Annotated in this window: 59 protein-coding genes (2 of these 59 cut by a window edge); 22 read left to right on the forward strand and 37 right to left on the reverse strand. The window is 74.8% G+C overall.

Going from position 1 to position 55,232, the window contains the following annotated elements; genetic code table 11:
* From KDL28_RS03395 to KDL28_RS03415, 5 genes are all read right to left on the reverse strand, one after another.
* Positions 1-747, reverse strand: the start of a protein-coding gene (locus tag KDL28_RS03395; RefSeq protein ID WP_252435690.1) for a cation:proton antiporter. 1,137 nt of this gene lie to the left of the window's left edge; only the first 747 of its 1,884 coding nucleotides appear in the window; its start codon is at positions 745-747; the stop codon falls past the left edge of the window.
* A gap of 9 nt (positions 748-756) precedes the next feature.
* Entirely contained in the window at positions 757-1,809 is a 1,053-nt protein-coding gene (locus KDL28_RS03400; RefSeq protein WP_252435691.1) for an ABC transporter substrate-binding protein, read from the reverse strand.
* 343 nt (positions 1,810-2,152) lie between these two features.
* Entirely contained in the window at positions 2,153-2,635 is a 483-nt protein-coding gene (locus tag KDL28_RS03405) for a DUF6463 family protein (RefSeq protein ID WP_252435692.1), read from the reverse strand.
* Positions 2,636-2,715: 80 nt separating this feature from the next.
* Positions 2,716-3,369 (reverse strand): response regulator, encoded by a 654-nt coding sequence (locus KDL28_RS03410; RefSeq protein ID WP_252435693.1) that lies wholly within the window; start codon positions 3,367-3,369, stop codon positions 2,716-2,718.
* Positions 3,366-4,604 (reverse strand): sensor histidine kinase, encoded by a 1,239-nt coding sequence (locus KDL28_RS03415; RefSeq protein ID WP_252435694.1) that lies wholly within the window; start codon positions 4,602-4,604, stop codon positions 3,366-3,368. Before KDL28_RS03415 ends, KDL28_RS03410 begins: the two co-directional genes overlap by 4 nt.
* Before the next feature lie 166 nt (positions 4,605-4,770).
* Between KDL28_RS03415 and KDL28_RS03420 the strand changes: the two genes are divergently transcribed.
* Entirely contained in the window at positions 4,771-5,037 is a 267-nt protein-coding gene (locus KDL28_RS03420; RefSeq protein ID WP_252435695.1) for a hypothetical protein, read from the forward strand.
* A gap of 282 nt (positions 5,038-5,319) precedes the next feature.
* A complete protein-coding gene (locus KDL28_RS03425; RefSeq protein WP_252435696.1) occupies positions 5,320-5,589 on the forward strand; it encodes a DUF4242 domain-containing protein in 270 nt (89 codons plus the stop codon).
* 7 nt (positions 5,590-5,596) lie between these two features.
* Here KDL28_RS03425 and KDL28_RS03430 read toward each other — a convergent pair whose 3' ends face one another.
* Positions 5,597-7,840, reverse strand: coding sequence for a helix-turn-helix transcriptional regulator (locus KDL28_RS03430; RefSeq protein WP_252435697.1), 2,244 nt, complete (start codon positions 7,838-7,840; stop codon positions 5,597-5,599).
* A gap of 35 nt (positions 7,841-7,875) precedes the next feature.
* A complete protein-coding gene (locus KDL28_RS03435; RefSeq protein ID WP_252435698.1) occupies positions 7,876-8,502 on the reverse strand; it encodes an AAA family ATPase in 627 nt (208 codons plus the stop codon).
* A 154-nt stretch (positions 8,503-8,656) separates the two neighbouring features.
* Between KDL28_RS03435 and KDL28_RS03440 the strand changes: the two genes are divergently transcribed.
* On the forward strand, positions 8,657-10,033 hold the full coding sequence (locus KDL28_RS03440) for an FAD-binding oxidoreductase (RefSeq protein ID WP_252435699.1): 1,377 nt from the start codon (positions 8,657-8,659) through the stop codon (positions 10,031-10,033).
* Positions 10,034-10,158: 125 nt separating this feature from the next.
* Here the strand turns inward: KDL28_RS03440 and KDL28_RS03445 are convergent, their stop codons facing one another.
* Positions 10,159-11,055 (reverse strand): LLM class flavin-dependent oxidoreductase, encoded by an 897-nt coding sequence (locus KDL28_RS03445; protein ID WP_252435700.1) that lies wholly within the window; start codon positions 11,053-11,055, stop codon positions 10,159-10,161.
* A 16-nt stretch (positions 11,056-11,071) separates the two neighbouring features.
* Entirely contained in the window at positions 11,072-12,124 is a 1,053-nt protein-coding gene (locus KDL28_RS03450) for a class I SAM-dependent methyltransferase (protein ID WP_252435701.1), read from the reverse strand.
* Positions 12,125-12,194: 70 nt separating this feature from the next.
* On the opposite strand from KDL28_RS03450, the gene KDL28_RS03455 reads away from it, so the two are divergent.
* Positions 12,195-13,154 (forward strand): LysR family transcriptional regulator, encoded by a 960-nt coding sequence (locus KDL28_RS03455; protein ID WP_252435702.1) that lies wholly within the window; start codon positions 12,195-12,197, stop codon positions 13,152-13,154.
* A 12-nt stretch (positions 13,155-13,166) separates the two neighbouring features.
* Here KDL28_RS03455 and KDL28_RS03460 read toward each other — a convergent pair whose 3' ends face one another.
* The 4 genes from KDL28_RS03460 to KDL28_RS03475 form a co-directional block, all read right to left on the reverse strand.
* Positions 13,167-13,829 carry a response regulator gene (locus KDL28_RS03460; protein WP_252435703.1) on the reverse strand — a complete coding sequence of 221 codons (663 nt, stop codon included), beginning with the start codon at positions 13,827-13,829 and terminating at the stop codon, positions 13,167-13,169.
* Positions 13,826-14,983, reverse strand: a complete 1,158-nt coding sequence (locus KDL28_RS03465; RefSeq protein WP_252435704.1) for a sensor histidine kinase — start codon at positions 14,981-14,983, stop codon at positions 13,826-13,828. Before KDL28_RS03465 ends, KDL28_RS03460 begins: the two co-directional genes overlap by 4 nt.
* Entirely contained in the window at positions 14,980-15,813 is an 834-nt protein-coding gene (locus KDL28_RS03470; protein WP_252435705.1) for a CPBP family intramembrane glutamic endopeptidase, read from the reverse strand. The genes KDL28_RS03465 and KDL28_RS03470 overlap by 4 nt, the downstream gene beginning before the upstream one ends.
* A gap of 149 nt (positions 15,814-15,962) precedes the next feature.
* Entirely contained in the window at positions 15,963-16,706 is a 744-nt protein-coding gene (locus KDL28_RS03475) for a hypothetical protein (RefSeq protein WP_252435706.1), read from the reverse strand.
* A gap of 58 nt (positions 16,707-16,764) precedes the next feature.
* On the opposite strand from KDL28_RS03475, the gene KDL28_RS03480 reads away from it, so the two are divergent.
* Entirely contained in the window at positions 16,765-17,454 is a 690-nt protein-coding gene (locus KDL28_RS03480; RefSeq protein WP_252435707.1) for a nucleoside/nucleotide kinase family protein, read from the forward strand.
* 25 nt (positions 17,455-17,479) lie between these two features.
* Here the strand turns inward: KDL28_RS03480 and KDL28_RS03485 are convergent, their stop codons facing one another.
* The gene (locus KDL28_RS03485) at positions 17,480-18,301 is read right to left on the reverse strand and encodes a PaaX family transcriptional regulator C-terminal domain-containing protein (RefSeq protein WP_252435708.1); all 822 of its coding nucleotides are present in this window, start codon (positions 18,299-18,301) and stop codon (positions 17,480-17,482) included.
* Positions 18,302-18,399: 98 nt separating this feature from the next.
* Here KDL28_RS03485 and KDL28_RS03490 point away from each other — a divergent pair, with 98 nt between their 5' ends.
* Complete coding sequence (locus KDL28_RS03490; RefSeq protein ID WP_252435709.1) at positions 18,400-19,542, forward strand: aromatic ring-hydroxylating oxygenase subunit alpha; 1,143 nt, start codon at positions 18,400-18,402, stop codon at positions 19,540-19,542.
* A gap of 12 nt (positions 19,543-19,554) precedes the next feature.
* Here KDL28_RS03490 and KDL28_RS03495 read toward each other — a convergent pair whose 3' ends face one another.
* On the reverse strand, positions 19,555-20,907 hold the full coding sequence (locus KDL28_RS03495; protein ID WP_252435710.1) for an MFS transporter: 1,353 nt from the start codon (positions 20,905-20,907) through the stop codon (positions 19,555-19,557).
* A 731-nt stretch (positions 20,908-21,638) separates the two neighbouring features.
* Between KDL28_RS03495 and KDL28_RS03500 the strand changes: the two genes are divergently transcribed.
* Both KDL28_RS03500 and KDL28_RS03505 read left to right on the forward strand, forming a co-directional pair.
* Positions 21,639-22,169 carry a DUF1707 domain-containing protein gene (locus KDL28_RS03500; RefSeq protein WP_252435711.1) on the forward strand — a complete coding sequence of 177 codons (531 nt, stop codon included), beginning with the start codon at positions 21,639-21,641 and terminating at the stop codon, positions 22,167-22,169.
* Positions 22,170-22,271: 102 nt separating this feature from the next.
* Complete coding sequence (locus tag KDL28_RS03505; protein WP_252435712.1) at positions 22,272-23,282, forward strand: LLM class flavin-dependent oxidoreductase; 1,011 nt, start codon at positions 22,272-22,274, stop codon at positions 23,280-23,282.
* Between the two features lie 27 nt (positions 23,283-23,309).
* Here the strand turns inward: KDL28_RS03505 and KDL28_RS03510 are convergent, their stop codons facing one another.
* Both KDL28_RS03510 and KDL28_RS03515 read right to left on the reverse strand, forming a co-directional pair.
* Complete coding sequence (locus tag KDL28_RS03510) at positions 23,310-24,008, reverse strand: DUF899 domain-containing protein (protein WP_252435713.1); 699 nt, start codon at positions 24,006-24,008, stop codon at positions 23,310-23,312.
* A gap of 93 nt (positions 24,009-24,101) precedes the next feature.
* A complete protein-coding gene (locus tag KDL28_RS03515) occupies positions 24,102-24,314 on the reverse strand; it encodes a KTSC domain-containing protein (RefSeq protein ID WP_252435714.1) in 213 nt (70 codons plus the stop codon).
* Between the two features lie 328 nt (positions 24,315-24,642).
* On the opposite strand from KDL28_RS03515, the gene KDL28_RS03520 reads away from it, so the two are divergent.
* Both KDL28_RS03520 and KDL28_RS03525 read left to right on the forward strand, forming a co-directional pair.
* On the forward strand, positions 24,643-24,966 hold the full coding sequence (locus KDL28_RS03520) for a hypothetical protein (protein WP_252435715.1): 324 nt from the start codon (positions 24,643-24,645) through the stop codon (positions 24,964-24,966).
* Positions 24,967-25,137: 171 nt separating this feature from the next.
* Positions 25,138-26,379 (forward strand): MFS transporter, encoded by a 1,242-nt coding sequence (locus KDL28_RS03525; RefSeq protein WP_252435716.1) that lies wholly within the window; start codon positions 25,138-25,140, stop codon positions 26,377-26,379.
* Between the two features lies 1 nt (position 26,380).
* Here KDL28_RS03525 and KDL28_RS03530 read toward each other — a convergent pair whose 3' ends face one another.
* On the reverse strand, positions 26,381-26,884 hold the full coding sequence (locus KDL28_RS03530; protein ID WP_252435717.1) for a winged helix-turn-helix transcriptional regulator: 504 nt from the start codon (positions 26,882-26,884) through the stop codon (positions 26,381-26,383).
* Between the two features lie 66 nt (positions 26,885-26,950).
* Between KDL28_RS03530 and KDL28_RS03535 the strand changes: the two genes are divergently transcribed.
* The gene (locus tag KDL28_RS03535; protein ID WP_252435718.1) at positions 26,951-28,372 is read left to right on the forward strand and encodes an MFS transporter; all 1,422 of its coding nucleotides are present in this window, start codon (positions 26,951-26,953) and stop codon (positions 28,370-28,372) included.
* Here KDL28_RS03535 and KDL28_RS03540 read toward each other — a convergent pair.
* The 5 genes from KDL28_RS03540 to KDL28_RS03560 form a co-directional block, all read right to left on the reverse strand.
* Positions 28,350-29,480, reverse strand: a complete 1,131-nt coding sequence (locus KDL28_RS03540) for a PP2C family protein-serine/threonine phosphatase (RefSeq protein ID WP_252435719.1) — start codon at positions 29,478-29,480, stop codon at positions 28,350-28,352. The genes KDL28_RS03535 and KDL28_RS03540 overlap by 23 nt on opposite strands.
* A 51-nt stretch (positions 29,481-29,531) precedes the next feature.
* A complete protein-coding gene (locus KDL28_RS03545) occupies positions 29,532-30,017 on the reverse strand; it encodes an ATP-binding protein (RefSeq protein WP_252435720.1) in 486 nt (161 codons plus the stop codon).
* A gap of 79 nt (positions 30,018-30,096) precedes the next feature.
* Positions 30,097-30,279: a hypothetical protein gene (locus KDL28_RS03550; RefSeq protein ID WP_252435721.1), complete on the reverse strand. Its 183-nt coding sequence runs from the start codon at positions 30,277-30,279 to the stop codon at positions 30,097-30,099.
* Positions 30,280-30,395: 116 nt separating this feature from the next.
* Complete coding sequence (locus KDL28_RS03555) at positions 30,396-30,848, reverse strand: hypothetical protein (protein ID WP_252435722.1); 453 nt, start codon at positions 30,846-30,848, stop codon at positions 30,396-30,398.
* Between the two features lie 298 nt (positions 30,849-31,146).
* Entirely contained in the window at positions 31,147-31,407 is a 261-nt protein-coding gene (locus KDL28_RS03560; RefSeq protein WP_252435723.1) for a hypothetical protein, read from the reverse strand.
* A gap of 210 nt (positions 31,408-31,617) precedes the next feature.
* Here KDL28_RS03560 and KDL28_RS03565 point away from each other — a divergent pair, with 210 nt between their 5' ends.
* Both KDL28_RS03565 and KDL28_RS03570 read left to right on the forward strand, forming a co-directional pair.
* Positions 31,618-32,451 (forward strand): helix-turn-helix domain-containing protein, encoded by an 834-nt coding sequence (locus tag KDL28_RS03565; protein WP_252435724.1) that lies wholly within the window; start codon positions 31,618-31,620, stop codon positions 32,449-32,451.
* 74 nt (positions 32,452-32,525) lie between these two features.
* Positions 32,526-32,951, forward strand: coding sequence for an SRPBCC family protein (locus tag KDL28_RS03570; RefSeq protein ID WP_252435725.1), 426 nt, complete (start codon positions 32,526-32,528; stop codon positions 32,949-32,951).
* A gap of 12 nt (positions 32,952-32,963) precedes the next feature.
* Here the strand turns inward: KDL28_RS03570 and KDL28_RS03575 are convergent, their stop codons facing one another.
* Entirely contained in the window at positions 32,964-34,172 is a 1,209-nt protein-coding gene (locus tag KDL28_RS03575) for an ABC transporter substrate-binding protein (protein ID WP_252435726.1), read from the reverse strand.
* A 486-nt stretch (positions 34,173-34,658) separates the two neighbouring features.
* On the opposite strand from KDL28_RS03575, the gene KDL28_RS03580 reads away from it, so the two are divergent.
* Positions 34,659-35,312: a DUF222 domain-containing protein gene (locus KDL28_RS03580; RefSeq protein ID WP_252435727.1), complete on the forward strand. Its 654-nt coding sequence runs from the start codon at positions 34,659-34,661 to the stop codon at positions 35,310-35,312.
* Positions 35,313-36,109: 797 nt separating this feature from the next.
* Here KDL28_RS03580 and KDL28_RS03585 read toward each other — a convergent pair.
* The 3 genes from KDL28_RS03585 to KDL28_RS03595 form a co-directional block, all read right to left on the reverse strand.
* Complete coding sequence (locus KDL28_RS03585) at positions 36,110-37,204, reverse strand: Gfo/Idh/MocA family protein (RefSeq protein WP_252435728.1); 1,095 nt, start codon at positions 37,202-37,204, stop codon at positions 36,110-36,112.
* 218 nt (positions 37,205-37,422) lie between these two features.
* Entirely contained in the window at positions 37,423-38,115 is a 693-nt protein-coding gene (locus tag KDL28_RS03590) for a ThuA domain-containing protein (RefSeq protein ID WP_308215916.1), read from the reverse strand.
* Between the two features lie 13 nt (positions 38,116-38,128).
* Complete coding sequence (locus tag KDL28_RS03595) at positions 38,129-38,731, reverse strand: TetR/AcrR family transcriptional regulator (protein WP_252435730.1); 603 nt, start codon at positions 38,729-38,731, stop codon at positions 38,129-38,131.
* A gap of 130 nt (positions 38,732-38,861) precedes the next feature.
* On the opposite strand from KDL28_RS03595, the gene KDL28_RS03600 reads away from it, so the two are divergent.
* The 4 genes from KDL28_RS03600 (at position 38,862) to KDL28_RS03615 (ending at position 42,912) form a co-directional block, all read left to right on the forward strand.
* Entirely contained in the window at positions 38,862-39,653 is a 792-nt protein-coding gene (locus KDL28_RS03600) for an SDR family NAD(P)-dependent oxidoreductase (protein ID WP_252435731.1), read from the forward strand.
* A gap of 2 nt (positions 39,654-39,655) precedes the next feature.
* Complete coding sequence (locus KDL28_RS41300) at positions 39,656-40,816, forward strand: DUF5938 domain-containing protein (RefSeq protein ID WP_252435732.1); 1,161 nt, start codon at positions 39,656-39,658, stop codon at positions 40,814-40,816.
* A 46-nt stretch (positions 40,817-40,862) separates the two neighbouring features.
* Positions 40,863-42,371 carry an AMP-binding protein gene (locus KDL28_RS03610; RefSeq protein WP_252435733.1) on the forward strand — a complete coding sequence of 503 codons (1,509 nt, stop codon included), beginning with the start codon at positions 40,863-40,865 and terminating at the stop codon, positions 42,369-42,371.
* Positions 42,372-42,438: 67 nt separating this feature from the next.
* A complete protein-coding gene (locus KDL28_RS03615) occupies positions 42,439-42,912 on the forward strand; it encodes a pyridoxamine 5'-phosphate oxidase family protein (RefSeq protein ID WP_252435734.1) in 474 nt (157 codons plus the stop codon).
* A gap of 4 nt (positions 42,913-42,916) precedes the next feature.
* Here the strand turns inward: KDL28_RS03615 and KDL28_RS03620 are convergent, their stop codons facing one another.
* The 3 genes from KDL28_RS03620 to KDL28_RS03630 form a co-directional block, all read right to left on the reverse strand.
* Positions 42,917-43,819, reverse strand: coding sequence for an alpha/beta fold hydrolase (locus tag KDL28_RS03620; protein ID WP_252435735.1), 903 nt, complete (start codon positions 43,817-43,819; stop codon positions 42,917-42,919).
* A 103-nt stretch (positions 43,820-43,922) separates the two neighbouring features.
* On the reverse strand, positions 43,923-45,668 hold the full coding sequence (locus tag KDL28_RS03625) for an acyclic terpene utilization AtuA family protein (RefSeq protein ID WP_252435736.1): 1,746 nt from the start codon (positions 45,666-45,668) through the stop codon (positions 43,923-43,925).
* Positions 45,669-45,830: 162 nt separating this feature from the next.
* Complete coding sequence (locus KDL28_RS03630) at positions 45,831-46,595, reverse strand: SDR family oxidoreductase (RefSeq protein ID WP_252435737.1); 765 nt, start codon at positions 46,593-46,595, stop codon at positions 45,831-45,833.
* Positions 46,596-46,663: 68 nt separating this feature from the next.
* Here KDL28_RS03630 and KDL28_RS03635 point away from each other — a divergent pair, with 68 nt between their 5' ends.
* Positions 46,664-47,281: a TetR/AcrR family transcriptional regulator gene (locus KDL28_RS03635; protein ID WP_252435738.1), complete on the forward strand. Its 618-nt coding sequence runs from the start codon at positions 46,664-46,666 to the stop codon at positions 47,279-47,281.
* An 8-nt stretch (positions 47,282-47,289) separates the two neighbouring features.
* Here the strand turns inward: KDL28_RS03635 and KDL28_RS41305 are convergent, their stop codons facing one another.
* The 6 genes from KDL28_RS41305 to KDL28_RS03665 all read right to left on the reverse strand — a co-directional run bounded on the left by KDL28_RS41305 (position 47,290) and on the right by KDL28_RS03665 (position 51,784).
* Positions 47,290-47,565: a hypothetical protein gene (locus KDL28_RS41305; RefSeq protein WP_308215920.1), complete on the reverse strand. Its 276-nt coding sequence runs from the start codon at positions 47,563-47,565 to the stop codon at positions 47,290-47,292.
* Positions 47,544-47,957 (reverse strand): ATP-binding cassette domain-containing protein, encoded by a 414-nt coding sequence (locus KDL28_RS41310; RefSeq protein ID WP_252435739.1) that lies wholly within the window; start codon positions 47,955-47,957, stop codon positions 47,544-47,546. The genes KDL28_RS41305 and KDL28_RS41310 overlap by 22 nt, the downstream gene beginning before the upstream one ends.
* A gap of 20 nt (positions 47,958-47,977) precedes the next feature.
* Complete coding sequence (locus KDL28_RS03650) at positions 47,978-48,148, reverse strand: hypothetical protein (RefSeq protein ID WP_252435740.1); 171 nt, start codon at positions 48,146-48,148, stop codon at positions 47,978-47,980.
* Between the two features lie 41 nt (positions 48,149-48,189).
* Positions 48,190-49,599, reverse strand: a complete 1,410-nt coding sequence (locus tag KDL28_RS03655; RefSeq protein WP_252435741.1) for a bifunctional folylpolyglutamate synthase/dihydrofolate synthase — start codon at positions 49,597-49,599, stop codon at positions 48,190-48,192.
* Positions 49,596-50,480, reverse strand: coding sequence for a dihydropteroate synthase (folP, locus tag KDL28_RS03660; RefSeq protein ID WP_252435742.1), 885 nt, complete (start codon positions 50,478-50,480; stop codon positions 49,596-49,598). Before folP ends, KDL28_RS03655 begins: the two co-directional genes overlap by 4 nt.
* A 134-nt stretch (positions 50,481-50,614) precedes the next feature.
* Positions 50,615-51,784 carry a benzoate/H(+) symporter BenE family transporter gene (locus KDL28_RS03665; RefSeq protein WP_252435743.1) on the reverse strand — a complete coding sequence of 390 codons (1,170 nt, stop codon included), beginning with the start codon at positions 51,782-51,784 and terminating at the stop codon, positions 50,615-50,617.
* A 59-nt stretch (positions 51,785-51,843) separates the two neighbouring features.
* On the opposite strand from KDL28_RS03665, the gene KDL28_RS03670 reads away from it, so the two are divergent.
* Entirely contained in the window at positions 51,844-52,431 is a 588-nt protein-coding gene (locus KDL28_RS03670) for a helix-turn-helix domain-containing protein (RefSeq protein ID WP_252435744.1), read from the forward strand.
* Positions 52,432-52,488: 57 nt separating this feature from the next.
* On the opposite strand, the gene KDL28_RS03675 is transcribed toward KDL28_RS03670, so the two are convergent.
* A complete protein-coding gene (locus KDL28_RS03675; RefSeq protein ID WP_252435745.1) occupies positions 52,489-53,085 on the reverse strand; it encodes an HtaA domain-containing protein in 597 nt (198 codons plus the stop codon).
* A 230-nt stretch (positions 53,086-53,315) separates the two neighbouring features.
* Between KDL28_RS03675 and KDL28_RS03680 the strand changes: the two genes are divergently transcribed.
* Positions 53,316-54,239, forward strand: a complete 924-nt coding sequence (locus KDL28_RS03680) for a MerR family transcriptional regulator (protein WP_252435746.1) — start codon at positions 53,316-53,318, stop codon at positions 54,237-54,239.
* Positions 54,240-54,358: 119 nt separating this feature from the next.
* Positions 54,359-55,232 carry the 5' end (the start) of a glycogen debranching protein GlgX gene (gene glgX / locus KDL28_RS03685; RefSeq protein WP_252435747.1) on the forward strand. The gene runs 1,229 nt beyond the window's last position, so only the first 874 of its 2,103 coding nucleotides appear in the window; its start codon is at positions 54,359-54,361; the stop codon falls past the right edge of the window.

Here is a 55,232-nt window from a genome sequence, read left to right on the forward strand (position 1 = left end):
GGCGAAGAACGCGCCGACGATGCCCTCGATGCCGAAGGTCTCGGCGAGCACCGCTGCGGCGAGGAAGGCGGCGATGAGCAGCACGTAGCGGGTCGGCTGGTTCGAGCCGAGCCGGCGGAACACGCCGCGGACGGCCCACGGCAGCGCGAGCAGCGTGGCGCCGACGACCACGGCCATGCCGACGACGAGCTGCAGCGCGATGGTGAACCCGGACCCGCTGCCCTGCTGGGCGCCCGACACCGCCGCCAGCACGACGAGGGCGAGCGTGTCGGTCAGCACGGTCGCCCCGACCGCGGTGGCGACCGCCGGGTCCGCGCCCAGCCCCCGGTCCCTGACCAGCTCATAGGTGACCAGGGTGTGCGAGGCGAGCAGCGAACCGAGCAGCAACGTCGCCGGGAGCGGCCAGCCCAGCAACAGCCCAGCCGAGACGCCGAGGGACATCGGTGCGCCGAAGGTCAGCACGCCGAAGGCGAGTGCGGAGCGCCGGTAGGCGCGCAGTTGGGCCAGGTCGAGCTCCAACCCGGCGAGGAACATCAGGTAGAGCAGTCCCAGCTGACCCAGCTCGGGCACGGTCGCCTGGGTCGCGGCTATCAGGTCGAGCCCGTGCGGGCCGATGAGGAACCCACCGAGCAGCAGGCCGACGATCCCGGGCACGCCGAATCGCTCGACCAGCCGGGGCGCGGCGACCACGACGACGAACAGCAGCAGGAACTCCCACGCGGGTCCGGTCGGGAGCTGCAGGTCCATGCGGCCTCCTCAGGCTCCCGTGCGCAGCAGCGGGACGTCCGCCACCGCTTCCGGGTAGTCGTCGCCGAGCCAACGGTCGGCGAGCTCGGCGAGCGTGCCGTCGGTGGTGAACCGTCGGATGGCGGTGTCGAGCGCGGCGGCGTTGGGCGACGAGCGCGGCACGGCGGCGGCGATGCTGTCGTCGCCGGGCAGTTGCGCGGCACTGGCGAGGGTGCCGCCCGAACGTGCGGCGAGCACCATCGCCACGGGCAGGTCCAGCAGGACGGCGTCGACGGCGCCGGCGCGCAGCATGTCCACCGACGCGTCCTGTCCGCTGGTCGCGATGGCCGGCGCGGCGGGCCGGATCTGCTCCTGCAGCGCAGCGAGCAGCGTGGAGCCGGCCGTCACGGCCCAGCGCAACCCACGGGCGGTGTGCACGTCGGGGATCCCGGTGCCCGAGCGGACCAGCGCCGTCGGCCTCGCGGACAGGTAGGGAACCGAGAAGTCGAGCACCTCGGCACGCCGTGCGGTCGGCGTGAGCTGTGCCAGGGCGATGTCGGCACCGCCGAGGTCGCCAGCGGCGAGGCGTTCAAGGGGCACTTCGACGACTCGGACGGTGTCCAGGCCGAACCGGGCGGCGAGCCGCTGCGCCAACTCCTCCTCGAAGCCACCGCCGGGGGTCGCGGCCGGGTCCTCCCAGAACCCGGGCGTCGGTACCGCGATGGTCGCGACCGTCAGGGTGCCGGGGGCCACGGGCGTGAACTCCCCGGCCGGCACGGGCACCAGCCCGCCCGGCCGGCCGCAACCTGCGATCAGCAGCAGCACGGCCAGCGGCACGAGAGCGGTCGCGCTCAGCGTCCTGAATCGTCTGCTCACCGTCACCCCGCCAGCCGCCCGCCGCGCGGCGTCGACGAAGCCAGTATGTGGACCGGACGGCCGATCAGAGGGGGACACGCCTGACCCGAACGGCGGAACCGCTCCGGCACGGCAGCCAGCCCTGACAGGTGCTGGCCATGACGACATCGAGATGTGCTCCAGCGGGGCGCCGGAGTCCGACAGCAGGGACACGAAGCCGTGCCGCATCTCGCGCGGCGTCCACTCGGCTCGTCGGCCATGCCACGGCACCGCCGGGAGCGCCCTCGACCTCTTCCACACCCGCGATGTTCGGGGGATGACCACCGATGTCGCCCGGTCGTCCGGTGGCGCTGGACCGCACCCGGCCGGGCCTGCGACGGTGCCGGATCGCGGCGACCTGGCCACCCGGGCCGGCACGCCGCCGCGAGCCGGTCTCGGATCTGCTCGTTGGCCCGGGTCCGCGCGGAGGACTCGACGGCGGCCTTGGACGCCGCGTACGCGCCGAAGGCCGGGGGGACCGCCGGGTCGCCGCGCTCGCGGGCGACCCGGGTCCGCGGGATGGCGCGTCGCGCTACCGGGCGGAGCGGATCCGGCGGCCCGGGGCGCGGCGCACCTTGCGGGCGCCGGCCACGAGCAGCCCGCCGATGAGCAGCAGTATGGACGTCCCGAGGTCGAAGCCGCCGAGCATGCCGAGCAGCACGGCCCACGCGGCGACGCCCCATCCCAGCCATCCGGGCACCCGTTCACCGCGCCGGGCCAGCCGGGTCACGAGCGAGCCGAGCAGCAGCAGGGGCACGCCGAAGCTCCCCGGGGTGAGCCAGAACGCCTCCGCGACGGCGAGCCGCTCGGGCGAGGGGTCCAGCGTGACCGTGTTGAAGAACCCCTCGTCGAAGACCTGCGCCCAGACGTCCCGGCGCATCAGGGCGGAGGCCACGGTGTGCAGGACGCCGCCGCACACCGCGCAGAGCCCTCCCCACGCGGAGGGGTTGCGCCACCAGGCGCGCGACGTCGTCGTGTCGGGAAGCGTGTCGGGAAGCGTGTCGATGTCCGGCATGCGTCCCAGCCTGCGCGCCGGGCCCGCGGAGGTCGTCGCCCTCGGGTCGTGGACCGCTCCACCGAAGTGATGAGATCGGTCTAGGTCCGGGGGACGAGCCCGTTCTCGTACGCGAAGATCACCGCTTGCACGCGGTCGCGGACCTCGAGCTTGGCCAGGAGGTGGCCGACGTGCGTCTTCACCGTGGCCTCCGAGAGGAAGAGCCGCTGGGCGGTCTCGGCGTTGGAGTGGCCCCGAGCGATCTCCAGCAGCACGTCGCGCTCGCGCGCGGTGAGCCGCTGCAGCAGCGGAGAAGCGGTGCGCGCGACCCCTGCGGTCGCGAGATGGCCGAGCATGCGGCGGGTCGTGGAGGGCGCGAGCACGGCATCGCCGGCGTGCACGGCGCGGATCGCGTGCAGCACCTCGGCGGCCGAGGCGTCCTTGAGCAGGAACCCGCTCGCGCCGGCGCGCAGCCCGGCGAAGGCGTACTCGTCGAGGTCGAACGTCGTCAGCACGATCACCTTGGGCGCGTCCTCGCGCGCGGTGACCAGCCCGGTCGCCTCGACGCCGTCCATGCGCGGCATCTGCACGTCCATCAGCACGACGTCGACCTGCGTCCCGGCCAACCCCGCCACCGCCTCCGCGCCGTCGGCGGCCTGCAGGACGATCCGCATGTCGTCGGTGGCGTCGATCAGCATGGCCAGGCCGACGCGGACCAGCTCCTGGTCGTCGACCAGGGCGACCCTGATCGTCATCCCGGCTCCCTGTCGCCGACGCGGAACTCCGCACGCACCCTGAAGCCGCCGTCGGCGGGACCGGCCTCGAACGTACCGCCCGCCGCCCACACCCGCTCCTGGACACCGCGCAGGCCGACGCCGGCTCCCGGGACCGCAGACCTGCCCCCGCCGTCCCCGCCGTCGTCGTCGACGACGACGACCGACGCCTCCGGTTCGTGCGCGATCGTGACGGTGACCGTGGCGTGCGGGCCGGCGTGCTTGACGCTGTTGGTCAGGGCCTCCTGGATCAGCCGGTACGCCGCCGCGGCCGCGGCCGCCGTCACGGCGGCCGAACCCCGCTCGACAAGGCGAACGTCGACGCCCGTCGCGCGCACCCGTTCCACCAAGGCCGGTACCTCGGCGAGCGAGGGCCGCACGGCCTCCCGGGGCGCGGCCTCCCGCAGCACCTGCAGCGTGCCGCGCATGTCGGTCAACGCCTCCCGGGCGGTGTCGGCGATGACCGACAGCGCCTGGGCCGCCCGGGCCGGCGACCTGCCTGCGATGGCCGAGCCGCCTTCGGCCTGGCGCACGATGACCGCCAGCGAGTGGGCGACGATGTCGTGCATGTCGCGCGCGATGCGCCGGCGTTCCTCTGTCGCGGCCCGCTCGGCGGCTCCGGCGGCCTCCTCGACCAGGCGCCGGCGCCGGTCGAAGTGGGACCGGCCCACGGCCCAGGTGCCGGCCACCGCCGCGACCAGGGCGAGGAGGGCCAGCAGCAGCGTGAGCCACCCCGCGGGGAGCGCGCCGTACGCCGTCGCCGTTCTCGCGGTGCAGAGCAACGCCCCGGCCACGCCGATCCCGAGGGCGAGCAGGCTCTCGGGCCGGGGGCGCTGCGCGGCGACGGCGTGCAGGAGCACCAGGTAGACCGCCGACGAGGGGAGGAAGAACAGCGGGATCTCCATCTCCTCACCCGCCCCGGCCAGGCCCAGCCCCTCGGGCCGGACCACCGTGTTCGGCAGCGCGACGGTCACCGCCATCGCCAGGCCGGCGAGGAGGAACGCGGTCGCGGTGGCGATCCGGCGCAGCGCGACGGTGGCGAGCAGCACGAGCCCGCAGCCGCCTGCCACCCACAGCGTCCAGTCCTGGCGGGTGGCCGCCCGGAGGACCTCGAGCGACGGCGGCCCCACGACCGCGGCGACGGCCAGGGCGAGCAGGGCGTCCGGCACGACCGGGTGCGCGCGCATCCAGCGGTCCGCGCGGTCGGTCCAGGTCACGGCCCCGATCGTAGGCTCAGCCGCCGCGTCGACCCGTTCCGCGCGGTGGTCGCCGTGGGGATGCTGGCCCCGTGCTGGTGTCGTTCGCGGACTTCGAACTCGACACCGCCGTGTTCGAGCTGCGCCGCGCGGGCCGGCCGGCCGGGCTCCGGACGCACGAGCGGACGTGCCGGTGCCGCACAACCTGCCGACCGACCGCACCCCGCTGTTCGGGCGCGCGGCGGAGATCCCGACGATCGCCGCGCTCGTCGGCGGGCACCGGCTGGTCACGCTGCTCGGGATCGGGGCACCGGCAAGACCCGGCTGGCCGGCCGCCACGGCGACCGGGCGGCGCCGCGACGTGCCGGCCGCGATCGCGCACTGCCGCGACGACCGGGGCGTCTACCGGTTCCGCAACGACCACCGCTTCGTGGTCGGGCGTCGACCCCGGTGACGGCGGGTCTCCGCGACCGCGCCGGGCTACCCGACCGTGATCCGGTAGGTGGCCGCCGGGTCGACCGGCACGCCGCCGATGGCGGCGCGCTCACCCGCGTTCCGGTGCACGGCGCCTCGACGGTGCCCACGGCGGCTCCTGGGCGCGGTGCCCATCCCCCAGCGCACCGGATGTCGAGGAGGACGCCACCAACCACGGACGCGGGTGAACCGGTCGGCGAAAGGGACGTCTTGCCCGGCCCGCTACCGTCGAGTGCGCCACACGGAGCGAGGGGGTTGGGCCGTGCCCGTCTTCATGATCGAGCGCCGGTACGCCGAGGACGTCGAGGCGAACGCCGAGGAGGTCGACGGCATCAACCGCATCAACGACGAGGAGGGCGTCCGCTGGCTGTACTCCTTCCTGTCGGCGGACAAGCGCAAGACCTACTGCCTGTACGAGGCGCCGTCGCCGGAGGCCATCCGCCGGGCCGCGGCCAAGGCCGGGCTCCCGGCCGACGTCGTCGTGGAGGTGTCCGAGCGCATCCTGGCCGACGGCAGCCGCGCCCGCGTCTGACCGGTCCTCACCCCAGCTGGTGCTCGGCGGCGTAGCGGGCCGCCTGGGTCCGGTTCGCGGTCCCGGTCTTCATCAGGATGCTGCGGATGTGGTTGGCGGCGGTGTTCGAGCTGATGAACAGCCGCGCGCCGATCTCCCGGTTGCTCAGGCCCCTGGCCAGCAGCTCGATCACCTCCACCTCGCGCGCGGTGAGGACGGCGCGTCCGGCGAGCTGGTGCAGCGGCTCGAGCCTGCGCAGCACGCGGACCTGGCCGATCGACGCGGCCATGGCCCGCGCCCTGGCGGCCAGCTCCCGGGCCCGGTCCCGGTCGGTGCCGGAGGCGTGCAGCGCCACGGCGTGCTCGGCCAGCGTCTCGGCGGTGTGCACCACCGAGCCCATCCGCTCGTCGAGGGCCAGTGCGGTGGCGAAATGCCGCTCCGCGCCCGCCGTGTCGCCGACCAGCGCGGCGATCCGGGCCAGGTAGCGGTCGGCGCTGCCGAACGCGGCGACGAACTGACCGCCGAGCAGGTTCATGCCGGCGTGGTCGGCCAGGAACGGCCGTAGCGCGGCGGCCGCGTCGCGGTCGCCCAGCGCGAGTGCGCCCTCGGTCATGAAGGCCAGCTCGATCGGCCACTGCGCCTCGGTGGTGTGCGCGGCGAGGGTGCCGTCGAGCAGGTGGCGCAGGGCCCGGCGGATGCCCTCGGTGATGCCCAGCTCCGTGTAGAGCGCGAGCAGCCCGGCCACCCACCGGTCGGCGAAGGTCTCGCGGCCGGTGAGGTGGCCGCGGGCGACGGCCAGCCGCCCCGTCTCGCGGCTGATCATGAACATCTGCACGCCGTAGGAGCCTTCGGTGGTGTCCACGCCGAACGCCTCGCCGAGCTGGAGCGCGGCCGCCGCCCGGCGCTCGGCCCCGGCGAAGTCGCCCTCCAGGAACGCCCGGCCCTGGGCCAGGCACCCGGCGAAGTAGTGGTGCCACGGCTGCCCGGTGGACCGGACCGCGCGCTGGTGGTCGGCCAACGCCTCGGCCAGCTCGTCGGGCCGACCCGCCTGGTAGGTCACCATCGCCCGGAAGAACAGGGCGACGCTGAGCGTCTCGCGGTCGCCCGACCCGGCGCACATCGCGGCCAGCTCGGCGGTGCGGGCCAGCTGGGTGGCCCCGACGTCCGGGGTGAGGCCGTGCCACAGGCTCGCCTTGAGCGCGTGCACCAGGACCGCCCGGTCGCCCGACCGGCGCGCGTTGTCGATGGCCCGGGTGCCCACGACGCGGGAGTCCGCGGTCCGCCCGGCGAAGGCCAGCGCCCGGCCCAGGCTGCCCAGCGCCCGGATCCGCAGCAGGTCGTCGGGGGCGAGCGGGCAGTCGGCGAGTGCGGTGGTGATCAGGTCCGCGGCCCGGCCCTCGGCGAGGCCGGGCCGGGAGTCGGCCTCCTCGACGCCGATCGCCGCCCGCAGCCGGACGAGGGGGTCCGCCATCGTGGTCAACCGCAGGTAGATCACCCTCGCGCCGGCGAAGTCGCCTGCGCGCAGGTGGTTCGCCGCGGCCTCGAACGACAGCTCCGCGCGGGTGCCCTCGGCGGTCTCGGGCAGGGTGGCGGCGCGGTCGAACCACAGTGCGGCCTCCTCGAAGGCCAGGCTGTGCACGGCCTGGCGGGCGGCCGCCAGCGCGTGCCGCACGGCCTGCTCGTGGTACCCGAGCAGGTGGGCCTCCAGGTAGTGGTGGGCGATGCGCGGGGTCAGCGCCGGGTCGCCGTGCGCCTCGAGCGCCTGCGCCACCCGGGCGTGCAGCATCGTGGCGCGGGCCCGCGGCAGCCGGTCCAGCACGGCCTGCCTGGTCAGCGAGTGCACGAAGCCGTAGCGGCCGGGTGCCGCGTCGTCGGCCTCGATCAGGCCGACGGCGGTCGCGGAGTCCACGGCGTCCATGCTCTGGGCGCGGTCGGTGGCGCTGGCCCGCACCAGCGTGGGCAGGTCGAAGTGGTCGCCCAGCACGGCGGCCAGCTCGATGAGCTCCCGCACCCGCTCGCCCAGGCCGGCGAGCCGCGCCGCGAGCGTGTCGCCGATCGAGACCGGCACGCGCTGCGGGCCGCGCAGCGCGGAGACACCGCCGCGGCGTTCGAGGTCGGTCCAGGTCTCCCGGAGGAAGAACGGGTTGCCGCCGGTCCGGTCGCGCAGGATCGCCGCCGGCGCCCTGGCCCCGGCCGGCGACACCCCCGAGCGCTGGCACACGAACTCCGCGATCGCGTCGGTGTCGAGACCGTCGAGGTCCAGGCGTCGCACGCGGTCCAGCCGGTGCAGGTCGGCCAGCCGGGCGCTCAGCTCCTCCGACCGGTCCGGCGCGTCGTGCGGAAGGTGGCCAGCACCAGGGTCCGGCTGTCGACGCAGGAGTGCACCAGGTGCTCCAGCAGCGCGACGGTCGGCAGCTGGCCCCAGTGCAGGTCGTCGAGGACGACGACCAGCGGCCGGTCGCGCGCCATCCGCCGCAGCAGCCCCGCCACCGCCTCGAACAGATCGCGGCGACCGTCGCCTGCCGGCTCCCCGCGCTCGACGGCGTCGGGGAGGTGGCGGTCGACGTGGCGGGACAACCGCCGCAGCTCGGTCGCGGAGCCGTCGAGCAGCTCGTCCAGCGTCCCCGGCGCGCTGCTCCGGAACAGGTGGTCCAGCATCTCGACGAACGGCTGGTAGGGCACCCCGGCGTCGCGCGTGGCCGTGCCGACCAGCACCGCCGCGCCCTGCTCGTGCAGCGCGCAGGCGACCTCGGCGGCGAGGCGGGTCTTGCCCGCGCCGGGTTCGCCGCCGAGCAGCAGGACCTGCCCGTCGCCCTGCTCGACGCTCTCCCACACGGTCTCCATGACCGCGAGCTCGTAGCGTCGACCGACGATCCGGGTCCGGCGCGAGGCGACGAGCCCGGGTGGTAGGGCGACCGGCGTCCACGGCGCCATCCGGGCACGGTACCGGCATCCGCCGGCCCGTTCGATAGTCAGATCTGACCGGGGTCGGCGTCGGGCGGTCCGGTCAGGATCGGTCATGACGAGCGGCGACCCGATCCCGCACCGTCTGCGGCGACCCCGCTGTGGACGGTGAAGGAGCGCTGCGATGACCACCCTGGAGACGACCGAGCTGCGGGACCGGATGTCCGGGCAGGTGATCACGCCCGGCGACGCCGGCTACGACGCGGCCCGGGCCGTCTACAACGGCATGATCGACCGGCGGCCCGCGGTCGTGGCCCGGTGCGCGTCGGTGCAGGACGTGCGGGTCGCGCTGGAGTCCGGGCGGCGGTCCGGGTCGCCGATCGCGGTGCGCGGCGGCGGGCACAACGGCCCGGGGTTCGGCACCGTCGAGGGCGGGCTGGTGATCGACCTGTCCCCGATGGACGCCGTGGACGTCGATCCCGGCGCCCGGACGGTCCGGGTGCAGGGCGGCGCCACCTGGGGGGCCGTGGACGCCGCCACGCACCGCCACGGGCTGGCCACGCCGTCCGGGATCGTCTCCACGACCGGCGTCGGCGGTCTGACGCTGGGCGGCGGGCACGGCTACCTGTCCCGCAAGCACGGGCTGACCATCGACAACCTGCTCGCGGCCGACGTCGTGCTGACCGACGGGCGCACGGTGACCGCCTCGCAGACCGACCATCCCGACCTGTTCTGGGCGCTGCGCGGTGGCGGCGGCAACTTCGGCGTCGTCACCTCCTTCACCTTCCGGCTGCACCCGGTCGACACCGTGATCGCCGGCCCGACCCTGTGGCCGGTGGAGGCCACCGCCGAGGTGCTGAGCTGGTACCGGGAGTTCCTGCCCGCCCAGCACGAGGACCTCTACGGCTTCTTCGCCACCCTCACCGTGCCGCCGGGTGACCCCTTCCCCGCCGAGCTGCACGGGCGCAAGGCCTGCGGCGCGGTGTGGTGCTACACGGGCGACCCCGCCGCTGCCGACCAGGCGTTCGCGCCGGTGCGGGCGATGGCCCCGCAGTGGGAGGGCGTCGGCCCCGTGCCCTACCCGGCGCTGCAGTCGGCGTTCGACCCGCTCTACCCGAAGGGCATGCAGTGGTACTGGCGCGGCGACTTCGTCCGGACCGTGACCGACGACGCCGTCGCCGCGCACGCCGGGTTCGCGCGCGAGCTGCCCTCGCCGCTCTCGACCATGCACCTCTACCCGATCGACGGCGCCGTGCACCGCGTCGGCGCGACGGACACCGCGTGGGCCCACCGCGACGTCACCTACTCCCAGGTGATCGTCGGGGTCGACCCGGACCCGGGCAGCGCCGAGGCGCTGAAGCGGTGGACGGTGGACTACTGGGAGGCCACCCACCCGTCCTCGGCGGGCGGGGCCTACGTCAACTTCATGATGGACGAGGGCCCGGACCGGGTGCGGGCCACCTACGGGGGCAACTACGACCGGCTCGCCGAGGTCAAGGCGACCTACGACCCGGAGAACGTGCTCAGCGTCAACCAGAACGTCCCGCCCTGCCGCCGGTAGGCCGGCGGTGAGGGGCGTCGGGGAGGGGCGGTCCTCCCGGGGTGATCGACCCGGGAGGACCGCGCTCGACGCTTCGGAGTACGTCCTCGTGCCGTCCACCGCGAACACCCGCACCGCCTCCGGAGTCACGCGGGGACGTGCGGCGCGACCTCCTCGGCGCACCGCTGGAGCTGGCGGACGCCGTCGCCGACGGGCCAGAGCAGGACGTGGCGGGCGCCGGCGCGGGCGTAGTCGGACAGCACCCGGACGCAGTGCTCGGGCGACCCGACGGGCAGGGACCGCGCGAGGTCGCGGGGGTCGCGCGAGAGGGTCGGGGCGAGCAGGTCGTGCAGGACGTGGGCTGCGTCGGCCGGGTCGTCGGCAACGTGGAACCAGACCGTGGCGACCATGTCGGGGAAGGTCCGCGGGTCGCGGCCCACGGCGCGCAGGTGCGCGTCGAGGCGGGCGCGGGTGGCCGCGTACACCCGGGGACCGCCGTGGTGTCCGGAGGCGATCCACCCGTCAGCGGCGGCGGCCGTGGCGCGCAGCCGCCGCGCCGACCCCCAGCCCGCGTACCAGATCCGCGGGGGCGGGTCGGGGCGCGGGCGCAGGGCCGGTCCGGGCCCGTCGCCGTCGAGGAGCTCGCGCAGCTGCCGCGCGGCGGCGTCGAACCGGGACCAGCGCTGGGCGAAGGGGATCCCGACGGCGGCGAAGTCGTCGCGGCCCGATCCCGGTCCGATGCCGGCGACCACCGGTCCGGGGTGCAGCGCGGCCAGCGTCGTCAACGCCTTGGCCAGCACCACCGGATGGCGCAGCGCGGGCAGCGCGACGGTCGTGGCCAGCGTCATCGACCCCGCGTCGGCCGCGGCGGCGGCCAGCGCGGTCGGCCCGTCGAGCCACGGCCGCCGCCACAGCAGGTGGTCGTTCGCGGCGAGGGTGTCGAAGCCGGCGTCCCGGGCCGCGCGGGCGTACTCGCGCAGCTGCCCGGCCGAGGCGCCCCCGTCACCGAAGTCGACCAGTGGCAGGTGCGCCCCGAACCGCACGGGTGTCCCCCGCTCCTCAGACCCGGGCCTCGAGGACCATGGTGAACGGCGTCTCGGCGATCCGGCGGACCACCCCGAACCCGGCTTCGGCGAGGACGTCGCGCAGCCGTTCCTCGCCGGCCTGCGCCCCCAGCGCCGCCGGGGCGTCCGGTGCGCCCTGGGAGAGCGCGCCGGGCGTGCAGAGCAGGGTGGAGAACCCGTAGTAGGCGGCGCCGACGGGATGCAGGTTGTCCTCGACCCGGTCCCCGGCCATCGGCTCGACGACCATCAGCCGGCCGCCCGGGTGCAGCGCGGCGCGCGCGTGCCGGGCGGCGCCGATCGGGTCGCCCATGTCGTGCAGGCAGTCGAAGAAGGTGACCAGGTCGTAGCGGCCCGGGTAGTCCGCCGCGGTGGCGACCTCGAACCGGGCGCGCTCGGCCAGCCCCGCGTCGGCGGCGGCCTTGCGCGCGGCCCGCACCGAGTCGGCGTGCGCGTCGAACCCGGTGACCGTGGACGCCGGGTAGGCCCGCGCCATCAGCAGCGTCGACGCCCCGCGCCCGCAGCCGACGTCGGCCACCGCGGCACCCGACCGCAGCGCGCGCTCGGCGCCGTCCAGCGCCGGGATCCAGGACGCCACGAGGTGGTTGCGGTAACCGGGGGCGAAGAACCGCTCGCAGCCCGGGTAGAGCTCGTGGTGGTGCTCGCCCCACCCGACGCCGGCGCCCGTGCGGAACGCCGCGGCCAGCCGGTCGACCGACTGCACGGCGGCCAGCGCGAGCTGGAAGGCCCCGACCAGGCACACCGGGCTGTCCTCGTCGGTCAGCACGACCGCGCCCTCGGCGGTGAGGCGGTAGCGCCCGTCGCCGCAGTAGCGCAGGAACCCGGCCGCCGCCTGCGCCGCGAGCCACTCGCGCACGTACCGCTCGGTGGTGCCGGTCCGCCCGGCCAGCTCCCCTGCGGTGACCGGCTCGCCGTCGGCCATCGCGGCGTACAGCCCGAGCCGGTCGCCCAGCGCCACGAGCGCACCGCTCACCATGGCCGCGACGTCACCGACGCCCTTCTGCACGAACGCTGTCAGTTCCTCGGTCATCTCGGCTCCTCGTCCTCTGCGGGGCACGCAGGATGGGCGGCGCCGCGGCCGCCGACAAGGATCCGGGACGATGCGGCATAAGCTGGCATTATCGGGGGCCGTGCTCGACGTACGACGCCTGCGGGTGCTGGTCGAGATCGACCGCTGCGGCTCCTTCTCCGCCGCGGCGACGGCACTGGGCATGAGCCAGCCCGCCGCGAGCCAGCACGTGGCCGCGCTGGAGCACGCGGTCGGGCTGGCGCTGGTCGAGCGCGGCTCCCGGCCCGTCGCGCTCACCGAGGCCGGCCACGCGCTGGTCCGGCACGCCCGCGGCGTCCTCCTCCGGATCGACGCCGCCGAGCAGGAGCTGGCCGAGATGGCCGGGCGCCGCAGCGCCCGGCTGCGCCTGGGCGGCTTCCCGACCGCGCTGTCCACCCTGGTCCCGCACGTGCTCGCGGAGTACGGGCGGCTGCGACCCGATGTCACGCTGTCCGTCGTCGGGGACCACATGCAGCGCCTGCTCCCCCGCCTGCACGCCGGTGAGCTCGACCTCGCCCTCATCTACGACGACCCCACCGCGCCGGCCACCCACCCGCCCGGCTTCGACACCGTCGCGCTCTTCGACGACCCGTTCACCGCGGTCGTGCCGCCCGGCCACCGCCTCGCCCAGCACACCGCCGTCACCCTGCGCGAGCTGGCCGACGACACCTGGATCGGCGGCACCCCGACGAGCACCTGGTTCGCCATCGTCCGCCGCGCCTGCCACGCCGCCGGGTTCGAGCCGCGGGCCCCGTTCAGCACCGACGACTACGTCGCCGTCCAGGCGTTCGTCGCGGCGGGCCTGGGAGTCGCGGTGATCCCGTCCCTCGCGGTCGGCCCCACCGCGCACGCCGTGCGGGCGCTGGCCCTCCCGCGGCCGGGCCCGTCGCGCCGGATCGGGGTCGCGCTCCCGCCGGACGCCGTCGAGCACTCCGCCGCGCAGACCATGATCGAGCTGCTGCGCCGCGACGGACGCCGCCACCGGGACACCCGCCCGCAGGCGCCGGCCTGATCCTGGCGGGCGTCAGGTCACCAGGCCCCGCCGGTAGGCGTAGACGACCGCCTGGACGCGGTCGCGCAGGCCGAGCTTGGCCAGGATGCGCGACACGAAGGTCTTCACGGTCTCCGGGCTGATCAGCAGGGTCGCGGCGATCTCGCTGTTGGACAGCCCGTCGGCGATCAGGCGCAGCACCTCCAGCTCGCGGGGGGTCAGCGGGGTGTCGGCGCGCCCGGCGCCCTCGGCGGGTCGGATGCGGGTGGCGTACCGGCCCACGAGCCGGCGGGTCACCTCGGGGTCCAGCAGCGCGGCGCCGGTGGCCACCGTCCGGATCCCGTTCAGCAGCCGGGCCGGGGGCGCGTCCTTGAGCAGGAACGCGCTCGCCCCCGCGCGCAGCGCCTCGTAGACGTACTCGTCCAGGTTGAACGTGGTCAGCACGAGCACCTTGACCGGCCGCGGCACCCCGGCCCCGGCCAGCAGGCGGGTGGCCTCGATGCCGTCGAGCACCGGCATGCGCACGTCCATCACCACGACGTCCGGGCGCAGGCGCTCGGCGAGCTCGACCGCGGCCCGCCCGTCCCCGCACTCGCCGACCACCTCGAGGTCGGGTTGCGCGTCGATGATCGTCACCAGCCCGGTGCGGATCAGCATCTGGTCGTCGCAGACCACGACGCGGACCGGCGCGCTCACGACCGGCTCCCGGTGGGGATGCGCGCCCGCACGACGAAACCGCCGCCGTCGCCCCGGCCCGCGCTGAACTCGCCGCCGAGGACGTCGACCCGTTCGCGGAGCCCGGCCAGGCCCCGCCCGCTCCCGGGGGGCGTCACCGCCCGCGAGCCGGCGCCGTCCGTACTGACCTCCACGGTGATCTCCCGCTGGCCGTGGTGCACCTGGACCGAGGTGCGGCGGCCGCGGGCGTGCTTGAGGGCGTTGGTCAGCGCCTCCTGCGCCACCCGGTAGGCCACGAGGTCGGCGCTGCCGGTCGACTCCGCGGGCCGGCCCTGCTCGGTGAACTCCACCGGCTGCCCGGCCCGGCGGGTCTGCTCCACCAGGGTGCGGAGCTCACCGAGCGAGGGCGTCCTGGCCTCGGGGCCGTGGTCGGGGTTGAGCAGTTCGAGCAGGTGGCGCAGGTCGGTGATGGCCCGGCGGCCGGTGTCGGTGACCGCGCCCAGTGCCTGGTCGAGGCGGTCGGGTGCGCCGGTCAGGTAGCGCGCGGCCTCGGCCTGCACGACCATCGCCGTCACGTGGTGGGTGACGACGTCGTGCAGCTCGCGGGCGATGCGGGCGCGTTCGGCGGCGCGGGTGTCCTCGGCGACGCGCCGGCGCAGCTCGGCCTCCGCGGCCCGGGTGGAGCGCAGCCATGCACCGACGCCCCAGAACAGGGCAAGCCCCACGTAGAACGTCACGAACTCGACGGGCGGCTCGGTCGGTGCGAGCCGCCAGAGCGCGACCGCCAACGGCACGTAGGCCGCGGAGAACACCAGCGCGGTGGCGCGCCGGCCGCGTTCCAGGTGCGCGGCCGCGCTGATCAGCGCGATCGGCAGCGCGAGGGTGGCGACGGAGTGGTAGCCGCGCAGCTGGTCGACGGCGAAGCCGAGGGACACCAGCAGGAGGCAGACGACGGGCCACCGCCGGCGCGCGGCGAGCGGGAGGCACTCCAGGGTGACCGCCACGCCGCCCAGCGCGTCGACTGGTCGGGTCGGCAGGTCGCCGAGCACGGTGCCGTTGCTGCTGAACGCCGGCAGCAGCGACAGGGCCAGGAGCAGCAGTCCGAGGGGGAGGTCCCGGACCACGACGTCGAGCCGGTGCCACAGCCCCAGCACCCGGCGCCGCTGCTCGATCATCGACGCAGCGTAGCCACGTCACCCACCCGGTCGGCCCGCCGGCGGGGCACCAGGTGGCCGCGCCTGCGGGCCACCCACAGCAGCACGGCCGTGACCAGCAGGCAGAACAGCAGCGAGTACGGGCTGCCCTCGGGGCCGAAGTCACCGCCGGTGAGGATCGCCGGACCCGACATGGTGGCGTCCAGCAGCCCCTGCGGGGTGTCGTTGCCCGAGACCTCGGTGCTGAACAGGGCACCCGCGGCGAGGTTCCAGCCGAAGTGCAGCCCGATCGGCAGCCACAGCGTGCGGGTGGCGATGAAGGCGGCGGTGAGCATGCCGCCGGCCTCGATCGCGATGGCGACGGCGCCCCACAGGCCGGCGTTCGGGTTGAACAGGTGCGACGCGCCGAACAGCGCGCTGGTCAGCACCAGCGCGATCCACGTCCCGGTCCAGCCCTCGACGATGCGGAACAGCACGCCGCGGAACAACAGCTCCTCGGTCACCGCGGCGGCGGCCATGAAGCCGAACAGCCCCACCGCGCCGGTCACCGAACCGAGGCCGTGGACGGCGTAGAAGCCGAGGAAGGCGAGGTTGGCGATGACGGCCCCGAACAGCGCGACGCCGAGCAGCAGGCCCCCGCCGAGCCCGGCCGCGGCGCCCCGGCCGGACAACTCGGTGACCGGGCGGCGCTCGGTCAGCCGCACCACCCACCGGTAAACGACCACCGCGAGCACGGCGGTGGCGACGCCGACGGCGAGGGTGATCCACGGATCGCCCTGCGCCAGGCCGACGCCCTGGTTGCCGAGCAGGGCGACGACCATGACGGCCGCGATCTGCCAGACCAGCCTCATGAGAGCTCCTTCGTCAGGTCCGCGGCCCGGGCGCCGCGGCTGCGAGGGACGCTAGGGATCCGACGGCCGGGATTCGTCACCGCTGAGTGGACACCTGCGCGTAGCTCGCACGGGGGACGCGGCCGGGACCCGCCGGGGTCGCCGGTCCGTCAGCCGGCGGGCAGGTCCTCCCCGTCCGTGCGGGCGCGCAGGTGGGCGGCCATGGTGCGCGCCCTGGCCGCGGCGCGCTCGTGGTCCTGGCGGTCCGCCGCGTCGGCCGTGGCGGCGAGGTGCTCCTGGACGTCGGCCTCGCGCTGGACGAGCGGCAGGAGCTGCTCGGGCGGCGACGTCCCGTCGTGCAGGGCGGCCAGGCGGCGCCGGACGGCCGCGAGGTGCAGGAGCTCGTGCAGCGGGTCCATCCGGCCGAGGGCGGCGGAGACGGGGTGCTCGCCGGTGGCCGGGTCGTGCGGCTCGCGGTGGCGCACGACCCAGGCGTCGAGCTCGGCGATCACCGCCTCGGTCGCCACCGGCGGATCGTCGGCGTCGTCCGCGGCGACCGGGATGGCGGCCTGCTCGGCGGCGGTCTCCCAGCGCTCGACCGCGGGCTCCCAGCGGGCGCGGACCGCGCGCGGGTCCTCGCCGGTGGCCTGCGCGACGGCGGGCCAGGGCGTGCCGTCGGTGCGCTCGACGACGACCGCCGCGGCGAGCGCCCGGCCGGCGAGGGCGGTGAGCTGCCGGGCGTCGGCGATGAGCAGGCCGTCGTAGCGGTCCCGGACGGAGCCGGTCGGGACCATGGACCGGGCGAAGTCGGAGACCTCGCGGACCGCGGCGGCGAGGGCCAGCTCCGCGGCGGCCCGTGCGGTGAGCGGGGCACCCTCGACGGGCTCGGGCCAGACATCGCTCACCTCGGTCATGGATCCGACGCTAGGCCGTCGGTCGGGGTCGTGTCAGCGGCACGGCCATGATGGGGACGTGGTGGCTCGCGCGGACCTCCTCGACGCGCTGACGGCGACGATCGCCGCGACGGTCCTGCCGCACCCGCTCCGGGTCGCGATCGACGGCCCGGACGCGGCGGGCAAGACGACCACGGCGGACGAGCTGGCGACGCGGTTGGCGCCGCACCGGCCCGTCGTGCGCGCCGGCGTCGACGACTTCCACCGGCCCCGGGCCGAGCGCCTGCGCCGGGGCGCCCTGTCGCCGCACGGCTACCTCGAGGACTCCTTCGACCTGCGCGCCGTCGTCGACGACGTGCTCGCACCGCTCGGTCCCGGCGGTGACCGCCGGTACCGGTCCGCCGCGTTCGACCACCGCACCGACGCGCCGCGACCGGGCCCGGTCGCCGTCGCCCCACCGGACGCCGTGCTGCTGTTCGACGGGGTGTTCCTGCTGCGCCCGCCGCTGCTCGGGCACTGGGACCTCACCGTGCACCTGCACATCGACGAGGCGGAGGTGCTGCGCCGGGCCCGGGTCCGGGACGCGGCGCTGTTCGGGGCCGGACTGGACCGGCGCTACTCGTCCCGGTACCTGCCGGGCCAGCGGCTCTACCGGGAGCGGCACGATCCGGCCGGGACGGCCCACGTCCTCATCGACCACACCGACCCGCGACGCCCGGTGCTGCGCAGGCCGGCGAGCCTCGCCGACCTGCGGCGCGTTGACCACTGATGTCGGGGGTCGGCGACCGGGCCGCTCAGCGCTGCACGCCGAAGAGCCGCTGGTTGAAGGCCTCGTCGAAGCGGCGGTAGGTGTGCCGCAGGTCGTCGGCGGGCCAGTCCGGGTCCAGCAGCGCGACCGGCAGCAGCGGATCGAGCTGCAGGTGGCGCATCACCGCGATCGACAGCAGGAACCGGTAGGCGGGGTCGTCGGAGGTCGCCGCCAGTTCGGCGGCCATGGCCGCGGTGAGCCGGCGGGCGTCGTGGGCCCACTCGTCGAGGGTGAACAGCGACCGCACCGCCGCGGGCGCGATGTCGCAGGCGGCGTCGCGGAACTGGACGCACTGCCGGTCGAGCACGGCGCGGGAGCCGGGCAGGCGGTCGGGGTCGAGGTTGTCCGGGCGGGTCCAGACCCCCTCCCGCAGCTCGGCGAGGTGCAGCGCGGTCGCCGCCCGGCGCAGGGCCGTGCGGTCGGCGGCGGGGCGGCGCTCGAGCGAGACGACGGCCAGCTCCCACGACCCGTCCCACGGTCGCGACCCGAGGTGCCCGGGACGGGTCGCGTCGTCGACGCGGCGGCGGCGTTCGAGGAGGTGGCCGGCCAGCGCGTAGGTGGAGTCGTCGGTGGTGAGCTCGCCGTCGGCCACCATCCGCCACAGGCAGGTGCGCACCGCCCCGGAACTGATCCCGAACAGCGCTGCCACGGCGACCAGCCCGGCCACCGGCAGCCGCGCGTCCCGCGCGCCGAGCAGCGCGGAGGCCAGCACGGACCGGGCGGTGAGCGGGCGGGTCATGGCGACCAGGTCGGCGACCCCGGCCCGCCGACCGTCCGGGTCGACGGGGTCCGGGGACGCGGCAGCCATGCCCGCATCCTCGCCGATCACCGGGTGCGAGCGCGCGGCCCGCCGCCGGATGTTACGTATTCCTTGACACGTGACGATCGTGTCGTGATGCTCGACGCATGACGACGTCAACGGGGACGCGGCCGGCCGACGACGTCGAGGTCGTCCGCCGGGTCCTGGCGCACATCGATGCCGGCACGACCGACGAGGGCGAGTCCTGGCGCGAGCCGGTGGGCAACTACCTCGACCCGGGGCGCTTCGCCGCGGAGATGCGCCTGCTCAGGTCGACGCCCAGCGTGTTCGTGCCGTCGGCGGCGGTACCGGGCTCCGGCGACCACGTCGAGCGGGTCGCGTTCGGCGTGCCGCTGTTCGCGGTCCGCGACCGCGACGGGCGGGCCCGGGTCTTCCGCAACTCGTGCCGCCACCGCGGGGTCGCGCTCGTCGAGGGTCCCGGCTGCTCGCACGCGCTGGTGTGCCGCTACCACGGCTGGACCTACCGCCTCGACGGCTCGCTGTCGCACGTGCCGCACCCCGGCGGCTTCCCCGACCTCGACCCGTCCGCGCGCGGGCTGGTGGAGGTGCCCAGCGCGGAGGTCGACGGGCTGATCGTGATCGCCGGCGTGGAGCCGGGCGCCCCCGCGGACCTGGCGGCACTGGCGGACGGGGCGGTGTGGCGCGACAAGCTGCTACCGGCGAGCCGGCTGTTCGACGTGAGCACCGCCGTCCGGCCGATGAACTGGAAGGTGCTCGTCGAGCAGTTCCTGGAGGGCTACCACATCCGCACCACCCACCGCGAGACGTTCTACCCGCTGCAGTACGACAACCTGAACGTCATCGAGACGTTCGGCCCGAACAGCCGGATCACCTACCCGTACCGGGCCGTCGAGCGGCTGCGCGAGCGCCCCGAGGAGACCTGGACGGTCGAGCGGCGGCTCACGTTCCTCTACCAGCTGTTCCCCAACGTCATGATCGCCACCTTCCCGGACCGGGTGGTCGTGGTCGTCGTGGACCCGGTCGACGTCGACCACACGACCGTCACCAGCTACGCGCTGACCGATCCGGCGGTCTTCGGCGACCTGCCGGGCGAGCCCACGCCGGGCGGCAAGCTCATCGCCGACGGCCTGCTCGAGGACGACCGGATGTCCGCCGGCGTGCAGCGCGGGCTGCACGCCGGCGCCAACGAGTTCGTCGAGTTCGGCCGGCACGAGAGCGCCATCGGGCACTTCCACCGCACCCTCACCGACCGGCTCGACGGCACCTGATCCGCCGGCCCGTCAGCCCGCCCGGGTGCGGTTCCGCGCGGACGCGGGGTAGGCCGTGTCCTCTGCTGCGATGTCGACGCGCGAGGTCTCCCTGGCGAGCAGGACGCAGACCACCGTGACGGCGAGGACGGCGACGACGTAGATCGAGACGGCCAACGAGCTGCGGTAGGCGCTCAGCAGGGCGGTGGCGATGATCGGGGCGAGGGCCCCGCCGATGATGCCGGCCAACTGGTAGCCCATCGACGCCCCGCTGTAGCGGATCCGGGTCGGGAACATCTCGGCGATGAACGAGGCCTGGGTCGCGTACATCGCGGCGTGGAAGAGGAGCGCGACGACCGTGGCCAGCACGATCAGCGCGAAACTGCCGGTGTCGAGCAGCGCGAAGAAGGCGAACACCCACCCCGCGGCGCCGACCGCGCCCGCCAGGTAGACCGGGCGCCGGCCGTACCGGTCCGACAGCGCGCCGAACACGGGGATGAAGAAGATCTGGCAGGCCGCCCCGATCAGCACGCCGCCCAGCGCCAGCCCGCTGGGCAGCCCCAGGTAGGTGGTGATGTAGGTGGTGATGAACAGGACGAAGATGTAGAAGGCGACGTCGACGCCGACGCGGGCGCCCAGCGCGAGCAGGATCTCCCGCGGGTAGCTGCGCAGCACATCCACGATCGGGGCCCGGGTCTTCGCGCCCTCGTGCTCGACCTTCTCGAACAGCGGGCTCTCCGCGATCGTCGCCCGGATCCACAGTCCGACGATCACCAGTAGCCCGCTGAGCAGGAACGGGACCCGCCACCCCCAGCTCGCGAACGACTCCTCGTCGGTGACCGCCTGCATGACCCACAGCACGCCGTTGGACAGCAGCAGCCCGATCGGCACCCCGACCTGCGGCCAGCTCGCGTTCAGCCCGCGCCGGCGGGGGTCCCCCGACTCCAGCGTCATCAGCACCGCGCCGCCCCACTCCCCGCCCAGGCCGATGCCCTGCAGGAAGCGCAGCACGACCAGCAGGATCGGCGCGCCGATGCCGAGCACGGCGTAGGTCGGGACGAGCCCGATCGCGAACGTCGCGATCCCCATCAGCAGCAGGGTGATGACCAGGACGTTCTTGCGACCGACCCGGTCGCCGAAGTGCCCGAACACGATCCCGCCCAGCGGCCGGGCGACGAAGCCCACCGCGGCGGTGGTGAACGCGAGCAGGGTGCCCACCAGCGGGTCGAAGCTGGGGAAGAACAGCGTGTTGAACACCAGCGCGGCCGCGGTGCCGTAGATGAAGAAGTCGTACCACTCGAGCGAGGTGCCCACGAGGCTCGCGACCACCACGCGGCGCACGGATGACGCCCGGTTCGCACTTCGCTCCACGGGAGATGTCGCCATCGGGGCTCCTAAGCAGTCCTCGGCCGGCAGCCGAACGTCTGAATGAGGTCTGCGTCACGGTACGTATTGTTGAGCAATCTCACAAGAGATCACGTCGTCTCGTTGCCGGCACGCCGCGGGCGGCTCCAGCACCGCCGGTTCGCCGACTCCCACGACCGCGTAGTGGAGCGTGACGTAGTGCAGCCCGTCCTCGACGAAGGTCGTTGGTCCAGGCCAGGGGCGACACCCGGGTGGCCGCCATCCCGCTCTCCTCCGCCGGCTCCCGCACGACCGACGCCGCCGATCCTCGCCGGGGTCCACCTTGCCGCCGGGGAACGCCCAGGTGCCCGCGCCGTGCGCGCCCCCGCCGCTTCCCCAGCAGCACGGCACCGTCCCGCACGACGACCGCGCTGACGCCCAGGAACGGTCCGGAGAACGTCATGACCCACCTCCTCGACACCCTGACGGCGATGATCCGCGTGGTCGCGGGGGCATGCCGGCCGGGGCGGCGATCACGTCGAGCTCGTGGGGGTGGAACGCCTCCGGACGGCGGCTCGGGGCGTCGGCCGGTGCGGGCTGGGCCGATCTCGTGGACACCAGCCGCGCTGGTGCGGCTCATGTCCCCAGATCCACGTGTTGATCTCCCCCCCAGACCGTCCGGGCGGGTGGCGCAGCGGCGGGGACCCCGTCCGGCCCCGACGCGCTCGACCGGCTCACCTCGCCGCCCCCGCCCCGGCAGTACCGTGGACCCCGTGAGCACCCCGGATCCCGTTCGCATCGGCAACAGCGAGCGCGAGGCCGCCGTGCGGGCGCTTGGCGAGCACTTCGCCGAGGGCAGGCTCGACCCGGACGAGTACGAGGAGCGCGCGGCCGCCGCGTACGCCGCGCGCACCTCAGAGGACCTCACCCCGCTGTTCAAGGACCTCCCGCGCAGCGAGCCGGGGACGGCCGTCGCCGTCCCGCCCCCCGCGCAGTACCCGGCCGTCGCGTTCCCGACGGCGGCGTACCCCACCCCGTCCGCGCGCCGCGACCCCGACGCCCCCTACGGCCGCGAGCCGGTCACCGGCGTCCCGTACTCCGACCGCCACAAGGTCGTCGCCGGGGTGCTGCAGCTGGTGCTGCCGCTCGGCATCGGGCGGTTCTACACCGGCCACACCGGGATCGCGGTGGCCCAGCTGCTGCTCAGCTTCATCGGCATCGGCCTGCTGTGGGCGTTCATCGACGGCATCGTGATCCTCGCCGGCCGCCCGGTCGACCAGTACGGGCGCCCGCTGCGCCCCTGAGGGGCCGAACGACCGTCGGGATGGATCCCGGCGGTCGACGGGTTGCACGAGGGGAGTGCTCGCGCGCTCCCCACCGGACCCGATCTGCCGAAGGACCCCCGCATGGTGCTCGCCCTGTCGATCCTCGATCTCGCCCCGGTCGCGCCCGGTGAGACGCCACGCGAGAGCTTCGCGGCGAGCGTCGAGCTCGCCCGGGCCGCGGAGCGGCTCGGCTACCGACGCGTCTGGTACGCCGAGCACCACAACATGGCCTCGATCGCCTCGTCGGCGACGAGCGTGCTGATCGGCCACGTCGCCGACCGGACGTCCACGATCCGGCTCGGCGCCGGCGGGATCATGCTGCCCAACCACGCGCCGCTGACGATCGCTGAGCAGTTCGGGACCCTGGAGACGCTGCACCCCGGCCGCATCGACCTCGGTCTGGGCCGGGCTCCGGGCAGCGACCAGGTGACGATGCGGGCGATGCGCCGTGACGCCTCCGCGTCGGCGACGTTCCCCGAGGACGTGCTGGAGCTGCAGGGCTACCTGCGGGGCCGCTCGACCGTCCCGGGCGTGCAGGCCGTGCCGGGCGCCGGGACGGACGTGCCGCTCTACATCCTCGGGTCGTCGCTGTTCGGCGCGCAGCTGGCCGCGCGCCTCGGCCTGCCCTACGCGTTCGCCTCGCACTTCGCCCCGCAGGCGCTGCACGCCGCCGTCGCCCGCTACCGCGACGAGTTCCGGCCCTCCGAGCAGCTCACCGAGCCCTACGTCATCGCCGGGGCGAACGTGGTCGCCGCCGACGACGCGGACACCGCGCAGCACCAGCTCGCCACCGTGCGCAGGCGGCGGGTCCGGTCGATGATCACCCGCCAGCCGGGGTCGCCGGACTACACCGACGCCCAGATCGACGCGTTCCTCACCACGCCGAACGGGCAGCAGATCGCCGACATGATGCGCTACACGGCCGTCGGGACCGGCGACGACGTCCGGCGCTTCCTGGAGGAGTTCGCCGCGTCGGTGCAGGCCGACGAGCTGATCGTGGCGCACCACGCCGAGGACGTCACCTCCCGGCTGCGCTCGGTGGAGCTCACGGCCGAGGTCATGGGGCTCGCCCGGGAGAGCGTCGAGGCCTGATCGGCCCCGACGCCCCCGGGAGCGCGCTCAGCCGCGCGCGGAGCGGACCTCCTGGTTGCGCCGGAACTCCTCGGCGTAGCGCTCGGGCTCGGGCCACCACTGGTACCGCTCGCCCTGCGGACGGCCCGCGGGGACGTCCTGCCAGTCCTCCTGGCGCCCGTTCGGGGTGAGGTCGAGCAGCGCCCAGGAGTTGGTGAACGGCTCCGAGCCGCGCCCGTCGGTGTGGTAGGTGCGGAACACGCGGTCGCCGTCGCGGACGAACACGTTCAGGCCGAAGCCCTCGCCCGGGCCGGCGCCCATGTCGGCGCCGAACGGGCTCTCGGCCGTCGAGTACCAGGGCATGGTCCAGCCGAAGCGGTCGCGGTAGGCGACCGCCTCCTCCCACGGCCCCGCGGTCACGATCGCGAAGGTCGTGTCCTTGCTGTGCAGCGGCTCGAGCGTGCCGACGTGGCTGGTGAAGAACGTGCAGCCGCCGCACTGGTCGTGCGTCCCGGGGGTCCACATGAAGTGGTAGGTGATCAGCTGGGCGCGGCCCTCGAACACCTCGGCCAGGCCGACGTCGCCGTCCTCGCCACGCAGTGTGTACGGGCCGACCTCGACCATCGGCAGCCGCCTGCGCTCCGCGGCCAGCGCGTCGACGCGGCGGGTGAGCTCCTTCTCCCGCGCGCGGTGCTCGGCGAGCGCTGCGGCCCAGCTGGCGTGGTCGGCGAGCTGCGGTAGCGACACGGGTCCTCCTGCGGGTTCGGCGCCGGCTCGTTGCCGGCTCACCCATGTAGAGCCGCCGAGCGCGCGGAACTCATCGCTCGCCAGCGGATCGCCTCACCCCAGCCTGCGGTACCGGTAGACGTTGCGGACGTTCCTGGCGACGTAGCCGCCGATGCTCGACGCCGCGGCCAGCCCTTCGACCACGCGTGCCGGGACGTCGAGGTAGCGGTAGACCGCGCCGCTGGCGAACTGGACCTCCAGCGCGCGGTTCGCCGGGTCGTACCCGAGCGAGCGCACGCTGCTGGACTCCACCTGCTGCCGGATCATCGCGTCCCCCCACCGTCGTGGCCGAGCGCTCCCCCGACCGCTCCCTTGTCTACCGGAGCCCACTGACATTCCTGGGCGACACCGGAGGGGTCGGATCGCCCCGAGCGTGCCGTACGAACCCCCGTGGACGTCGCCCGTACGGCGTGCGCCGGGGGGTGGTCCGTACAGCCCGTCACGGTAAACGCGGGGTACGGCACTCGATGGTGGCCTCTTCTTTGGCGGTCCCCGGATTCGCGAGCTACGCTTTTCCCATCGGCGCCTCCCCCATTCTCGGGCGCCGTCCGAATGGCGCCGCGCGGGGTCGGCCCAAGAATTCACCGGAGTCACCGTGCTGAAGAAGGCTGGGATCGTCGTGGCCGTCGCCGCGAGCGGTCTGCTCATCATGACACCTGTCGCGTCCGCCCGGACGGCACCGGCGCAGGCCTCGAACAACTGCTCGTTCGCGCAGTCCGGGGGGTCCGTCGTGCAAACGATCAACGGCGTCACCGTGGTCAACGCGGTGGCCCCCATCACCGTGCCGGTGCAGGCCCTGAACTGCAACTCGATCAACCTGTCGAATGTCGTGAACACCAATTCCGGGAACACCACGAGCAGTTCCGTCCGGACCCGGATCGAGAACTCGTTCAACCGCCTGTTCATCCTCCGCCGCTGACCCCCTCCGCGATGACCCGCCGACCCGGACCGCTCGACGGTCCGGGTCGGCGGTGCGTCGACGCCCCCGACGGGGTGGACGTCCACCGGGACTGAGCCGCGGTACCCGGGCGGGTGCCGTGCGCGACACCCGGATGCCGTTAGCTATGACAACGCGTAGCGTTGCGCGGCGATGAGCTCGACGACGGGCCCGGCCACCCCGCCCACCCTGCGGTCGTTGATCCCGTCGGTCTTCCTGCCCGCCGTGGTCTACGAGATCGGCATCGGCGCGATCACGCCGGTCGTCGCGATCACCGCCCTCGACCTCGGGGCCTCCGCGGGGACGGCGGGGTTCCTGGTTGCGCTGCTCGGGATCGGGCAGCTGGTCGGCAACGTGCCGTCGGCGGCGGTGGCCGCGCGGCTCGGCGACCGCCGGGCCATGGTCGTCGCGGCCGGGGTGTCGGTGGGCGCCGTGACCGGCTGCTTCGTCGCCCCGTCGCTGCCCCTGCTCGGGGTGTGCCTCCTCGTGCTCGGCATGGGCAACTCGACGTTCTACCTCGCCCGGCAGTCCTACCTGACCGAGGTCGTGCCGCTCGACCTGCGGGCGCGGGCGCTGTCGATGCTCGGGGGCTCGCACCGGGTCGGACTGTTCATCGGGCCCTTCGTCGGGGCCGTGGTGATCAGCCTGGCGTCGCTGCGGGCCGCGTACCTGGTCGCGGCGGTGGCCGCGGCGCTCGCGGCCGTGCTGCTGCTGGTGATCCCGGACGTCGCCGCCGCCGGGCCGGCTCGCCCGGCCCGGCGGACGCGCGGGGGTCGCGGCTACCGGACGATGCTGCGCGAGCACCGCCCGCTGCTGGCGACCCTCGGCGTCGCTGTGCTCGCCATCGGCGCCGTCCGCGCGGCCCGCCAGGTCGTGCTGCCGCTGTGGGCGGTGCACATCGGCCTCAGCCCGGAGGCCACCAGCCTGGTGTTCGGCATCGCCAGCGCCGTCGACATGGCCCTGTTCTACCCGTCGGGCAAGGTGATGGACCGGTACGGGCGGCTGACCGTCGCGCTGCCGTCGATGGTGGTCCTGGGGCTGGCCATGGCGGCGCTCCCGCTGACCGGCGGGATCGTCGGGCTGACCGCCGTGGCCATGGTCATGAGCCTGGGCAACGGCATCGGCTCGGGCATCGTCATGACGCTCGGCGCGGACGCCGCTCCCCCGCACGACCGGCTGCGCTTCCTGTCGATCTGGCGGCTGATGAGCGACACCGGCGTCGCGGTCGGGCCGGTGGTCGTCTCGCTGGTGGCCGGGGCCTGGACGCTGGCCGCGGGGATCGTCGTCGTGGGCGGGGTCGGCGTGCTGGCCGCCGGGGCGCTCGCGCGGTGGGCACCGCGGTACTCCGCGTTCGCGACCCCGGCGATGGTGCGGGCGCGGCGGGAGGCGGCCTGAGTCAGCGCTCGCCGGTGAGCACGGCGCGGGCGATCGCGTCGCGCTCGGCGGCCTCGCGCGCGGCCTGCTCCTGCTCCTGGGCGATGCGCCGGTCGTACGCGGTGCGGGCCTCGGCGATCTCGCGCTGGTGGTCCTCGGTCCACACCACCAGCGACTTGATCGTCTCGTGCAGGGTGGCACCGAGGGTGGTGAGCTCGTAGTCCACCCGGGGCGGCACGGTCGGGTGCACGGTGCGGCTCACCAGGCCGTCGCGCTCCAGGTGGCGCAGGGTGCGGGCGAGCATCCGCTGGCTGATGCCGTCGATGGCGCGGCGCAGCTCGGTGAAGCGCAGCGGGCGCCGGTCGAGCAGGGCGATGGCCAGCAACGACCACTTGTCGGCGATCCGGTCGAGGATCTGGCGGACCTCGCAGTCCTCGCGGGCGTCCCAGTTGAGGACGTCGAACTCGCCGTCGACCGCGCCGGTATCCGCGCAGTTACCGGGTGACCGTGATGTTCCGTCTTCCACGCCACCAGATACTTCCGCAGAGTGCGGTCGGTAACAAGAGGGAACCGACTTCGGGAGGACCACGACATGTCCGAGACCGCACCCGGCCGAGCGCCGCGGATGGGGGCACGCGCGCGCGGCACGCTGATCGTGCTCTGCGGCGCGATCTTCCTGGAGGGCATCGACGTCGCGATGCTCAACGTGGCCCTGCCCACCATCCGCGCCGACCTCGGCCTGACCACCGGCGAGCTCAGCGGGGTGGTCAGCGCCTACGTGCTCGGCTACGCCGGGTTCATGCTGCTGGGCGGGCGCGCCGCGGACGTGTTCGGCAAGCGGCGGATGTTCCTGACCTGGCTCGTGGTGTTCCTGGTGTTCTCCGGGCTCGGCGGGCTGGCCACCGAGGGGTGGGTGCTGCTGGCCGCGCGGTTCGTCACCGGCGTGGCGGCCGCCTTCCTGACCCCGGCCGGCCTGGCCCTGGTCACCGCGAGCTTCCCGGCGGGCCCGCTGCGCACCAGGGCGCTCGGCTTCTACGCGGGCACCGCGGCCGGCGGCTACTCCCTCGGCCTGGTGGCCGGGGGCCTGCTCACCGCGCTGGGCTGGCGGTGGGTGTTCTTCGCCCCGGTGGTCCTGTCCGCGGCGATCCTGCTGGCCGCGATCCCGCTGGTCCGCGAGACCGGGCAGCGGCAGGCGGTCCGCGGCCTGGACCTCGCCGGCGCGGGGAGCATCACCGCGGCCATGCTCCTGCTGGCCTACGGGGTCGTGCGGCTCGAGTCGCCCGGCGAGGGCACCGCCACCACCGCCGCCCTGCTGGTCGGGGGCGCGGCCATGGTCGCGGTCTTCGTCGCCGTCGAGCGCCGCTCGCACGCGCCGCTGGTGCGGCTGGGCCTGCTGCGCACCCCGGCGCTGGTCCGCACGAACACCGCCGCGCTGCTGTTCCTCGGCTCGTTCGCCGGGTTCCAGTTCCTCGTCACGCTCTACCTGCAGGAGCTGCGCGGCTGGACGCCCCTGCAGACCGCGCTGGCGCTGCTGGTCGTCGCGATCGACACGATCCTCGCCCCGACCCTGACCACGCGCCTGGTCAACCGGTTCGGCCCGGTCCCCGTGCTGCTCGGGGGCCTGGCCAGCGCGGTGCTGGCCTACGCGCTGTTCCTGCCCGTCGCCCCGGACTGGACCTACGCGCTGATGCTCCCCAGCTTCGCCGCGCTCGGGCTCGCCTTCTCGCTGGCGTACGGACCGCTGACGATGGCGGCCACCGACGGGGTCGACGAGGCCGAGCACGGGCTGGCCGGGGGCCTGCTCTACACGTCGATGCAGTTCGGGACCGCGCTCGGGCTGTCCGCCGCGACCGCCGTGCACGTCGGCGCGACCGCCGCGGGCGCCACCGGCATCGACGCGCTGCGCGCCGCCATGGCGGTGCCGCTGGCGGGCGCGGCCCTCGGCCTCGTCGTGGTGGCCGTCGGCCTGCGCAGGCGCACCGCGGTCACGGTCACGGACCCGGCGGCCGTGTGAGCGCGGTCTGCGCCCGGATGGCGAGCAGCGCCACGTCGTCGCTGGGGTGCTCGCCGATCGGGTCGAGCAGGGCGTCGCAGAGCGCGTCCAACGAGGCGCCGCCGACGGCGGCCGCGGTGTCGACGACCCGGCGCAGGCCGTCGTCGATCGCCGCGCCCCGCCGCTCCACCAGCCCGTCGGTGAACATCACCACCGCGTCCCCCGGGCGCAGCACCAACTCGTGGTCGGCGCGGGCGATCCGCGGGTCGACCCCGAGCAGGAGGTCGGGCTCGTGCTCCAGCAGCCGTGCGGAACCGTCGGCGCGCAGCAGCAGCGGAGGAGGGTGACCGGCGTTGGCCCAGCGCAGCAGCAGGTCGGTCCGGTCCCGGTCGTCCGCGCGGACCTCGGCCATCACCATCGTGGCCAGGGTGCCCGGGTTGAGGGAGCGCACGGCCCGGTCGAGGGCGGTCAGCAGCTCGGCCGGCGACCGGACCAGCACCTGGGCGATCCCCCGGACGCTGCTGCGCAGCTGGGCCATGGTGACCGCGGCGTGGCCGTCGTGGCCGGCCACGTCGCCGATCACCAGCACCGTCCGGCCGTCGGCGGTCTCGAACGCGTCGTACCAGTCGCCGCCGACCCGCACGTGCTCGGCGGCGGGCAGGTACCGGACGGCGACGTCGAGGCGCGGCACGCGCGGCGGGTCGGCGAGCAGGGTGCGCTGCAGCTCCTCGGCCAGGGTGGCCGTGCGTTCGGCCCCCTCGGCCCGCACCCGGCTCGCCATGGCCTCGGCGCTGAGCCGCTCCAGCCGGGCCTCCCGCTCCAGGCGCGCGTCGCAGGCCCCGACCGCGAACAGCCCGCCCAGCGCCACCCCGAACAACCGCGCGGCCTGGCTGGGCCACTCGTCGGCGGTGTACTGCTGGCCGTCGACGCCGAGCACCGCGGCGACGACGAAGGCCAGCACCGCGTACGCGATCGTCAGGCCGCGCCCGGTCAGGCTCGCGGCCAGCAACGGGGCGATCACCACCAGGCTGAGCACGACCCGCTCCGGGCCCGCCGCCAGGTCCAGCAGCGTGAACAGCACGATGACGGCCAGCGGCCCGACGGCACCAGCACGGCCGAGCCGATCCACCCCCGCACCCCCGCACTCGATCACCCACGAGGTGGGGCGAACGGGTCGACCCTAGTGTCCCGACCCCGGCAGCGGCTTGCTGGTCATGGTGACCGCGGTGCCCCCGGCGCTGTGCTCGATGTGCAGCGAGGCCGTGCAGGTGCTCATCATCAGCAGCCCGCGGCCGCGCAGGCCGGGGTCGGCCGGGACGGGGCGCCAGCGGCCCTGGTCGGTGACCGACACGGTGACCAGGCGGCCCTGGGACCCGGTGGTGGTCCAGGCGTAGACGTTGACCGTGCCGGGGACGGCCTGCCCCAGGTAGGCGTGGTCGACGACGTTGGCCACGGCCTCGTCGACGGCCAGGATCACGTCGTCGAGGTCGTCGTCGCGCCAGCCCCAGCGCAGCAGCCACTCCCGCAGCCGCCTGCGCACGACCCGCGCCGACGCGGCCTCCGCGGTCAGCGCGACGAGCAGCTCCACCGGCGGTACCGGACCGTCGACGGGGACGGCTGTGCCCAGCATCCCGTCGCCGGGTGAGGCCGATCCTTCTGCAGCCATCCGGCCTCAAGTATGCGCGCCGCGCAACCGGGGACCGATGGCGGGAGCCGGACCGCGCCCCGCCGGCGCCGGGCCCCGGTCAGGACGGCTCGTCCCCGGGGGTCGTGCCGTCGCGGGCCTCGGCGTCCTCGGGATCACCCAGCTCGTCGGATCGCGGCGGGTCGACCCGGCGCCCGACGACCCGCTCCTCCATCTCGTCCACGGCGTCGCTGAGCTGGTCCTGGTCGGCCGGGTCGGGGTCGGACGGGGTCGTGGCAGCCATCGGGACGTCCTCCTGCGTGGTCCGCACGGCGCGGTGCCGCGAACGACCGTTCCCGCGCACGCCCCCGGCAAACGGCCGGCGGGCCCGGCGCCGAGCCCGTCCAGCCTAGGGGGTCCTCAGGGCGCGGCGGGCGCTTCGGCGCGGCGGGCGAACCGCAGCAGCCTGCGGATGGCGACCGGGTCGTCGTCGAGCTCGACGCCGCGGGGTGGGCTCGCCGACCCCGCGGGCTCGCCGACGGCCCACTCGACGACGTCGGCGGGCTCGGGGACCAGGCAGCGCGGCGTCGCGCCCGGTCCGGCGTAGTGGGCCGGCGGGCCGCCCGCCGTGCGGTGCGATAGCGACCAGCCGTGGGCGGGGCCCCAGCTCAGCGTGCGCCCGGTCAGCTCGGGCCGGTCGCGGCAGAAGCCGAACGCGAGCCGGATGCCCAGCAGGGTGGCCTCCCGGACCCCGCCCCGGTCGTCGAGCCGCAGCCCGCGGCGCGCGGCCTCGCGCAGCACCCGCTCGCGGTAGCCGCGCACCGACGCGGCCGTCTCCTGGCCCAGTGCCGCCACCAGCGCGTTGCCGTCCATGCCCTCGAGCCTGCTGGCTGGCGGGCCGCGGCGCCATGCGGTCCAGCACCCATCTCGGGGCGGGGTCGGCAGAAGAACCGCAGCGTCACGTGGCCCCAGGCGATCACCGTGCTCAGCGCCGGTGGCCGGTGCGGGTGGCGATGCCGATGCCACGACGTCGGCGCTCGTGGCGACCGCGGTGCCGTTGCCCCCGAAGTCGGCACCCAGCGAAGGCCACCACAGCGCTCAACCTGCGCGACCGGCTCGACCTGGCCCGCTACCCGTCCGGGCCGCGCTGATCGAGCCCTGACCGGCCGTCCTACGGGCGCTTCCGCGGCCGGCGGGGCGGCGGCGTGCGATCGGCGGTCAGGATCGTCCAGGTGATGGTGCCGACGCTCAGCAGCGCCAGCAGGACCATCGACCCCGACGCCGTCGCCAGCCCGATCACGATCGCGGGCAGCACCCAGACCGGCACGATCTCGTAGTCGGGCTCGAGCCCGCCGGCCTCGGGAGCGACGACCGGCTCCGCGGGCTCCTGCCCGGGCCGGCGGCCGCCGCGCGCCTCGTCCCGTTCCGCCATCGACCCCACCGCCCTCGCGTCACCGGCACCGCCGCTCCCGGGTGGAGCGCGGCCGGTGCGGTCCAGTCTTCGGCGGGCGCGGGCGATCCACCATGCGGGTCAGCACCCATATCCGCCGCCCCCGGCCTCCGACGCGCACGATCGGGCGCAACAGGGAGAGCGCGGCGGGCGGTCTGGCATCCTGGCCGCCGCCGGCGATGGGGTTGCCCGATGGAGTTCGAGTTCGAGCTGACCCGTCCGGCGCCGCCGCTCGCGCCCTACGTCGAGTCGGTGTGGTGGGCGCGCGGGCAGATCCCCTACCGCCGCGAGCGGATCGCCCCGACCGGCTCCACCGTCGCCGTGCTCGTGCTCGGCGCGCCGATCGTCCAGGTCCCGCGCAACGGCACCGGCGAGCGGTTCGTCGCGGCGCGCGGGTGGCTGGCCGGACCGCACGACGAGCCCGTGGTCAACGCCCCGACGGCCGAGACGTGGGCCGTCGGCGTGGTGTGCACGCCGGTGGGCTGCCGGGCCCTGTTCGGGGCCGACCCCGCTCCGCTGCGCGGACGCGTGGTGGACCTGGAGAGCAGGTGGGCCGCGGCCGGCCCGCTGCGGCGCTCGCTGCTGGGGCTGACCGAGCCGCGAGCGGGCACGGCCCTGGTCGAGGACGCGCTGCGTGCCGGCCTGCGCCCGCACGTGCGCGGCATGGCGCGCTGCGCGACGGTGGTGGCCGCGCTGGAGGCCGACCCCCGGCGGCCGATCGCCGCGATCGCCGCGGACCTCGGCGTCACCCACGGGCACCTCGACCGCGAGTTCGTGCGGGTCGTCGGGCTAGCGCCGCGCGCGCTCGCCCGCATCCTGCGGCTGCGCAGGCTGCTCGCGCGGATCGACGTCCACGCCGCCGTCGACTGGACCGCGCTGGCCGCCGAGTGGGGCTGGTTCGACCAGAGCCACTTCATCCGGGACTTCCGCCGCCACACCGGCGTCACCCCGTCTGGCTACGTCGCCGCGCAGCGCCGCGAGTTCGCGGCCGGACAGCACGAGCCCGGGTTCGTGCCGGAGAGGTGAAATCCGTACAAGCCGCCCCCGGCGCGGACCCCCACACTCCTGCGGACCGACCCCGCCGCCCCGAGGGAGCCGCCATGCGCCGCGCGTTCGAGACCGAGACCGAGATCGACAGGCCGGTCGCGCAGGTGTGGCGCGAGCTCACCGACTGGGAGCACGCACCGCGCTGGATGACCGGCATCGAGGCGATGAGCTGCGCCGGGGGCACCGCGCCCGGCTCGGTCGTCACGTTCTGGACCCGGGGCCGGTCCCGCACCGGCACCATCGCCGCCGTGGAGCCCGAGCGCGCGCTCATCGTCGAGTCCGTCCAGGGCGGCGTGACGGCCCGCTACACCTACCGCCTGCGCCCCTCCGGCTCGGGCACCACGGCCCGGCTCACCGCCGAGGTCGCCACCACGGGTCCGTGGACGCTGCTCGGACCCGTGGTGCGCGGCGCGATCCGGCGGGCCGACGCCGGCCAGCTCGACGCGCTGCGCGACGTGCTGGAGGGCCGGCGGGTCTGAGCGCCGCGCCGGCTACTCGGTGCCCGTCAGGAACTGCGACTTCTGCCCGAGCTCGGCGATCACCACGTTGGACAGCTGCGGTGGGGTGCCCTCCACCGCGCGCAGGTACATGTTCTGCTTCGGGCTCTGCCCGTCGAACTCCCACGGGCCGCGCGGGCTGTCGTCGATCGTGCCGACGCCCCCGAGCGCGACGTTCAGCGCGTCGCCGTCGAGGCCCGTGGTCGTGCGCAGCGCCCGGTCGAGCACCGCGGCGGCGTCCCACATCGACACCGAGTAGCAGGTCGGCACGGCCCGATGGGCCGCGCGGTAGGCCTCGACGAACGCCCGGTTGGCCGGGTTGTCCAGCCGGTCGGAGTAGAACAACGACGTCCGGACCCCCACCGCCGCTTCGCCCTGCCCGTCCAGGACCCCGCCCTCGGTGAGGAAGCCCGAGCCGTAGAGCGGCGTCGACTTGAGCCCGTACGCCGCGTACTGCTGCACGAACCGCACGGCCTCCGCACCGGCGAAGAAGCAGAACACCGCGCCCGCGCCGGAGTCGCGGATCTCCTTCAGGAACGGGCTGAAGTCCTGGGTGGTGCCGAACTCCGGGCCGGCCTGGCCCGCGATCGTGCCGCCCGCGGCCTCGAAGGCCACCTTGAACCCGACGCGCGCCTCGCTGCCCGCCGCGTAGTCCGGGGCGATGAGGAAGACGCCACCGGGGATGTTCTCCTGCGCCAGGTAGGGGCCGACGGCCGCGGCCACCTGGGCGTTCTGGAAGGAGGTCCGCCAGATGTAGGGGTTGCGGTGGCGCCCGGTGATGTCCGCGGCCCCGGCGTTGCCCACGATCAGCAGCTTCTTGGCCCGCACGACCAGCGGCGCCACGGCCAGCGCGGTCGCCGAGTTCACCAGCCCGACGACGACGTCGACCTGGTCGCTCTGCAGCACCCGCTGCACGGCGGGCACGCCCCGGTCGGGGCTGTCGCCCTCGTCGGCGACGATCGTGGTGACCTTGTAGCCGCCGAGCGTGTTGCCGTGCTGGGAGAGCCACAGCTCCCACCCGTGCTGCATGTCCAGGCCCAGGGGCGCGTAGTTCCCCGACTGGGGCACGACGAGCCCCACCCGGACCTCGCCGATCCGCCCACCCGACGCGCTGGCCTCGGGCGCGCTCCCGGCCCCGCAGGCCGCGAGCAGCGGGGCCCCCGCCGCCGCAGCCGCCAGGCCCAAGAACCGACGGCGATTCATGTCCGAAGCACTCATTCCCGACCGCTCCTCATCGAACACTGCGTGGGTTGTGTGATCCAGATCGCACGCGCAGCGAGAGAATAGCGGTCCACTACAGACGGTTGTCACCGGGCCAACCATTGCGTCTCTTCGGGTGAAGCCGCCGCTCGTCCGCACGCGCCGACCTGTCGCGGACGGCGACCAACCGTCGGCCGCACGACACGCCGGGGCTCATCTCGGTCCGATCGGAGCACCCGGGCGTGTCGGACCCGCGCCTGCTTGCCGTCTCAACGAAGAACTGACGGATCGGTTGTTCCGCTGAGGAGGCCCGCCTCGTCGAGCACATGGTCCTGTTGCGATTACAACGAATAGTGTGGGGTGCGCTGACTGCCGTCCCCGACCCGAGGTGCCGGTGCGATTGTGAACGCTTCACCTGCGAGCGCGGCGACTATCCCGTGGTGCCGATCCTTCCTCGACTCCGCACAAATGTTCGAGTAGAATCAAGGCATGACCTCGACCGAGCCCGCCGCCACGGCAGACCGCATTCGTGCGCTCGCCGCCGGGCTGCGCGAGAACGGTACGGACCAAGACGCGTTGAATGCACTCGCTGCTACTCGGGAGTTGACCCGAGCCATATCGCAACTGCAGGTCGAAGCCGTAGCCGTGTTGCAGCGCAGTGGTGCGTTCGCCGCCGCCGGACACCGGCGGCCCGAATCCGTGGTGGCCTCGGTGCTGACCGTGGATCGGGGGCGGGCGCGGGAGATCGTGCGCGCAGCCGAGCACGTCGCCGCGCGGGTGGATCTGCAGGGGCAGGTGTTGCCGCCGGTGCTGCCCGCGATGGCTGCGGCGTTCAGCAGCGGTGCGGCGAGCTTGCAGCACGTCGACTTGATCGCCCGACTCCTCGACTCACCGGCGGCGCGGCGGATCCCGCCCTACGCCTGGACCGGGATCGAGGAGCAGATCGCCGCGGTCGCCGACACGTCGACCCCGACGGAGCTGGCGAGGTTCGGGGCCGACCTGGTGCGCGCCTACGACCAGGACGGCGCCGAACCCGACGAGCGGGAGCCCGTGCAGGTCAACGAGCTACGCCTGACCCCGCTACCCACGGGGGTGGCGGGAAGATCAGCGGGGTGTTCACCGACCCGGTCCGCTACACGATGATCGCCACGGTCATCGACGCCAAGGCCACCCCGCGCACCGCCCAAGACCCGCGCAGCGCCGCCGAGCGCGACGCCGACGCCCTCGCCGAGGTGTGCGGGTTCGTCGCCACCCACGGCGACACCATCCTCCCCACCACCGCCGGGGAACGCCCTCGCCTGGCGATCACGATGGCCCTGACCGACCTGGAGAACCGGGCTCGCGCGGCCTGCCTGGACCTCGGTGGCACCCCGACTCCGGCGGCGCTGCGGGCGCTGTGCTGCGACGAGAAGGTCATCCCCATCGTCCTCGACGGCGACAGCCAACCCCTCGACGTCGGGCGAGAAGCCCGCACCATCCCCCTCCCGATTCGGCGCGCGATCGTCGCCCGCGACCACGGATGCGCCCACCCCGGCTGCGATCGCCCACCCAGCTGGTGCGAAATCCACCACATCAAAGAATGGGCCCGCGGCGCCACACCAAAATCGACAACCTCGTCATGTTGTGCTGGACGCACCACCAAGAGATCCACTCGACGGAATGGCTCGTACGCATCGCCCGTGACGGCCTACCGGAGTTCATACCCCCGGCCTGGCTCGACAAGGAACGCACACCCCGACGGCACCCGAGAACCGGACCACCCGGGCGCCCGGACCCGACTCGACCACCGCAGATCAACCCCGGCCGGAGTGTGTCCCGTGTTCCGCGCTGACCCCGTGGGCACAGGTGCCCACACCCTCCCGAAGCCCCCTGCTCGGATCCGAGGTCGCCCGCCGCGCAGGCGCCGCCGGAGGCGCACGAGAGGCGACGAGGCGACCGCGTCAGACGAGATCCACCACCCCGAACACCGGCTCCGGCCGCCGGCACGTCGTGGTGAGCGCGACCGAGGCCCGGGTGTCGGCGGCCGTCTGGACCGACTGCATGACGTCCAGCACGTGCAGCGCCACCTCGGCACCCGCGCGGTGCGCCCTCCCCTCGCCCAACGCCGCGGCGAGGTCGGCCAGGCCGCACCCGCGCCCGGCGTCGCGGAAGCCCGCGACGACCCCGACGTCGACCCACTCGGTCGCGGCGGCGGGGTGCAGCTCGACCTGGCCGGTGAACAGGTTCGGGTCGGGCACCGACAGCGAGCCGCCGGTGCCGTGGACCTCGATCGCCGGGAGCCGGGCCGCCCACACGTCGAAGCTCATGACCAGTGTGGACACCGCGCCCGACGCGTGCTCCAGGATCCCGGTGACGGTGGTGTCGACCTCGACGGGGAACGGGGTGCCGGCACGGGGGCCGCTGCCGATCGTGCGGGTCGGCAGCGGGCGCGTCGACGCGCCGACGACGCGCTCGACCGGGCCGAGCAGGTGCACCAGTGCGGTGAGGTAGTACGGGCCCATGTCGAGCAGCGGGCCGCCGCCGGGGCGGTAGTAGAACTCCGGGTCGGGGTGCCAGCGCTCGTGGCCCGGGGTGGTCATGAACGCCGTCGCCGAGTGCGGGGTGCCGATGCGGCCGGCGTCGACCACGGCGCGGGCCGTCTGGACCCCCGTGCCGAGGACCGTGTCCGGGGCGCAGCCCACGCGCAGGTCCGCGGCGGTGGCCGCCTCGACGACCTTGCGGCCCTCCGCCACCGACAGGGCCAGCGGCTTCTCCACGTAGACGTGCTTGCCCGCGGCGATCGCGGCCGACGCCAGCTCGGCGTGCGAGTCGGGCAGGCTCAGCACCAGGACGACGTCGACGTCGGGTGCGGCGAGCAGGTCGGGCAGCGGCAGGACCCGGGCCCCCTCGTGCTGGGCGGCGAGGGCCTCGGCCCGGGCGGTCTGCAGGTCGCTGACGGCGCTCACGCGCAGCCCCGGCGACCGGGCCAGGGTCTGGGAGTACTGCCCGGAGATGAACCCGGCACCGACCAGCCCGACCCGGAGCGGCCCGCTCACCGCTCGGCCTCGCAGAGCTCGGCCGGCGCTTCGCGCAAGCACTGCGTCAACGGTTCGCTCGCAAGCTCACTCACCGCTCGGCCTCGCAAAGCTCGGCCGGCGCCTCGCGCAAGCACTGCGTCAACGGTTCGCTCGCAAGCTCACTCACCGCTCGCCCTCGCAAAGCTCGGCCGGCGCCTCGCGCAAGCACTGCGTCAACGGTTCGCTCGCAAGCTCACTCACCGGGCCGCCCACAGCAGGCCGCGCTCGATGATCGTCGTGACCTGCGGCACGCGCAGGACGTCGAGGTCGTGGCCGGGCGTGCAGACGAAGACCCGGCCCTGGCCCCAGCGGCGGGTCCAGACGGCCGGGGAGGTCACCGGTCGGTGCCACGCGTCGAACTCGCGCGCATCGAGGGTGGTGGTGGCCAGGACGTCGACGTACTCGTCGGTGAGCACCCAGTACTGCTCGGTGACCAGGTCGAAGTCGTCGATGCCGCGGATGATCGGGTGCTCGGCGCCCGGGACCATCCGCACCCGGTAGGGGATGAAGTAGTCGGCCTGCTCGCCGCGGCGCTCGTCGGGCGCCTTGGGCGGGTGGCAGGCGAACTGGCCGCCGACCATGTGCAGGTAGTCGCTGGAGGCGCGGTAGGAGTCGGCGATGCCGCCGTGCCACCCCGCCAGTCCGGTGCCGGCGCGCACGGCGGCCGTGAGGCCGGCCAGCTCGTCGTCGGCGATGGTGCTCATGGTCATGCACTGCACGACGAGGTCGACACCGGCCATGTAGTCGGCCTCGGCGTACACCCCCGGCGAGTCCTCGACGCGGACGTCGAAGCCGTTGGCCCGCAGGTGCGGCAGGAACATGTCGGTGGCCTCCACCGGGTGGTGCCCCGTCCACCCCCCGCGCACTACCAGTGCCTGCCGTTCCCCCACTTACGCCCTCCGCTCAGTTCGTGACCAGTGCCAGTAGTCGTTCCACATCGTCGTGCAGCCGGGCGGGGGCCGGCTCCACCCCGGACAGGTGGCGCAGGAGGGCCTGCTGGAACAGGCCGTCGAAGCAGGCGTAGGCCGCTGTGAACGGCAGCGCGGGGACGCCGTCGACGAGCTCGGCGTAGCGGCCGACGACTCGGGTGATCATGTCCTCGAGGATGGCGTCGATCTCGCGGACGTCGTCGCGGAAGGCGGGCTCGAACAGCGACTGGGAGCGCAGGTCGTACCAGAGCCGGTGCATGCGGGCGTCGGCGACGAGGGTGCCGGCCATGGCCTCGGCGAACCCGGCGGAGAGCTCCTCGCCGGTGCGGGCGGCCGCGACGACCTCGTCGTAGCGCTGCACGCACACCGACTTGTACCGGCGCACGCAGTAGGTGATGAGCTCGACCTTGTCGCGGAAGTAGTAGTGCAGCACGCCGTGCGAGAAGGAGGTGTGCTGTGCGATCTCGCGCAGGCTCGTACGGGCGTAGCCGAGCTCGGACAGGGTCTGCAGCGCCGCGTCCGCGAGCTCGCGGCGGCGCTCCTCGAACTTGTCGGCCCGTCCGACGGTGGCTGTCATCTCGGCCAGGCTAACCGACCCCACCCGTTTGGACACTCGTCCAGACAATTCTTGACACTCGTCCAGAACTCCTCCACGGTGGTGCTCCGCATCACAGGCGACATCACCGGCGATGACGAGAGGGGCACGGATGAGTCCGTTCGATCTGGCGGGGAGGCGCGCGCTCGTCACCGGCGGCGCACGCGGCCTGGGCGCAGGCATGGCACAGGCGCTGACCGCGGCGGGGGCCCGGGTGATGATCGCCGACGTGCTCAAGGACGTCGGCGAGCAGACCGCCGCGGGTCTGGAGGGCGGCGGCTTCGTCGAGTTGGACGTCACCGACGACGCGGCCTGGGAGAACGCCGTCGCGCACACCGTGCGCGAGCTCGGCGGGCTCGACGTGGTGGTCAACAACGCCGGCATCGAGGTCACCCAGCTGATCGTGGACACCGACCCCGACGACATCCGCAAGATGCTCGACGTCAACGTGCTGGGCACGATGCTCGGCATCAAGCACGGGCTGCGGGCCATGCGCCCCGGCGGCGCCGCCGGCGACGGCGGCGCGATCATCAACGTGGCCTCGGTCGCGGCCACCATCGCCTTCCCGGCCATCGCCGGCTACTCGGCCACCAAGTCCGCGGTCGACCGGCTCACCCGGGTCGCGGCGATGGAGTCGGGCAAGCTCGGCTACGGGGTGCGGGTCAACTGCATCTACCCCGGGCTCGTCGCCACCGACATGGGCGTGAAGCTGGCCGTGGAGACCTCCGGCCTGGGCCTGTTCGAGAGCCCGGACGCCGCCGTCGCCGCGGTCGTCGAGCTCACCCCGTCCGGGCGCCTGGGCGAGGTGTCCGACATGGCCGACGCGGTGGTCTTCCTGGCCTCCGACGCGTCCCGGTTCGTCAACGGCGTCGGCCTGCCGGTCGACGGCGGGATGGGCATGTGACCGTGAGCGAGCCCGCGAGCGAACCATCGGCACCAGTCGGACCGAGCGCCAAGCCCGTCGTCGTCTACGGGGTCTCCGGCTACACCGGCCGGCTGATCTGCGAGTACCTGCGCGAGTACCACGTGCCGTTCATCGCGGCGGGCCGAGACGGCAAGAAGGTGCAGGAGGTCGTCGACCGGATCCCCGGCATCGACACCGTCGCGCACGACGTCGTCGAGGTCGGCCACGACGTGGAGTCGCTGACCCGGCTCTTCGAGGGCGCCTCGGTCGTGTGCAACACCGTCGGGCCGTTCATCAAGCTCGGGCCCGAGGTCGTCGAGGCGAGCCTGGCCGCGGGCTGCCACTACCTGGACACCACCGGCGAGCAGGACTGGGCGCTGGACGCGCAGAAGCGGTGGGGGGCCGCCTTCCGCGAGGCCGGCCTGCTGCTCTCCCCCGGGGTCGCGCAGATGTACACCACCGGCGAGATCGCGGCGAACATCGCGCTGGAGACCGCGCCCGGGCTCGACACGCTGGACATGCTGGTGCTCTGGAAGGGCTTCCCGACCTACGCCTCCACCCAGACGATCTTCACGATCCTCAAGGCCGACTGGTTCCACCTGCAGAACAACGAGTACGTCGCGTGGGACCACCGGGCCACGCGCGAGTGCGTGGTGCCCGGCCAGCACGGCACCGCGCTGACCGTGCCGTGGGGCGGCACGCTGCACCCGGTCTGGTTCAAGGACGACCCCCGGGTCGCCACCTGCCTGGTCACCGGCGGCGTCATGGACCGCGCGGTCATGGACGGCGTCGTGGCCACGACCGGGATGTTCGAGGACCAGATCCGCCCGCTCGACCGGGCCGGCCAGGAGGCCGCGCTGTCCGAGATCGCCGCCGGCCTGCAGGCCGACATGCCGCCGCGGGAGAACCCGCGGGTCAACACCTCCATCGACTCCGTGCACGCGTCCGGTCCCCTCGGGCGCGTGCACGTGACCATCCACGGCAACTCCAACTACAAGCAGACCGGCCTGCTGCAGGCCTACTGCGCGTACTCGCTGCTGCAGCAGCCGCCCCGCCGGGCCGGGTTCGCCTCGGCCTGCCAGGCGTTCGGGCACCGGGAGCTGCTGGGCGTGCTGCGCAACTTCGGGCTGGTGCTCAACCCGGTCGTGGAGGCGCACGCGTGAGACCGGTCCCGCACGTGGTGGTGGGGCGGCCGTCGGAGGGGGCGGCGTGGCCCTGACCGCCTACCTGGACAAGGGTGCGTCGCTGGGCGGCGACGCCCCTTGTCTGGTCAGCGATGGGCTGACCCTGAGCTACGACGACGTCGTCGACCACAGCCACGCCGTCGCCGCGGCGCTGGCCAGGGAGGGCGTGCGGGCGGGCGACAAGGTCGCCGTGCTGTCGGGCAACGACCCGGTCGCCTTCGCCACGGTGTTCGGCATCGCCCGCCGCGGCGCGGTGTGGGTGCCGATCAACCCGCGCAACGCCGCCGCGGAGAACCGCGAGCTGCTGGAGCTGTTCGACTGCGTCGCGCTGTTCCACTCCGCGGCCTACGCCGAGCTGGTGGAGGCCATCGCCCCGCAGCTGCCGGGGCTGCGCACCATCGTGCCACTGGCCGACATCGGAACCTGGACGGCCGGCGAGCGGACCGAGTACGGCGCCACTCCGCCCGACGACACCGTCATGATCGTCGGCACCGGGGGCACCACCGGGCGCCCCAAGGGCGTGCAGCTCAGCGACCGCACGATCGAGACGATGACGGCGATCGTGCTGATGAGCTACCCGTTCCGGGGCAGGCCGGTGTACCTGGCCATGGCCCCGCTCACCCACGCCGCCGGCGTGCTGTGCTTCCCGGTGATGGCCCTGGGCGGGCGGATCGTGGTGATGGCGGCCCCGGACACCGGGGCGTTCCTGGCGAACGTGCCCGCGCACCGGGTCACGCACACCTTCCTGCCCCCGACTGTGATCTACCAACTGCTCGACCACGAGGACCTGCCGCGCACGGACCTGTCGTCGCTGCAGTGCTTCTGGTACGGCGCAGCGCCGATCTCACCGACGCGGCTCGAACAGGCGCTGACCGCGATCGGCCCGGTCATGGGGCAGCTCTTCGGCCAGTCCGAAGCCCCGATGATGATCTCCACGATGGCCCCGGCCGAGCACTTCCGACCCGACGGAACCGTCGCCCACGAGCGGCTCACCGCGGCCGGGCGCCCCACCCCGCTGGTCACCGTGGGGATCATGAACGGCGAGGGGCGGCTGCTGGCGCCCGGTGAGCGCGGCGAGATCGTCGTGCGCGGCTCGCTGGTGATGACGGGCTACTACCGCGACCCGGAGGCCACCGCCGAGGCCTCGCGGTTCGGCTGGCACCACACCGGCGACATCGGCTACCTCGACGCCGACGGCTACCTGTTCGTCGTCGACAGGGCCAAGGACATGATCATCACCGGAGGCTTCAACGTGTACTCGGCCGAGGTCGAACAGGCCCTCATGACCCACCCGGACGTCCGCGACTGCGGCGTCGTCGGCGTGCCCGACGACAAGTGGGGCGAGCGGGTGGTCGCCGTCGTGCAGCTGCACCCGGACTCCACGGCCGACGAGGCCGAGCTGATCACCGCGGTGAAGACCAGGATCGGCAGCGTGAAGGCGCCCAAGCAGGTGCTGATCTGGCCCGATCTGCCCCGCTCGACCGTCGGGAAGGTCCTCAAGACCGCCATCAAGGAGAAGCTGCGCTCCAGCTGACCGATGAGATCCCCCGGCCGGGGGTGTCTGACCCCGCAACAGCACCTTCGGCGCGGGGAGGCAGTACATGGCGGTCGCGGAGAGCGTGGACGCGGGCACGGCGGCGGCGGAGGCGCGCCGGGTGGTGGCCGCGAACACCTACATGACCCTGGCCACCGCCGACGGCGACGGGCGGCCGTGGGCCACCCCCGTGTGGTTCGCCGACCGCGACTGCGCCGAGTTCGTCTGGGTGTCGCGCCCGGGGGCCCGGCACTCCCGCAACATCGCCGGCCGACCCGCGGTCGGCATCGCCGTCTTCGACTCCACGGTGGCGGTGGGCGGGGCGGCGGCGGTCTACGCGGAGGCCGAGGCCGAGGAGGTCGGCCCCGACGAGCGGGCTGCCGCGCTCGCGGTCTACAACGAGCGCGCGCGGGAGCAGGGCATCGGCTCGTGGGACGAGCAGAGGGTCGTCGGGGCGTCGCAGTTCCGGCTCTACCGGGCCAGGGCGTCGCGGGTCTACGTCCTCGACGAGCACGACGGACGGGTCGAGGTGAGCGGTTAGCCGGTCAGGGCGCCGCCTCCGCCCCGGCCCGCCCGGCCAGGGTCCGCACCTCGTCGACGATCCGGGGCCAGATCTCCCGGGGCAGGTCGTGACCGACCCCGGGCAGCGGCACCAGCCGGGCCCCCGGGATGGCTCGCGCCGTCGCTCGCGCGGCCGACGGCCGGCCGATCGGGTCCTGCTCGCCGTAGAGGACCGACGTCGGGACGCGCAGCTCCGCCAGCCGCCCGCCGCTCCAGGGCGCGCCGGTCTGGCGGCCCATCGCGGCGGCGTCCCGGATGCCGCGGGACATCGCGGTCTCGCGCTCGATGGCGGCGCGCGCGAGCGACTCGTCGAACGGGTAACCCGGCGAGGAGATCCGCCTGGCCATCGCCAACCCGACCGCGAGGTCGCCCTCCGGACCCTCGGGGGCCGTCAGGCGCGCCGCCCAGATCACGAAGCCCAGCCGGATGTGGCGGAGCTGGGCGAGGCCGCCGGCGTCGCTGGGCATCGCCGCGGACACGGTGATCGTCCGGACCCGGTCGGGGTGGCGCAACGCGATGCGCTGGGTGATCAGCCCGCCCAGCGAGTGGCCGAACAGGTGCGCGGAACCCCAGCCCAGCGCGTCGAGCACCGCGACGGCGTCGTCGGTCATGTCCTCGGCCGTGTAGGCGACCGGGCGCCGACGGAGCAGGCCGGCGAAGGGGCTGACCTTCTCGGCGTCGGTGAAGTGCGTGGACTGGCCGGAGTCGCGCTGGTCGTAGGCGACGACGTGGAAGCCCGCCTCGACCAGCGCCGAGACGAACCCCGCCGGCCACCACGCCCGGGACGCGCCCAGGCCCATCACGAGCAGCAACGGATCACCACCCGCCCCGCCCAGGTCCTCGTAGGCGATCCGGACGTCGCCGTTGGGCGCGTACCGAGTTCCCATCCCGCACCTCTTCGCGATCGTTGTTCGCGATCGACGCTACCTGATCGCGTACGCCGTTCGCAAATAGGGTCCGTCGACTCCCGCACAGAGGCGGTCAGACGGCCTACCCGGGTCCGGGCACGTGCTTGGCCCGCAGGTACTCCCCCACCGACTTGCCGATCTGGTCGACCCGCAGGTTGGAGGAACCGCCGCTGCCGAGCAGGCCGGTCAGCACGAGGTGCACCGCGCGCAGGTGCGGCAGCTCGTGGCGGACGATCCGGCCGGCCGCCTCGGGCAGCAGCCGCTTCACCCGCTCCGTGGACAGCGCGGCCCGCAGCCACTCCCAGTGGGCGGGGTCGGGCACCCAGACCCCGACGTTCGAGTTCCCGCCCTTGTCGCCGGCCCGGGCGTGGGCCAGCTCGCCGAGCTCGATCACCGGGCCGTCCGGGGCCGGGCCGGACGCCTCCGGGTGCGCAGGCTGGGCCAGCTCCTCGGGCGTGGCGGTGCGCGACGCGACCGGCACCTCGATCCGGGTGCCGTCGTCGAGCACGACGTGGTGGTCGAGCAGCTCGGCGGGCAGCAGCGCGGGCCAGTAGTCCATCCGCGGCCACGGCTCGGTGGCCCGCGGCGCGTGCCCGTCGTGGTGGAAGCCCGGGAAGCCCTGCAGGTACAGCGAGCCGACGGCGGGGGCGAAGCGCAGCAGCGGCTCCGGGCGCCGCGCGGTGGCGATCACCCGGATCGGGACCGTGGCCTCCCACTGGCTGGCCGGGTCGACCGCGGCCACCCCGAGCGGGGTGATGTCGAGCTGGTCGACGTGGCCCTCGAGCCGGTCGCGCAGCTGCGCCCGCAGCAGCTCCACCTTCCCGGCCACGTCCGGCGCGGTGCAGAACAGCATCGTGGAGATCTCGTAGCCGATGGGGGCGAACACCGCGACCTTGGCCGTCGGCGGCGGCGGGGACCCGGTGACCGGACCGATCGCCACGCGGTCGAGGCCCACCTGCTCCAGCCGCACCGTGTCCAGGTGCACCGTGGCGTCGGGGTTGAGGTAGCGCGGGCCCTGGATCTCGTAGAGCAGCTGGGCGGTCACCGTGTCGACGGTGACCATCCCGCCGTCGCGGGCGTGCTTGGTGATGACGCTGCTGCCGTCCGCGGCGACCTCCGCGATCGGGAACCCCGGCCGCACCATCCCGGGCACCGAGCGGAAGCCGGAGAAGTTGCCGCCGGTGGCGTGCGCCCCGCACTCGATGACGTGCCCGGCGGTGACCGCGCCGGCGAGCGCGTCGACGTCGTCCGGGGTCCAGCCGTGCCACCAGGCCGCGGGCCCGGCGGTCAGCGACGCGTCGGTGACCCGGCCCGCGACGACGATGTCCGCGCCCGCGGCCAGCGCGGCCGCGATGCCGAACCCGCCCAGGTACGCGTTCGCCGCCACCGGCTCGACGCCCCAGTCCTTGATGGGCTCGCCGGTGTCGAGGTTCTCCAGCGCGTGCCCCTCGGCGTGGAACTCGCCCAACCTGGCCGCCACGTCGTCGCCCCCCACGTGGGCCACCCGCAGGGCCAACCCCGCCTCGACGACCTTCTCCCGCACCGCGGCGGCCATGCCGGCCGGGTCGAACCCGCCGGCGTTGGTGACCACCTTGATGCCGCGCCGGGCGATCTCGGGCAGGTGCGGTACCAGCTGGTCCAGCGCGTAACCCACCCACCCCGGCCTGCCCCTCCCGGCCGCCGCGGCCAGCGCGGCCAGGGTGACCTCGGCCAGGTAGTCGCCCATCAGGACGTCGACCGGGTCGCCCGCCATGGCCTCGTCGACGGCCGTGACCCGGTCGCCGAGGTAGCCGGAGACGTTGGCGATCCGCACGGGGCGCGCACTCATGCCCCCACGCTAGGAAACCGGGCCACCCAGGGCCATAGGCCAGCTGATCGAACGTTCCGTCAGAAGCGGGGTGAGGATGGTGCGCTCGATCTCGGCGACGGCCGGTGCCCCCTGCGGGGCAGGACGCCGAACCGGAGAGGCGCGCGCGGGGCCAGGTCGCGATCAGACGCGCGGACCGAGGAAGAGGCCGCCACTCGCGTCGATGACCTGGCCCGTGATCCAGCGGGCGGCGTCGGAGGCGAGGAACGCGACCACGTCGGCGACGTCGTCGGCTCCGCCCAGCCGATCCAGCGCCGTCATCGCGGCGATGGCCTCGGCCAGGCCGGCCGCCGCGAAGGCCGCGGCGTTGGTCGCCGTCCGGGTGGCACCGGGGGCGACGGCGTTCACCGTGATCCCGCGGGCCCCGAGCTCGTTGGCCAACGTCGTGCTCATCGTCTCGACCGCACCCTTCGTCATGGCGAACGAGGTCTGGCCGGGGTTGGCCATCCGGGTCGCCACCGACGAGATCGTGATGATGCGGCCACCGTCGCGCAGCAGCGGCAGCGCCCGCTGGATGGTGAAGTACGGCGCCCGCACGTTCACCGCGAAGAGGTGGTCGAACTGCGCCCGCGTCGTGGCGGCGAGCGGGCCGGCGGGCGCGGCCGCCGCGTTGTTGACGAGGACGTCGAGCGGCTGCCCGGCCAGGCGGGCCTCGACCCCGGCGAACAGCGTCTCGACGTCGTCGTCCACGCCCAGCTCCGCCCGGACGGCGTGCGCGGTTCCCCCACCGCGCTCGATCTCCGCGACCGTCGCCGTCGCCCCGGCCTCGTCCGTGCCGAAGTGCACGACGACCACCGCCCCCTTCGCCGCCAGCCGGGTCGCGATCGCCTGTCCGATGCCGCGCGACGCTCCCGTCACCAGAGCCGTCCTGCCGGTCAGTTCACCCATGCCCACCGTGTCCCCCTGTTAGTCGCTACCAATGTGGTAGTCACTCTCACCACGGTAGTGTCTACCACATGGTCGACCGCTCCCCGACGCTGCGAGCGCAACGGCGGGCCGAGACGCAGCGCTCGATCCAGGCGCACGCGGTGCGGCTGTTCACCGAGCGCGGGTACGACGCCACGACGGTCACCGACGTCGCCGGGGCCGCGGGCGTGTCGCCGATGACCGTGTACCGGCACTTCCCCACCAAGGAGGACCTGGTGCTCGTCGACCGGCACGGCCCGCTCGTGGCCGAGCGGGTCGCCGCGTCGCCCGCGGCGCAGCCCCTGGTCCGCCGCATCGGCGACGCGCTCGTCGACTCGGCCAGGACGTTGACCGGGGGCGCGCGCGGCCACGACTCACCGGAGGAACGCTTCCTGCTCGCCCGGCTCCGGCTCATGATCGCGACGCCTGCCCTGCGGGCCAAGCACCTGGACGCCCACTACGCCCTGCAGCAGGCGATCGTCGAGGCCCTCGGGGACGATGGCGCCGACCCCGACGCGGCGTTCCGCACCCGAGCGGCGGCGAGCGCCTGCCTGGCCGCCATGCACACCGCGCTGGTGCGCTGGGCCGAGGACGACGGCCGGACCGAGCTGCCCGACCTGATCGCGCATGCGCTCGCCGCCGCCTTCGGCGGTGGCACCGGCGACTGAGCCCGCCGTCAGATCGCCATGGCGGTGCGGACGTCGGTCGCGGCGCCGGTGCCGCCGCTGCCCTCGGACCTGATCCGGCCGGCGGCCAGCACGTAGTAGCGCCCGGCGGCGTCCAGGGCGAAGCCGACGTGCTGCTCGACCAGCAGCACCGACAGCCCACCCCGGCGGGTCAGGTCGAGGATGGTCCGCTCGATCTCGGCGACGACCGAGGGCTGGATGCCCTCGGTGGGCTCGTCGAGGATGAGCAGCCGCGGCTCGGTGATCAGCGCGCGGGCGATGGCCAGCTGCTGGCGCTGCCCCCGGACAGCAGCCCGGCTCGTCGACCCAGCCCCTTCAGCGCCGGGAACAGGTCGAGCGCCTCGTCGACCAGCGCCGGGCCCCGGCTGCGCCCGTCCGCGACGACCTGCAGGTTCTCCGCGGTGGTCAGCTGCCCGGAGGACTGCTGACCTGCGGCACGTAGACCAGGCCGCAGCGGACCCGCCGGTCGGGCGGCAGCGCCGTCACGTCCTCGCCGTCGAGCAGGATGCGGCCCGACGCGCGGCAGCAGCCCGACCGCCGCCCTGAGCAGGGTGGTCCTGCCCGCTCCGTTGTGCCCCATGACGGCGGCGACGCCGTCGGCGGGCACCTCGATGCTCACGTCGTGCACCACCGTGGTGCGCCCGTAGGCGATGTCCACGTCCTTCCATGCGCAGCACGTCAGACCCCCTCGCCGAGCACGATCGCGGCCTCTTCGGCGGTGCGCGAGCCGGGGCCGAGGTGGACCCCCTGGACCAGCGGGTCGGCCTGCACCTGGGCGACCGAGCCCCCGGAGAGCGAGTCCTGCGCGAACTCCAGCAACTGCTCGTCGTCCGTGCCGGTGTCTGCCACACCTGCCAACGCACCTTCGACAAACACGAGCTAACAAAGCCCTACCAGTGGTCGCCCGGATGCCCGCGCAGCAGCGTGCGGGCGTGCCCGGCGGTGACCACGCTCCCGGTGACGAGCACCCCGGGGCGGTCGCCCGCCCCGCCCGGGCGGGCCCAGCGCAGGGCGCGGTCGAGCGCGGCGGCCAGGTGCGGCTCGACGAGCACGCGGTCGGCGCCGAGCACCTCCCGGGCCACCCCGGCGAGATCGGCGGGCCGGGTGCAGCGCGGCGACCCGTTCGTGGTGACCACGACCAGGTCGGCGCAGCCCCGCAGCGCCTCCAGCATGCCGGTGGCGTCCTTGCCCTCCAGCACGGCGAGGACGACGGCGAGCCGGGTCGCCGGGCGCGCCTCGGCGAGCGCGGCGGCCGTCACGGCCATGCCGTGCGGGTTGTGCGAGGCGTCGACCAGGACCGGCGGGTCGCGGCGCACGACCTCCAGCCGGCCGGGGGCGACCACCGCGGCCAGCGCGCGGCGCACCGCGGCGGGGTCGAGGCCGGCGTCGCGGCGGGCCAGGAACTCCTCGACAGCGGCCATCGCGACCCGGGCGTTCTCGCCCTGGTGCGCCCCGAGCAGCGGCAGCCGCAGGCCGGGCAGGTCGACGGAGCCGGTGCGCAGGTGCAGGGTCTGGCCGTCGGGGTCCGCGGCGCGGGCGACGAGCTCGACGGCGTCGGCGGCGGCGCGCACGCGCGCCCCGACGCCGCTCGCGCGCCGGTGCACGACCCGCTCGACCTCCGGCAGCTGCGCGGCGAGCACCGCGGTGGCCCCCGCCTTGATGATCCCGGCCTTCTCCCCCGCGATCGCCACCTCGTCCGGGCCGAGGTACTCGGTGTGGTCCAGGGCGATCGGGGTGAGCACCGCCACCTCGCCGTCGAGCACGTTGGTGGCGTCCCAGGAGCCGCCCATGCCGACCTCGACCACCGCCACGTCGACCCCCGCCCCGACGAACGCGACGACCGCCATCGCGGTGATCGCCTCGAAGAACGACACCGGCACCGCCCCGGCCCGGTCGACCCGTTCCAGCGCCGGGCGGACCAGTCGGTATACCTCGACGAACCGGGCCTCGTCGACGGGCTCGCCGTCGACGACGATGCGCTCGCGGACCGACTCCAGGTGCGGGCTGGTGAAGCGGCCGACCGAGAGCCCGGACGCGCGGAGCAGCCCGTCGATCATGCTGGCGGTGGTGGTCTTGCCGTTCGTCCCGGTCACGTGCACGACCGGCAGCGCGCGCTGCGGGTGGTCGAGCGCCGCCACCACCGCCCTGATGCGGTCGAGGCTGGGCTCCAGGCGGTTCTCCGGCCAGCGGGCCAGCAGGGCGCGCTCGACCTCGGCGAGGTCGGCGGGGTCGGCGGGGCCGGGACCGGGTGCGGGGCGGACGGGGGCGCTCGTCGACGGCCCGCCCGCGAGCCCGCTCACCGGACCGCCGGGACGGCGGCGGGCACCCGCACCCCGGGCTCCACCCGGGGCGCGCCCGCCTGCGGGCCCAGCGCGGCCACCACCCGCACCGCGTCGGCCGAGGGCCCGACGTCGTGCACCCGCACGCCCCAGGCCCCGGCCCTGGCCGCGAGGACGGTGGTGGCGAGCGTGGCCGCGTCGCGCCGCTCGGGCGGGTGCTCGTCCGAGCCCGGCGGCAGCGCCCCGACCAGGAACCGCTTGCGCGACGCGCCCACCAGCACCGGGAACCCCAGCCCCACCAGCCGGTCCAGGTGCGCCAGCAGCGTCCAGTTGTGCGCGGGGAGCTTGGCGAAGCCGAGCCCGGGGTCCACGACCAGCCGGGCGGCGTCGACGCCCGCGGCCAGCGCGTCGTCGACCCGGGCGAGCAGTTCGGCGGCGACTTCGCCGACGACGTCGTCGTAGGCGGCCGCGGCGTACATGTCGCGGCTGTCGCCGCGGGCGTGGGTGAGCACCCACGCCGCCCCGGTGCCGGCCACGACCGCCCCCATGTCCGGATCGGCCCGTCCGCCGCTGACGTCGTTGACCAGCACCGCGCCCGCCTCGACCGCCCGCGCGGCGACCCGGGCCCTGGTGGTGTCCACGCTCACCGCGACGCCGTCGGCGACCAGCGCGGCCACCACCGGCAGCACCCGGGCCAGCTCCCGCTCCGGGTCCACCCGGCCGGCACCGGGGCGGGTGGACTCGCCCCCGACGTCGACGCAGTCGGCTCCGGCCGCCCACAGCCGCCTGCCGTGCTCCACGGCCGCCGCGGTGGTGGCGTAGCGGCCGCCGTCGGAGAAGGAGTCGGGGGTCACGTTGACCACGCCCATGACGAGGCACCGGTCGCTGGGGTCGCCGAGCATCACGGGCCGCTCCTCGGGGTCGACCGTCGACGCTAATCACGGGCGCGCCCACCGCCATCTCGCGCATGACCGGTCTCGGCCCGGTCACCCGTCGGGACGCGGCTGCGACCATTGACGTAGGCGGGACCTCCCGGTCAGGCCCGCGGTGCGGCGGCCGGCTTCCGGCGCCGGTTCAGCAGGGTCAACACCGTGCCCGCGAGCAGCCCCCAGAACGCCGCGCCCACGCCGAGGAAGCCGACCCCGGCCGCGGTCACCACGAACGTGACCACCGCGGCCTCGCGCCCGTCCGGCTCGGCGGTGGCCGACGTGATGGCGCCGCCCAGCGCGCCCAGCAGGGCGAGTCCGGCGACGGCCTCGACCAGCACCGGGGGCGAGGCCAGCAGCAGCGCGGTCGCCGGGCCCGCGGCCAGCCCGAGCAGCCCCAGCCCGATCCCGTTGGTCACCGAGGCGAGCCAGCGCCGGCTCGGGTCGGGGCCGGCGTCCGGTCCGGCGGAGAGCGCCGCGCTGATCGCGGCCAGGTTGACCGCGTGCCCGCCGGCCGGGGCGCCGGCCATCGTGGCCAGACCGGTGGCGACCAGGACGGGGCGCAGCGGCGGGTGGTAGCCGAACTGGGCCAGCACCGCCATCCCGGGCACGTTCTGCGCGGCCATGGTGACCAGGAACAGCGGCAGCCCCACGCTGACCAGCGTGGCGGGGTCGAGCACCGGGGTCGTCCAGACCAGCGCCGGGGCCGCGTCGGCGCCGCCCGCCGCCGGGGCGGGGCCGGTGAGCAGCACCAGCGGGACGGCCACGGCCAGCGCCGCGGGCACCGCCCACGGCGTGGCGAACCGCCCGACCAGCAGCCAGACCCCGATCACCGGCGCGGCCGGCGCGGGCACCTCGGCCAGCGCCCGCACCGGGGCCAGGCACAGCGGCAGCAGCACCCCGGCCAGCATCGCCCCGGCCACCGGCGCCGGGATGGCGGAGATCAGGCGCCCGAGGACGGGCACCAGCCCCGCCAGCACGATGAGCGCGCCGCACAGCAGGAACGCCCCGACCGCCGCCGGGAACCCGCCCGGCGGGGCGCCGGCCGCGATCAGCAGCGCCGCTCCCGGGGTCGACCAGGCGATGCTGATGGGCACGCGGTGGCGCAGCCCCAGCACGACCGCCACGACCGCGCCGGCCAGGCAGACCGCCAGCAGCCCCGACGCGGCCTGCCGCTGGTCGGCGCCGACGGCTCGCAGGCCCGTCAGCACCACGGCGAACGTGCTGGCGAACCCCACGAGCGCCGCCACCACCCCGGCCAGCACCGGTTGCCACCGCACGAGAACCCCTCCTAGCGTTCCGTAAACGGAACGGTCGAGCAGAGGTGGACGATAGCCCCGTGCAGCCCCCGCCGACAACCAGCGGCCCCGCCCCGCCCGCCCTCGCCGGCGGCGGCGCCGGGGTCGGCCCGCGGGTGCGCGCCCTGCGCGAGGAGCGCGGGATCTCGCTGTCCGAGCTGGCCCGCCGGGCGTCCGTGGGCAAGGCCACGCTGTCGGGCCTGGAGACCGGCACCCGCAACCCGACCCTGGAGACCCTGCAGTCCGTCGCCGCGGCGCTCGGCCTGCCCCTGACCGCCCTGCTGGGCGACCCCGGCGCCGTCGCGGCGGGCGCGATCCGCGGCGCGGCCGTCGACATGCGGCTCCTGCGCGTCTTCGACGACGGCCCGGTGACCTACGAGCTCTACCGGATGCGCGTGCCCGCCGGGCTCGCCCAGACCTCCCCCGCCCACCACGACGGGGTCACCGAGCACGTCACGGTGTTCGCCGGGCGGCTGCGCACCGGCCCGCTGGACGGGCCGCTGCTCGTCGGGCCGGGCGAGCACGCGGAGTGGCGCGCCGACGCGCCGCACGGCTACGCGGCGCTCGGCGACGCCGACGTGCTGGCCAGCCTGCTGATCCGCTACCCGCGCCCCGCTCCGCCCCGCTGAGCCCGGACGCGGCGGAGGGGGCCACCGCGGTGCGGTGACCCCCTCCGGTGCGTGCGGTCAGATGCAGGCCACGACCTTGGCCGTGCCGATGGAGACACCCTCGCTGAACAGCGAGACGCCGAACGTCTCGTTCAGCGCGGCCGCCGCCTCCGCGGTCAGGGTCGCGCTGACCCCGCGCACGGTGACGCCCTTGTCGTCGGCCTCGACGGAGGCCTCGGACGCGTCCAGCGCGAGCAGCGGGACGCGGGTGTCGGTGCCGCTGACGCGCGCGGTGAGCACGCCCTCGGCGGTGTCGATGACGAAGTCCTGGACACCCAGGCTCACGTCACCGGCGCTGAACTCCAGGCCGCCGGAGTGCTCGACGGTCCCGAGCGTGGTGGCGGGGTCGAGCGACCCGCCGGTGACCGGGAAGGAGATCCGGCCGCCCTTGGCGTGGGCGTCGCCGGTCGGGGTGACCGACACGCCGTTGTCGGCGAGCAGGGCCGCGGTGTCCTCGTCGAGCTTCAGGGTGGTCCGCCCGCCCTGGAGATCGGCCGCACCGCCCTGCTCGTGCGGATCGGTGGCGGGGGCGACCGCGACGGTCGCGGGGGCGGCGGTGGCCGCGGTCGCGGGGGTCGCGACGGCCAGGCCAGCCGCCCCGACCGCGACGGTCACCAGGGAAAGGCGAAGAGCTCGGCGCAACGACATGGGTGGTTCCTCCGTGGGTCTCGTGGCCGGGCGCCGGCGGCGCCGTCACCCGATCCAGTGACAACCGTAAGAGTTGCACAACGTTTGCACCACTTGGCGGCGCGCTGGGTCACCATGGGTGCGCCGGACCGGGCCGAGCAGACTGGGCGAGCGGGCCGCCCGGCTCGACGGGACAGCGGCGGGACGGGACGGGACAGGTGCCGGGAGAACAGGGGCGCGCGGACGACGTGCTCGGCGTCGCGGCGGTCGCGCGCCGGCTCGGCGTCGCGCCGGCGACCCTGCGGTCGTGGCACCGCCGCTACGGGATCGGGCCGTCGTCCTACAGCAGCGGGGCCCGCCGCGCCTACACCGCCGAGGACGTGGCCCGGCTGGAGGCGATGCACGCCGCGATGGTGCGCGGCGCGTCCGCCGCCGACGCCGCCCGCACCGCACTCGCCACCGGACTCGGCGCGTCCACGGAGCCCACCCCGCCCTCCGGGCGGCAAGGCGGGCGCGGCCTGCGCCTGCCCGACGCCGGTCCCCGCGTCCGCGGGCTCGGGCGGGCCGCGTCCGCGCTGGACGCGGAGGCGGTCGACGCCGTCCTCGACGACTCGATCACCGCGCTCGGCGTCGCCGCCACCTGGGACGGGGTCGCCCGCCCCGTGCTCGTCGCGATCGCCGAGCGGTGGCAGCGCACGTCCACCGGTGTGGAGACCGAGCACCTGCTCAGCGAGTGCCTGCTGCGCGCCTTCCACCGGGTCGTCGACCGGGCGCCGGTGACCCGCAGTGGCCGACCGGTCCTGCTGGCCGCCGTGCCCGGCGAGGCGCACCACCTGCCCCTGTCCGCGCTGGCCGCCGTGGTCGCCGAGCGCGGCGTCGGCGCCCGCTCGCTCGCCGCGCTGCCGGAGGCGTCGCTGCGCGCGGCCGTGGACCGCACCGGACCGGCCGCGGTGTTCCTGTGGGCGCACGGCCCCGGCCCGCACCTCGAGGGGCTGTTCACCGACCTCCCGCGCCCCCGCCCCGGGTGCCGGTGGATCGTCGGCGGCCCGGGCTGGGCCGGTCAGGACCTCCCGGGCGAGGTGCTGCGCTGCGACACGCTCAGCGAGGCGGCCGACCAGGTGGAGCGCGCCGGCACCGGCTGAGCCCGGAGGAGTGCTTCCACACACCTGCGGTGACAGGCCCGGCCCACTCAGCGGGCGGGCCCGCGAGCCGATAGAAAGACGTGCTCGCGGACCCGCGGGCGTCCCCTCGTGGAGGTTCGATGCACATCTGGCCCGGCTCGCCCTACCCGCTCGGATCGGCGTTCGACGGGGGCGGCACCAACTTCGCGATCTTCTCGGAGGTCGCCGAGCGCATCGAGCTGTGCCTGTTCGACGACGACGGCACCGAGACCCGCGTCGACCTCCCCGAGCGCAACGGCCTGGTGTGGCACGGCTACCTGCCGCGCGTGTGGCCCGGACAGCGCTACGGCTACCGCGTGCACGGGCCCTACGAGCCCGCCGCCGGGCTGCGCTGCAACCCGGCCAAGCTCCTGCTCGACCCCTACGCCAAGGCCGTCGACGGGCGCATCGACTGGGACGAGTCGCTGTTCGCGTACCGGTTCGGCGACCCCGACTCGGTCAACGACGACGACTCCGCGCCGCACGCGATGAAGTCCGTGGTGATCAACCCGTTCTTCGACTGGCAGAACGACCAGCCGCTGCGCATCCCCTACAACGAGTCGATCATCTACGAGGCGCACGTCAAGGGCATGACGATGCGCCACCCGGACGTCCCGGAGGACGTGCGCGGCAGCTACGCGGGCATCGCGCACCCGGCGATGATCCAGCACTTCCGCGACCTCGGGGTCACCGCCGTCGAGCTCATGCCCGTGCACCAGTTCGTGCACGACTCCACGCTCGAGGAGAAGGGGCTGTCGAACTACTGGGGCTACAACACCATCGGGTTCTTCGCCCCGCACAACGGCTACGCCAGCTTCGGCACCCGCGGCGAGCAGGTCTACGAGTTCAAGTCGATGGTGCGCGCCCTGCACAAGGCGGGCATCGAGGTCATCCTCGACGTGGTCTACAACCACACCGCCGAGGGCAACCACATGGGCCCCACGCTGTCCTTCCGCGGCATCGACAACCAGGCCT

Origin of the sequence: Pseudonocardia humida, from assembly GCF_023898865.1 — a bacterium.
GTDB lineage: Bacteria > Actinomycetota > Actinomycetes > Mycobacteriales > Pseudonocardiaceae > Pseudonocardia > Pseudonocardia humida.

Bases quoted from the DNA above. Each gene is read 5' to 3' on its own strand.
- KDL28_RS03400 (WP_252435691.1), bottom strand. From the start codon at position 1,809: ATGCGGCACGGCTTCGTGTCCCTGCTGTCGGACTCCGGCGCCCCGCTG.
- KDL28_RS03405 (WP_252435692.1), bottom strand. From the start codon at position 2,635: ATGCCGGACATCGACACGCTTCCCGACACGCTTCCCGACACGACGACG.
- KDL28_RS03410 (WP_252435693.1), bottom strand. From the start codon at position 3,369: ATGACGATCAGGGTCGCCCTGGTCGACGACCAGGAGCTGGTCCGCGTC.
- KDL28_RS03435 (WP_252435698.1), bottom strand. From the start codon at position 8,502: ATGGCGCCGTGGACGCCGGTCGCCCTACCACCCGGGCTCGTCGCCTCG.
- KDL28_RS03440 (WP_252435699.1), top strand. From the start codon at position 8,657: ATGACCACCCTGGAGACGACCGAGCTGCGGGACCGGATGTCCGGGCAG.
- KDL28_RS03450 (WP_252435701.1), bottom strand. From the start codon at position 12,124: ATGACCGAGGAACTGACAGCGTTCGTGCAGAAGGGCGTCGGTGACGTC.
- KDL28_RS03455 (WP_252435702.1), top strand. From the start codon at position 12,195: ATGCGGCATAAGCTGGCATTATCGGGGGCCGTGCTCGACGTACGACGC.
- KDL28_RS03465 (WP_252435704.1), bottom strand. From the start codon at position 14,983: ATGATCGAGCAGCGGCGCCGGGTGCTGGGGCTGTGGCACCGGCTCGAC.
- KDL28_RS03470 (WP_252435705.1), bottom strand. From the start codon at position 15,813: ATGAGGCTGGTCTGGCAGATCGCGGCCGTCATGGTCGTCGCCCTGCTC.
- KDL28_RS03475 (WP_252435706.1), bottom strand. From the start codon at position 16,706: ATGACCGAGGTGAGCGATGTCTGGCCCGAGCCCGTCGAGGGTGCCCCG.
- KDL28_RS03485 (WP_252435708.1), bottom strand. From the start codon at position 18,301: ATGGCTGCCGCGTCCCCGGACCCCGTCGACCCGGACGGTCGGCGGGCC.
- KDL28_RS03490 (WP_252435709.1), top strand. From the start codon at position 18,400: ATGACGACGTCAACGGGGACGCGGCCGGCCGACGACGTCGAGGTCGTC.
- KDL28_RS03495 (WP_252435710.1), bottom strand. From the start codon at position 20,907: ATGGCGACATCTCCCGTGGAGCGAAGTGCGAACCGGGCGTCATCCGTG.
- KDL28_RS03505 (WP_252435712.1), top strand. From the start codon at position 22,272: ATGGTGCTCGCCCTGTCGATCCTCGATCTCGCCCCGGTCGCGCCCGGT.
- KDL28_RS03515 (WP_252435714.1), bottom strand. From the start codon at position 24,314: ATGATCCGGCAGCAGGTGGAGTCCAGCAGCGTGCGCTCGCTCGGGTAC.
- KDL28_RS03525 (WP_252435716.1), top strand. From the start codon at position 25,138: ATGAGCTCGACGACGGGCCCGGCCACCCCGCCCACCCTGCGGTCGTTG.
- KDL28_RS03535 (WP_252435718.1), top strand. From the start codon at position 26,951: ATGTCCGAGACCGCACCCGGCCGAGCGCCGCGGATGGGGGCACGCGCG.
- KDL28_RS03545 (WP_252435720.1), bottom strand. From the start codon at position 30,017: ATGGCTGCAGAAGGATCGGCCTCACCCGGCGACGGGATGCTGGGCACA.
- KDL28_RS03550 (WP_252435721.1), bottom strand. From the start codon at position 30,279: ATGGCTGCCACGACCCCGTCCGACCCCGACCCGGCCGACCAGGACCAG.
- KDL28_RS03555 (WP_252435722.1), bottom strand. From the start codon at position 30,848: ATGGACGGCAACGCGCTGGTGGCGGCACTGGGCCAGGAGACGGCCGCG.
- KDL28_RS03560 (WP_252435723.1), bottom strand. From the start codon at position 31,407: ATGGCGGAACGGGACGAGGCGCGCGGCGGCCGCCGGCCCGGGCAGGAG.
- KDL28_RS03565 (WP_252435724.1), top strand. From the start codon at position 31,618: ATGGAGTTCGAGTTCGAGCTGACCCGTCCGGCGCCGCCGCTCGCGCCC.
- KDL28_RS03570 (WP_252435725.1), top strand. From the start codon at position 32,526: ATGCGCCGCGCGTTCGAGACCGAGACCGAGATCGACAGGCCGGTCGCG.
- KDL28_RS03575 (WP_252435726.1), bottom strand. From the start codon at position 34,172: ATGAATCGCCGTCGGTTCTTGGGCCTGGCGGCTGCGGCGGCGGGGGCC.
- KDL28_RS03580 (WP_252435727.1), top strand. From the start codon at position 34,659: ATGACCTCGACCGAGCCCGCCGCCACGGCAGACCGCATTCGTGCGCTC.
- KDL28_RS03595 (WP_252435730.1), bottom strand. From the start codon at position 38,731: ATGACAGCCACCGTCGGACGGGCCGACAAGTTCGAGGAGCGCCGCCGC.
- KDL28_RS03600 (WP_252435731.1), top strand. From the start codon at position 38,862: ATGAGTCCGTTCGATCTGGCGGGGAGGCGCGCGCTCGTCACCGGCGGC.
- KDL28_RS03615 (WP_252435734.1), top strand. From the start codon at position 42,439: ATGGCGGTCGCGGAGAGCGTGGACGCGGGCACGGCGGCGGCGGAGGCG.
- KDL28_RS03620 (WP_252435735.1), bottom strand. From the start codon at position 43,819: ATGGGAACTCGGTACGCGCCCAACGGCGACGTCCGGATCGCCTACGAG.
- KDL28_RS03625 (WP_252435736.1), bottom strand. From the start codon at position 45,668: ATGAGTGCGCGCCCCGTGCGGATCGCCAACGTCTCCGGCTACCTCGGC.
- KDL28_RS03630 (WP_252435737.1), bottom strand. From the start codon at position 46,595: ATGGGTGAACTGACCGGCAGGACGGCTCTGGTGACGGGAGCGTCGCGC.
- KDL28_RS03635 (WP_252435738.1), top strand. From the start codon at position 46,664: ATGGTCGACCGCTCCCCGACGCTGCGAGCGCAACGGCGGGCCGAGACG.
- folP (WP_252435742.1), bottom strand. From the start codon at position 50,480: ATGCTCGGCGACCCCAGCGACCGGTGCCTCGTCATGGGCGTGGTCAAC.